Source organism: Pseudomonas sp. FA-1 (assembly GCF_056856075.1).
The window spans coordinates 1-55656 of sequence record NZ_JBWXTH010000007.1 but is presented as its reverse complement, the minus strand read 5'-3'; the positions used below and the strand labels follow the sequence as shown (position 1 = coordinate 55656).

Annotated in this window: 54 protein-coding genes; 30 read left to right on the top strand and 24 right to left on the bottom strand. The window is 63.3% G+C overall.

What is annotated here, in order from left to right; translation table 11 throughout:
• Positions 1-106: 106 nt before the first annotated feature.
• From ahpF to AC1MHZ_RS14220, 8 genes are all read right to left on the bottom strand, one after another.
• A complete protein-coding gene (gene ahpF / locus AC1MHZ_RS14255) occupies positions 107-1669 on the bottom strand; it encodes an alkyl hydroperoxide reductase subunit F (protein WP_084859141.1) in 1563 nt (520 codons plus the stop codon).
• 125 nt (positions 1670-1794) lie between these two features.
• Entirely contained in the window at positions 1795-2358 is a 564-nt protein-coding gene (gene ahpC, locus AC1MHZ_RS14250) for an alkyl hydroperoxide reductase subunit C (protein ID WP_043211767.1), read from the bottom strand.
• A gap of 366 nt (positions 2359-2724) precedes the next feature.
• Positions 2725-4080 (bottom strand): glutathione-disulfide reductase, encoded by a 1356-nt coding sequence (gene gorA / locus AC1MHZ_RS14245; protein ID WP_084859142.1) that lies wholly within the window; start codon positions 4078-4080, stop codon positions 2725-2727.
• A gap of 99 nt (positions 4081-4179) precedes the next feature.
• Positions 4180-5019, bottom strand: coding sequence for a UTP--glucose-1-phosphate uridylyltransferase GalU (gene galU, locus AC1MHZ_RS14240; protein WP_084859143.1), 840 nt, complete (start codon positions 5017-5019; stop codon positions 4180-4182).
• Positions 5020-5067: 48 nt separating this feature from the next.
• On the bottom strand, positions 5068-6429 hold the full coding sequence (locus tag AC1MHZ_RS14235) for a UDP-glucose dehydrogenase family protein (protein ID WP_482966523.1): 1362 nt from the start codon (positions 6427-6429) through the stop codon (positions 5068-5070).
• A gap of 87 nt (positions 6430-6516) precedes the next feature.
• Positions 6517-7431, bottom strand: a complete 915-nt coding sequence (locus tag AC1MHZ_RS14230) for a c-type cytochrome (protein ID WP_482966522.1) — start codon at positions 7429-7431, stop codon at positions 6517-6519.
• Entirely contained in the window at positions 7428-8078 is a 651-nt protein-coding gene (locus tag AC1MHZ_RS14225) for a c-type cytochrome (RefSeq protein WP_084859146.1), read from the bottom strand. Before AC1MHZ_RS14225 ends, AC1MHZ_RS14230 begins: the two co-directional genes overlap by 4 nt.
• Positions 8079-8222: 144 nt before the next feature.
• Entirely contained in the window at positions 8223-8588 is a 366-nt protein-coding gene (locus tag AC1MHZ_RS14220; protein ID WP_084859147.1) for a hypothetical protein, read from the bottom strand.
• A 162-nt stretch (positions 8589-8750) separates the two neighbouring features.
• Here AC1MHZ_RS14220 and AC1MHZ_RS14215 point away from each other — a divergent pair, with 162 nt between their 5' ends.
• Genes AC1MHZ_RS14215 through AC1MHZ_RS14205 form a run of 3 tightly spaced genes read left to right on the top strand, consistent with a single transcriptional unit; the run spans position 8751 to position 10351 of the window.
• Positions 8751-9053, top strand: a complete 303-nt coding sequence (locus AC1MHZ_RS14215; RefSeq protein WP_084859148.1) for a DUF1883 domain-containing protein — start codon at positions 8751-8753, stop codon at positions 9051-9053.
• Between the two features lie 9 nt (positions 9054-9062).
• Entirely contained in the window at positions 9063-9233 is a 171-nt protein-coding gene (locus AC1MHZ_RS14210; RefSeq protein ID WP_172403075.1) for a hypothetical protein, read from the top strand.
• A 32-nt stretch (positions 9234-9265) separates the two neighbouring features.
• Positions 9266-10351: an NAD(P)H-dependent flavin oxidoreductase gene (locus AC1MHZ_RS14205; protein WP_084859149.1), complete on the top strand. Its 1086-nt coding sequence runs from the start codon at positions 9266-9268 to the stop codon at positions 10349-10351.
• On the opposite strand, the gene AC1MHZ_RS14200 is transcribed toward AC1MHZ_RS14205, so the two are convergent.
• Positions 10352-11737, bottom strand: coding sequence for an amino acid permease (locus AC1MHZ_RS14200; protein WP_084859150.1), 1386 nt, complete (start codon positions 11735-11737; stop codon positions 10352-10354).
• A gap of 443 nt (positions 11738-12180) precedes the next feature.
• Here AC1MHZ_RS14200 and AC1MHZ_RS14195 point away from each other — a divergent pair, with 443 nt between their 5' ends.
• A complete protein-coding gene (locus AC1MHZ_RS14195) occupies positions 12181-13437 on the top strand; it encodes a 2-aminoadipate transaminase (protein WP_084859151.1) in 1257 nt (418 codons plus the stop codon).
• Here the strand turns inward: AC1MHZ_RS14195 and AC1MHZ_RS14190 are convergent.
• Positions 13434-13733, bottom strand: coding sequence for a hypothetical protein (locus AC1MHZ_RS14190; RefSeq protein ID WP_084859152.1), 300 nt, complete (start codon positions 13731-13733; stop codon positions 13434-13436). The two genes, AC1MHZ_RS14195 and AC1MHZ_RS14190, sit on opposite strands and share 4 nt — an antisense overlap.
• A gap of 245 nt (positions 13734-13978) precedes the next feature.
• On the opposite strand from AC1MHZ_RS14190, the gene AC1MHZ_RS14185 reads away from it, so the two are divergent.
• Positions 13979-14407, top strand: a complete 429-nt coding sequence (locus AC1MHZ_RS14185) for a hypothetical protein (protein WP_084859154.1) — start codon at positions 13979-13981, stop codon at positions 14405-14407.
• 23 nt (positions 14408-14430) lie between these two features.
• Here the strand turns inward: AC1MHZ_RS14185 and dsdA are convergent, their stop codons facing one another.
• Positions 14431-15792: a D-serine ammonia-lyase gene (gene dsdA, locus AC1MHZ_RS14180; protein WP_482966521.1), complete on the bottom strand. Its 1362-nt coding sequence runs from the start codon at positions 15790-15792 to the stop codon at positions 14431-14433.
• Positions 15793-15940: 148 nt separating this feature from the next.
• On the opposite strand from dsdA, the gene fusA reads away from it, so the two are divergent.
• Positions 15941-18055 (top strand): elongation factor G, encoded by a 2115-nt coding sequence (gene fusA / locus AC1MHZ_RS14175; RefSeq protein WP_084859157.1) that lies wholly within the window; start codon positions 15941-15943, stop codon positions 18053-18055.
• 147 nt (positions 18056-18202) lie between these two features.
• Here fusA and AC1MHZ_RS14170 read toward each other — a convergent pair whose 3' ends face one another.
• Together AC1MHZ_RS14170 and AC1MHZ_RS14165 are read right to left on the bottom strand one after the other, a co-directional pair.
• On the bottom strand, positions 18203-19645 hold the full coding sequence (locus AC1MHZ_RS14170) for a SulP family inorganic anion transporter (RefSeq protein WP_482966520.1): 1443 nt from the start codon (positions 19643-19645) through the stop codon (positions 18203-18205).
• A 98-nt stretch (positions 19646-19743) separates the two neighbouring features.
• Complete coding sequence (locus tag AC1MHZ_RS14165; protein WP_482966519.1) at positions 19744-21465, bottom strand: S8/S53 family peptidase; 1722 nt, start codon at positions 21463-21465, stop codon at positions 19744-19746.
• 230 nt (positions 21466-21695) lie between these two features.
• Between AC1MHZ_RS14165 and AC1MHZ_RS14160 the strand changes: the two genes are divergently transcribed.
• From AC1MHZ_RS14160 to nuoN, 15 genes are all read left to right on the top strand, one after another.
• The gene (locus AC1MHZ_RS14160) at positions 21696-22430 is read left to right on the top strand and encodes a secretin N-terminal domain-containing protein (RefSeq protein ID WP_084859213.1); all 735 of its coding nucleotides are present in this window, start codon (positions 21696-21698) and stop codon (positions 22428-22430) included.
• Positions 22431-22919: 489 nt separating this feature from the next.
• Complete coding sequence (gene aceA / locus AC1MHZ_RS14155; protein ID WP_084859163.1) at positions 22920-24245, top strand: isocitrate lyase; 1326 nt, start codon at positions 22920-22922, stop codon at positions 24243-24245.
• A gap of 641 nt (positions 24246-24886) precedes the next feature.
• Positions 24887-25300 carry an NADH-quinone oxidoreductase subunit A gene (locus AC1MHZ_RS14150; RefSeq protein ID WP_043209159.1) on the top strand — a complete coding sequence of 138 codons (414 nt, stop codon included), beginning with the start codon at positions 24887-24889 and terminating at the stop codon, positions 25298-25300.
• Between the two features lie 9 nt (positions 25301-25309).
• Entirely contained in the window at positions 25310-25987 is a 678-nt protein-coding gene (locus AC1MHZ_RS14145) for a NuoB/complex I 20 kDa subunit family protein (protein WP_043209157.1), read from the top strand.
• 79 nt (positions 25988-26066) lie between these two features.
• Positions 26067-27848: an NADH-quinone oxidoreductase subunit C/D gene (gene nuoC, locus AC1MHZ_RS14140; protein ID WP_084859165.1), complete on the top strand. Its 1782-nt coding sequence runs from the start codon at positions 26067-26069 to the stop codon at positions 27846-27848.
• A 2-nt stretch (positions 27849-27850) separates the two neighbouring features.
• Positions 27851-28348 carry an NADH-quinone oxidoreductase subunit NuoE gene (gene nuoE / locus AC1MHZ_RS14135; protein ID WP_084859167.1) on the top strand — a complete coding sequence of 166 codons (498 nt, stop codon included), beginning with the start codon at positions 27851-27853 and terminating at the stop codon, positions 28346-28348.
• Positions 28345-29724, top strand: a complete 1380-nt coding sequence (gene nuoF / locus AC1MHZ_RS14130; RefSeq protein WP_084859169.1) for an NADH-quinone oxidoreductase subunit NuoF — start codon at positions 28345-28347, stop codon at positions 29722-29724. Before nuoE ends, nuoF begins: the two co-directional genes overlap by 4 nt.
• Before the next feature lie 124 nt (positions 29725-29848).
• A complete protein-coding gene (gene nuoG, locus AC1MHZ_RS14125) occupies positions 29849-32563 on the top strand; it encodes an NADH-quinone oxidoreductase subunit NuoG (protein ID WP_084859170.1) in 2715 nt (904 codons plus the stop codon).
• Positions 32560-33567: an NADH-quinone oxidoreductase subunit NuoH gene (gene nuoH / locus AC1MHZ_RS14120; protein WP_084859172.1), complete on the top strand. Its 1008-nt coding sequence runs from the start codon at positions 32560-32562 to the stop codon at positions 33565-33567. The genes nuoG and nuoH overlap by 4 nt, the downstream gene beginning before the upstream one ends.
• An 11-nt stretch (positions 33568-33578) precedes the next feature.
• Positions 33579-34127, top strand: coding sequence for an NADH-quinone oxidoreductase subunit NuoI (gene nuoI, locus AC1MHZ_RS14115; protein WP_016488223.1), 549 nt, complete (start codon positions 33579-33581; stop codon positions 34125-34127).
• A 10-nt stretch (positions 34128-34137) separates the two neighbouring features.
• Complete coding sequence (gene nuoJ, locus AC1MHZ_RS14110) at positions 34138-34638, top strand: NADH-quinone oxidoreductase subunit J (RefSeq protein ID WP_224456246.1); 501 nt, start codon at positions 34138-34140, stop codon at positions 34636-34638.
• Positions 34639-34641: 3 nt separating this feature from the next.
• Entirely contained in the window at positions 34642-34950 is a 309-nt protein-coding gene (gene nuoK, locus AC1MHZ_RS14105; protein WP_008096201.1) for an NADH-quinone oxidoreductase subunit NuoK, read from the top strand.
• Positions 34947-36800 (top strand): NADH-quinone oxidoreductase subunit L, encoded by a 1854-nt coding sequence (nuoL, locus tag AC1MHZ_RS14100; RefSeq protein ID WP_416767428.1) that lies wholly within the window; start codon positions 34947-34949, stop codon positions 36798-36800. Before nuoK ends, nuoL begins: the two co-directional genes overlap by 4 nt.
• A gap of 49 nt (positions 36801-36849) precedes the next feature.
• Entirely contained in the window at positions 36850-38382 is a 1533-nt protein-coding gene (nuoM, locus tag AC1MHZ_RS14095; protein ID WP_084859177.1) for an NADH-quinone oxidoreductase subunit M, read from the top strand.
• A gap of 7 nt (positions 38383-38389) precedes the next feature.
• Positions 38390-39859, top strand: coding sequence for an NADH-quinone oxidoreductase subunit NuoN (nuoN, locus tag AC1MHZ_RS14090; RefSeq protein ID WP_084859178.1), 1470 nt, complete (start codon positions 38390-38392; stop codon positions 39857-39859).
• Positions 39860-39934: 75 nt separating this feature from the next.
• Here the strand turns inward: nuoN and AC1MHZ_RS14085 are convergent, their stop codons facing one another.
• Complete coding sequence (locus AC1MHZ_RS14085; protein WP_084859180.1) at positions 39935-40225, bottom strand: Ogr/Delta-like zinc finger protein; 291 nt, start codon at positions 40223-40225, stop codon at positions 39935-39937.
• Positions 40226-40717: 492 nt separating this feature from the next.
• Between AC1MHZ_RS14085 and AC1MHZ_RS14080 the strand changes: the two genes are divergently transcribed.
• A complete protein-coding gene (locus AC1MHZ_RS14080; RefSeq protein WP_084859181.1) occupies positions 40718-41119 on the top strand; it encodes a helix-turn-helix domain-containing protein in 402 nt (133 codons plus the stop codon).
• Position 41120: 1 nt separating this feature from the next.
• On the opposite strand, the gene AC1MHZ_RS14075 is transcribed toward AC1MHZ_RS14080, so the two are convergent.
• The 3 genes from AC1MHZ_RS14075 to AC1MHZ_RS14065 are packed head-to-tail and all read right to left on the bottom strand — an operon-like array spanning position 41121 to position 42152.
• On the bottom strand, positions 41121-41507 hold the full coding sequence (locus AC1MHZ_RS14075; RefSeq protein ID WP_172403076.1) for a hypothetical protein: 387 nt from the start codon (positions 41505-41507) through the stop codon (positions 41121-41123).
• Entirely contained in the window at positions 41500-41889 is a 390-nt protein-coding gene (locus AC1MHZ_RS14070; protein ID WP_324813097.1) for a head completion/stabilization protein, read from the bottom strand. The genes AC1MHZ_RS14075 and AC1MHZ_RS14070 overlap by 8 nt, the downstream gene beginning before the upstream one ends.
• Before the next feature lie 14 nt (positions 41890-41903).
• Positions 41904-42152 carry a helix-turn-helix domain-containing protein gene (locus AC1MHZ_RS14065; RefSeq protein ID WP_084859185.1) on the bottom strand — a complete coding sequence of 83 codons (249 nt, stop codon included), beginning with the start codon at positions 42150-42152 and terminating at the stop codon, positions 41904-41906.
• A 229-nt stretch (positions 42153-42381) separates the two neighbouring features.
• On the opposite strand from AC1MHZ_RS14065, the gene AC1MHZ_RS14060 reads away from it, so the two are divergent.
• Positions 42382-44439 carry a TonB-dependent receptor family protein gene (locus tag AC1MHZ_RS14060; RefSeq protein ID WP_416767429.1) on the top strand — a complete coding sequence of 686 codons (2058 nt, stop codon included), beginning with the start codon at positions 42382-42384 and terminating at the stop codon, positions 44437-44439.
• Between the two features lie 3 nt (positions 44440-44442).
• Here the strand turns inward: AC1MHZ_RS14060 and AC1MHZ_RS14055 are convergent, their stop codons facing one another.
• On the bottom strand, positions 44443-45507 hold the full coding sequence (locus tag AC1MHZ_RS14055; protein ID WP_084859189.1) for an AI-2E family transporter: 1065 nt from the start codon (positions 45505-45507) through the stop codon (positions 44443-44445).
• A gap of 123 nt (positions 45508-45630) precedes the next feature.
• On the opposite strand from AC1MHZ_RS14055, the gene trhP reads away from it, so the two are divergent.
• From trhP to AC1MHZ_RS14035, 4 genes are all read left to right on the top strand, one after another.
• Entirely contained in the window at positions 45631-46965 is a 1335-nt protein-coding gene (gene trhP, locus AC1MHZ_RS14050; RefSeq protein ID WP_482966518.1) for a prephenate-dependent tRNA uridine(34) hydroxylase TrhP, read from the top strand.
• Positions 46966-47130: 165 nt separating this feature from the next.
• The gene (locus AC1MHZ_RS14045; protein ID WP_084859193.1) at positions 47131-47559 is read left to right on the top strand and encodes a DUF411 domain-containing protein; all 429 of its coding nucleotides are present in this window, start codon (positions 47131-47133) and stop codon (positions 47557-47559) included.
• A complete protein-coding gene (locus AC1MHZ_RS14040; protein WP_084859194.1) occupies positions 47559-47996 on the top strand; it encodes a YqaA family protein in 438 nt (145 codons plus the stop codon). The genes AC1MHZ_RS14045 and AC1MHZ_RS14040 overlap by 1 nt, the downstream gene beginning before the upstream one ends.
• Before the next feature lie 75 nt (positions 47997-48071).
• Positions 48072-49070: an alpha/beta fold hydrolase gene (locus AC1MHZ_RS14035; RefSeq protein WP_465001238.1), complete on the top strand. Its 999-nt coding sequence runs from the start codon at positions 48072-48074 to the stop codon at positions 49068-49070.
• Between the two features lie 78 nt (positions 49071-49148).
• On the opposite strand, the gene AC1MHZ_RS14030 is transcribed toward AC1MHZ_RS14035, so the two are convergent.
• From AC1MHZ_RS14030 to AC1MHZ_RS14015, 4 genes are all read right to left on the bottom strand, one after another.
• The gene (locus AC1MHZ_RS14030) at positions 49149-49733 is read right to left on the bottom strand and encodes a DinB family protein (protein ID WP_084859198.1); all 585 of its coding nucleotides are present in this window, start codon (positions 49731-49733) and stop codon (positions 49149-49151) included.
• An 11-nt stretch (positions 49734-49744) separates the two neighbouring features.
• The gene (zapE, locus tag AC1MHZ_RS14025) at positions 49745-50851 is read right to left on the bottom strand and encodes a cell division protein ZapE (RefSeq protein ID WP_084859200.1); all 1107 of its coding nucleotides are present in this window, start codon (positions 50849-50851) and stop codon (positions 49745-49747) included.
• A gap of 88 nt (positions 50852-50939) precedes the next feature.
• Complete coding sequence (locus AC1MHZ_RS14020) at positions 50940-52088, bottom strand: PQQ-dependent sugar dehydrogenase (protein ID WP_465001240.1); 1149 nt, start codon at positions 52086-52088, stop codon at positions 50940-50942.
• Positions 52089-52112: 24 nt separating this feature from the next.
• Positions 52113-52433: a hypothetical protein gene (locus tag AC1MHZ_RS14015; RefSeq protein ID WP_084859203.1), complete on the bottom strand. Its 321-nt coding sequence runs from the start codon at positions 52431-52433 to the stop codon at positions 52113-52115.
• 215 nt (positions 52434-52648) lie between these two features.
• Between AC1MHZ_RS14015 and AC1MHZ_RS14010 the strand changes: the two genes are divergently transcribed.
• Positions 52649-53125: an LEA/WHy family protein gene (locus AC1MHZ_RS14010; RefSeq protein WP_084859205.1), complete on the top strand. Its 477-nt coding sequence runs from the start codon at positions 52649-52651 to the stop codon at positions 53123-53125.
• Between the two features lie 4 nt (positions 53126-53129).
• Here the strand turns inward: AC1MHZ_RS14010 and AC1MHZ_RS14005 are convergent, their stop codons facing one another.
• Positions 53130-53393, bottom strand: a complete 264-nt coding sequence (locus tag AC1MHZ_RS14005; RefSeq protein WP_324813124.1) for a hypothetical protein — start codon at positions 53391-53393, stop codon at positions 53130-53132.
• A 127-nt stretch (positions 53394-53520) separates the two neighbouring features.
• Here AC1MHZ_RS14005 and AC1MHZ_RS14000 point away from each other — a divergent pair, with 127 nt between their 5' ends.
• Entirely contained in the window at positions 53521-53841 is a 321-nt protein-coding gene (locus tag AC1MHZ_RS14000; protein ID WP_482966517.1) for an ElaB/YgaM/YqjD family protein, read from the top strand.
• 22 nt (positions 53842-53863) lie between these two features.
• On the opposite strand, the gene AC1MHZ_RS13995 is transcribed toward AC1MHZ_RS14000, so the two are convergent.
• A complete protein-coding gene (locus AC1MHZ_RS13995) occupies positions 53864-54481 on the bottom strand; it encodes a MiaE family protein (protein WP_084859210.1) in 618 nt (205 codons plus the stop codon).
• A 155-nt stretch (positions 54482-54636) separates the two neighbouring features.
• On the opposite strand from AC1MHZ_RS13995, the gene AC1MHZ_RS13990 reads away from it, so the two are divergent.
• Positions 54637-55500: a universal stress protein gene (locus tag AC1MHZ_RS13990; protein ID WP_084859211.1), complete on the top strand. Its 864-nt coding sequence runs from the start codon at positions 54637-54639 to the stop codon at positions 55498-55500.
• Positions 55501-55656: the final 156 nt, after the last annotated feature.

Genomic DNA, 55656 nt, shown 5'->3' with positions numbered 1-55656 from the left:
ATAGACAGATACGCCTCGAGGCCCTTTCGCGGGACAAGCCCGCTCCTACACCTCCTGTAGGAGCGGGCTTGTCCCGCGAAAGGGCCGCAAGGCGGCCCCAGGCTCCTCAAGCCGGCGCCGAGGTACGGATCAGGTGGTCGAAGGCAGCCAGGGAGGCCTTGGCGCCCTCGCCCACGGCGATGACGATCTGCTTGTACGGCACCGTGGTCACATCACCGGCGGCGAACACACCGGGGATATTGGTCTGGCCTTTGGCATCGACGATGATCTCGCCACGCGGCGACAGCTCGACGGTGCCCTTGAGCCAATCGGTGTTCGGCAGCAAGCCGATCTGCACGAAGATCCCCTCGAGCGCCACGTCATGCACCTGGTCGTTGCTGCGGTCCTTGTAGCGCAGGCCGGTGACCTTCTCGCCATCGCCCAGCACTTCGGTGGTCAAGGCGCTGGTGATGACCTTGACGTTCGCCAGGCTGTGCAGCTTGCGTTGCAGTACGGCGTCGGCACGCAGTTGGCTGTCGAATTCGATCAAGGTCACCTGGGCGACGATGCCTGCCAGGTCGATGGCCGCTTCCACGCCGGAGTTGCCACCACCGATCACCGCCACGCGCTTGCCCTTGAACAGCGGGCCGTCACAGTGCGGGCAGTAGGCCACGCCACGGGCGCGGTATTGCTGCTCGCCAGGCACGTTCATCTCGCGCCAGCGGGCGCCGGTGGCCAGGATCACGGTCTTGGCCTTGAGCGACGCACCACTGGCCAGGCGCACTTCGTGCAGGCCGCCGTCGGTGGCTGGAACCAGCGCTTCACCGCGCTGCAGGTTCATGATGTCCACGTCGTACTGCTTGACGTGCTCTTCCAGCGCCGTGGCCAGTTTCGGGCCTTCGGTTTCCTGCACCGAGATGAAGTTCTCGATCGCCAGGGTGTCGAGCACCTGGCCGCCGAAACGCTCGGCCGCGACACCGGTACGGATGCCTTTGCGCGCCGCGTAGATGGCCGCTGAGGCGCCTGCCGGGCCACCACCGACCACCAGCACGTCGAAGGCGTCCTTGGCGTTGATCTTCTCGGCCTGGCGGCTGCCGGCGTTGGTGTCGATCTTGCCGAGGATCTCCTCCAGGCCCATGCGGCCCTGGCCGAAGACTTCACCGTTCAGGTAGATGCTCGGTACCGCCATGACCTTGCGCGCCTCGACCTCATCCTGGAACAGCGCACCGTCGATGGCCACGTGGCGTACGTTGGGGTTGAGCACCGCCATCAGGTTCAGCGCCTGGACCACGTCCGGGCAGTTCTGGCACGACAGCGAAAAATAGGTTTCGAAGGTGAACTCGCCTTCCAAGGCCTGGATCTGCTCGATCACGTCGGTACTGGCCTTGGACGGATGGCCGCCGACCTGCAGCAGCGCCAGCACCAGGGAGGTGAATTCATGGCCCATGGGGATGCCGGCGAAGCGCAGGCTGATGTCGGCACCCGGGCGGTTGAGCGAGAACGAAGGGCGACGGGCGTCGCTGCCGTCCTCGCGCAGGGTGATGAGGTTCGACAGGCCGGCGATCTCCACCAACAGGTCGTGCAATTCGCGGGACTTCGCGCCGTCGTCGAGGGAAGCAACGATCTCGATCGGCTGGGTGACCCGCTCCAGGTAGGTTTTCAGTTGCGATTTAAGCGTGGCGTCCAACATACGGGCGATTCCTTTTTCAAAACTCGGATACAAAAACGCCCAGGCGAGATCGCCCGGGCGTTTGACGGGGCGGCAGCTACTTCAGCTTTGGCGGCTGGCTACCGCCCGCGATTGACGCATGGACCTCAGATCTTGCCGACCAGGTCCAGGGACGGCGCCAGGGTGGCCTCGCCTTCTTTCCACTTGGCCGGGCAGACTTCACCCGGGTGGGCGGCAACGTACTGGGCAGCCTTGACCTTGCGCAGCAGCTCGCTGGCATCGCGGCCTACGCCACCGTCGTTGATTTCGACGATCTTGATCTGGCCTTCAGGGTTGATCACGAAGGTACCGCGATCGGCCAGGCCGGCTTCTTCGATCAGCACGTCGAAGTTGCGGGCGATGACGTGGGTCGGGTCACCGATCAGCGGGTACTGGATCTTGCCGATGGTTTCCGAGGTGTCGTGCCAGGCCTTGTGGGTGAAGTGGGTGTCGGTGGACACACCGTAGATTTCCACGCCCAGCTTCTGGAACTCGGCGTAGTTGTCGGCCAGGTCACCCAGTTCGGTCGGGCAGACGAAGGTGAAGTCGGCTGGGTAGAAGAACACGACGGACCACTTGCCCTTCAGGTCGGCTTCGCTGACCTGGACGAACTCGCCCTTGTGGTAGGCGGTAGCGTTGAACGGTTTGACCTGGCTGTTGATGATTGGCATGAGAGACACTCCTTCATGGGGTTGAAATCAGTTGACGGAGAGAATCCTAACCAACGAGATCGATAAACGCTCATTGGCAAACCTCATGCTCGTGATTGGTTTTGGCTATAACCGAGGATAATTAATAGAAGGGATTGGGCTGAGCAAAGGATTGCGGGTATTCACGACGGGATGCGTCCTTGTGGGAGCGGGCTTGCCCCGCGATTGGCCCGGCCCTGCCATCGCGGCGGCATGGCAAGGGCTTCGCCCTTGATCGCGGGACAAGCCCGCTCCCACAGGGCTGCGCTAATCAATGGTTCTCCGCGTGACTGCGCAGCCCGAAGGGCTGGGTAATCTCCCTCAGGATCTGCTGGGAGCGGCCTTGCGTCAGCGCGTGGCCGTGCGCATGGTGACGAACTCTTCGGCCGCCGTCGGGTGCACGCCGATGGTCTCGTCGAACTGCTGCTTGGTGGCGCCGGCCTTGAGAGCGATACCCAGGCCCTGGATGATCTCCCCGGCATCCGGCCCGACCATGTGGCACCCCAGGACCTTGTCGGTGTCGGCATCGACCACCAGCTTCATCAGGGTCTTCTCCTGGATATCGGTCAGGGTGAGCTTCATCGCACGGAAGCGGCTCTCGAAGATCTGCACTTTGTGCCCGGCCTCCAGCGCCTGCTCTTCGGTCAGGCCCACGGTGCCGATCGGCGGCTGGCTGAACACCGCGGTGGGGATATTCTGGTAGTCGACCGGCCGGTAGTCCTCGGGCTTGAACAGACGGCGCGCCACGGCCATGCCTTCGGCCAGGGCCACCGGGGTGAGCTGGACGCGGCCGATCACGTCGCCGATGGCGATGATCGAAGGCTCGGTGGTCTGGTACTGCTCATCGACACGGATGAAACCGCGAGCATCGAGTTCGACGCCGGTATTCTCCAGCCCCAGGTTGTCCAGCATCGGACGGCGCCCGGTGGCGTAGAACACGCAGTCGGCGACCAGCTCGCGGCCATCCTTGAGGGTGGCCTTGAGGCTGCCGTCGTCCTGCTGGTCGATGCGCTGGATGTCGCTGTTGAACTGCAGGTTCAGGCCGCGCTTTTCCAGCTCTTCCTTGAGGTGGGTACGCACCGAGCCGTCGAAGCCGCGCAGGAACAGGTCGCCGCGATACAGCAGCGTGGTATCGGCGCCCAGGCCCTGGAAGATCCCGGCGAACTCCACGGCAATGTAGCCGCCGCCGACCACCAGCACGCGTCGCGGCAATGCCTTGAGGTAGAACGCTTCGTTGGAGGTGATGGCCAGCTCCTTGCCCGGGATGTCCGGTATTTGCGGCCAGCCGCCGGTGGCGATGAGGATATGCCGGGCGCTGTAGCGCTGGCCTTCGACCTCCACCTCATGGGCGCCGGTGATGCGCGCATGGCCCTGGAGCAGGGTCACACTGCTGTTGACCAGCAGGTTGCGGTAGATACCGTTGAGGCGCTCGATTTCACGGTTCTTGTTGGCGATCAGCGTGGCCCAGTCGAAGTGCCCCTCCTCGAGGGTCCAGCCGAAGCCTGCCGCCTGCTCGAGTTCATCGGCCACATGGGCACCGTACACCAGCAGCTTCTTGGGCACGCAACCGACGTTGACGCAGGTGCCCCCCAGGTAGCGGCTCTCGGCCACCGCCACCTTGGCGCCGAACCCCGCGGCGAAGCGCGCCGCACGCACACCGCCGGAACCGGCGCCAATCACGAACAGATCAAAATCGTAGGCCATGCATTCAGTCTCCTTGGCTGGCGCCCAGCATACCGCCGTTGCGCGCTGGGGACAAAAAAGCCACCCCGAGGGGTGGCTTTCGTACCAGCGCAGGACGGATCAGTACGCCTTGCCAGTCTTGTAGTAGTTCTCGAAGCAGAAGTTGGTCGCCTCGATGTAGCCTTCGGCGCCGCCGCAGTCGAAACGCTTGCCCTTGAACTTGTACGCCAGCACGCAGCCGTCCTGGGCCTGCTTCATCAGCGCGTCGGTGATCTGGATCTCGCCGCCCTTGCCTGGCTCGGTATTCTGGATGATGTCGAAGATATCCGGGGTCAGGATATAGCGGCCGATGATCGCCAGGTTCGAAGGGGCATCTTCGGGCTTGGGCTTCTCGACCATGTTGGTGACCCGGTAGATGTCATCGCGGATCATGTCGCCGGCGATCACACCGTACTTGTTGGTTTCCTGCGGGTCGACTTCCTGGATGGCGACGATCGAGCAACGGAACTGGTTGTACAGCTTGACCATCTGGGTGAGGATGCCGTCGCCTTCGGGGTTGACGCACAGGTCGTCCGCCAGCACCACGGCGAACGGCTCGTCGCCGATCAGCGGACGGCCGGTGAGGATGGCGTGGCCCAGGCCTTTCATCTCGGTCTGGCGGGTGTAGGAGAAGGAACACTCGTCCAGCAGACGGCGGATACCGACCAGGTATTTTTCCTTGTCGGTGCCCTTGATCTGGGTTTCCAGCTCGTAGCTGATGTCGAAGTGGTCTTCCAGGGCGCGCTTGCCGCGGCCAGTCACGATGGAGATCTCGCTCAGGCCGGCATCCAGGGCCTCCTCGACGCCATACTGGATCAGTGGCTTGTTGACCACCGGCAGCATTTCCTTGGGCATGGCTTTGGTAGCAGGCAGGAAGCGGGTGCCGTAGCCGGCTGCCGGGAACAAGCATTTCTTGATCATATACATCCTTAAACAAAGGCTGGGCCTGTGGAGTTCGGCGCAGTCTAATCAGGCGGCACTCACCTTACAATGCCCTACCCCTGGCCGACCGATGCCATGATAGAGATAACCCAGTGCCGATAGTTCCGATGGGTCATAAATATTGCGACCATCGAACAGCGCCGGCATGCGCATAAGGCCCCGTACGCGCAAGAAATCCGGTTGCCGAAACTGCTTCCATTCGGTCACCAACACCAGCGCATCGGCGCCTTCGACACAGGCATAGGGGTCCTGGGTCAGGCGCAACTGGGCGCTGGCCACCGCCTGCGGATAACGCGCGGCGACGCCGCCCAGGGCGGCCGGGTCGCAGGCCTGCACCCGCGCCCCGGCTGCCAGCAGGGCATCGAGCAAGACCAGGCTGGGCGCCTCGCGCAGGTCGTCGGTACCGGGCTTGAAAGCCAGCCCCCAGATCGCCACGTTGCGCCCGCGCAGGAAACCGCCGAAGTGCTGGCGCAGGGCTTCGAACAGCAAGGTCTTCTGCGTTTCGTTGCGCGCCTGTACGGCCTGGAGAATGGCCGGCTGGTAACCCTGCTGCTCGGCGCAATGGATCAACGCACGGACGTCCTTAGGGAAGCAGGAGCCACCGTAGCCACAACCGGCATAGATGAAATGGCTGCCGATACGCCGGTCGCTGCCGATACCCCGGCGCACCTGCTCGATATCCACGCCCAGGCGCGCGCAAAGCCCGGCCAGTTCATTGACGAAGGAGATGCGCGTGGCGAGGAAGGCGTTGGCCGCGTACTTGGTGAACTCGGCGGCGCGCGTGGACATCAGCAGCACCCGCTCGCGGTTGCGCACGAACGGCGCGTAGAGGCGCTGCAGGCACTGGCTGGCCGGCTCACTGTCGCTGCCGATGATGACCCGGTCGGGTCGCATGAAGTCGTCCACGGCGCTGCCTTCCTTGAGAAACTCAGGGTTGCTCGCCACGTCCACGGCATAGCGCACTCCCCGTTCGCGCAGGCCATTGGCGATATGCCGGGCAACGCGCTCGGCCGTGCCTACCGGCACGGTGGACTTGTTCACCACCAGGCACGCCCTGCCCAGGTGACGGCCAAGGCTGTCGGCCACGGCCAGCACGTGCTGCAGGTCAGCCGAGCCATCCTCCTGGCTCGGCGTGCCAACGGCGATGAACACCACCTCGGCACGTGCCAGGGCCTGGCCCCACTGGTCGCTGAAACTCAGCTGGCCGGTACCCAGGCCCGCCTGCAGCAACGCTTGCAACCCGGGCTCGTAGATCGGGCACTGCCCTTGGCACAACTGTGCAAGGCGCGCCTGGTCGCGCTCCAGGCACACCACACGGTTGCCCATTTCGGCGAAGCAGGCCGCCGTGACCAACCCCACATACCCCGCCCCGATCACACAGAGTTCCATGGCCGCACTCCCTTTCGAAGATTGCGGCCATTGCACCCCAGACGCCGTTGCAGGGCCGTGACAGCCCGGGGTCAAGGGTGTGACACGTCAGCTGCCGGTGCCCTGCCCAATCAACACGCCATCGACCTTCTGCCCGTACAGGTTGACGCCGTCGTTGGCGTGGTACTTCACCCGGGTCTTCTCGATCGAGCCGTCCACCAGGCGCGGGTCCTGGGGCCGTTCATGGCGGTTGATCCAGGCAGCCACGTCCCAAGCCTGCTGGTCGCTCAGGCTGCCGGCGCGCCCCAGGGGCATGTTGTGCTTGATGAACGAGGCCGCGGTGTTGATCCGGTGCATGCCGGCGCCCCAGTTGTAGGAATCCTTGCCCCACAACGGCGGCATCACGTACTCGCCGGCCACCTTCTGGCCTTCGCCCTGGTCACCGTGGCAGAGCGCGCACTGTTCGCGGTAGATCTGCTCGCCGCGCTTGAAGTCATAACCGGCGGCCGGCTGCGCCACCTCCGGGTAGCCGCGCCCTGGCGTCTCGACCCCCGTGGGCGCCTGGGTCGACAGCCAGTAGGCATAGACACTGAGCGCCGTCATCTGCGGGCTGTCGGCCGCCGGCGGTTTGCCGTTCATGCTGAACTGGAAGCACCCCTGGATACGCTCGGCGAAGGTGTTGACCTTGTCGTTCTTCTTGCGATACGCCGGGTACATCGGGTAGGCGCCCCACAACGGCGCGGAATGGGCCAGCCGCCCCTGGTCCAGGTGGCAGTTGCTGCAGTTCATGCCATTGCCCACCGCCTCGGGCATCAACCGGCGGGTGTCGACGAACAGGGCATGCCCCTGGCGCACCATCTGGCCGAAGGCATTGTCGGGCAGGTCGCTTTCGGCCGGTGGGCTGAACACCGGTGCAGCCTGGCTGCCGGGTACCTTGAGCTGGGATTGGTCTTCCATGGCGATCGGCGCCGCCTGGGCAGTGCCCAGGGCCAGGAGCAACAGGGCTGGGTAAACCGGCTTCATGGCTGGGCCTCCTGGCTGGTGGGCTGGGCGAAGAATGCGGCGATGGCCTTGACCTCGTCATCGGTCATGGCCTTGGCCACACCGACCATCAGCTGGTTGGGGTCGTTGCTGCGGCTGCCGTCGCGCCAGGCATTGAGTTGCGCCACCAGGTAGCTGGCCGGCTGCCCGGCCAGCGGCGGGAAGTGCTCACCGATGCCACCACCGCCCGGGCCGTGGCACTGCACGCAGCCCGGTATCTGGCGGCTCCAGTCGCCATACAGGGCCAGGCGCGACACCGAGTCCTTGGCGATCTGCTGGCGGCGCAGGGTTGGCGCGGGGTCGGCAGGCAGGCTGGCGAGGTAGGCGCTGACGGCTTTGATTTCGTCCTCGTCCAGGGCCTTGGCGAGCGGCTCCATGACGGCCTGCTTGCGGCTGCCATCGCGAAAATCGACCAGTTGCTTGCTCAAGTAGCCGGCCGGCAGGCCAGCCAGGCGGGGGAAGCCGGCGGCAGCGATGCCTTTGCCGTCCGGGCCGTGGCAGCCCAGGCAAGCCATGGCGGCGGGGTTCTGCCCACCCTGGGTGAAGATCTTCTGGCCATCGACGGCATGCGCCGTGGGCCAGGCCAGGATCAGCAGGCTGCCGATCACGACGCGACTCAACGGTTTCATCAGGGACGCTCCATTTTCCTTGTTATAAGCTTAGGCTTATTCGGTATAAGCCCAGAAAGAGTAGGCCTATCCCTGGTGGGGAACAACGCCCACCGGACAAGAAAATGGCAATTTGCCTGCTAATCGCTCATTGGCTGAGCTGGATCAAGATCCTGAGATGCACTGGGTCGCCGCGGTGCGCACGTCACCCAGGCGCAGAGGGAAGTTGTTCAGCCGCTCGTGCAGCTTGATGCTGCTGCCGCTGCCACGCTTGTCGATATCCACCAGGGCCGCAGGGCCGGCACCTGCGGAAAGCTTTTGCGGCACGATCAGGCGCAGGCCGTCGTCGCCGCGGGGCTCCTCCACCAGAGGGTCGCGCGTTTCGGCCAACTTGCTCTTGACGCAGTCGGCATACTGGCGAGGCGTCTTGCCGGACATCACGTCCAGGGTTTCCCGGGATTGTTCGAGTTCCGAAACACTGACACAGCCGCCCAGCACCACCAACGACATCGCCGCCACCAACCACTTCATTCGCACCACCCTCGGAATCGACAAGAAACGCTTGGACAACAGCCGGGCGGATTTGCTCCCTGCTTTGGCAGATTTATCTTCGGCCCGACCATCCGGGCGCGAGTCCATCCTGACATCGTGGTATCGTTTGCCTTTGCTGAACCAACCCTTGCGGAGCACCCCATGAAATTCGTACACCAGCGCGAGCACCTGAACGAGGACGACGTGGTCGTCATCGAATGCTCCCAGCGCTGTAATATCCGCCTGATGAACGACGCCAACTTCCGCAGCTTCAAGAATGGCGGTCGGCACACCTACCACGGTGGGCACTTCATCAAGTTCCCGGCCAAGATCACCGTGCCCAGCACCGGCTTCTGGAACATCACCATCGATACCGTGAGCCCGCGCCCGATCTCGGTGACGCGCAAGCCGACCTTCACCCACAAGATCAAGATCATTCGCCGTTCGTCCTCCAGACTCGGATAAGGCCCCGCCATGACCCAGACCATCAAATACGTGATCAAGTACAAACTCGACGGCGAGCGCCGCTGGGACTTCGCCTTGATGCCGGACGCCTCCCAGGAACAAGCCCTGGAAGCGCTGCGCAAGATCCATGGCGAGGACGCCGAGAAAATCAGCGACATCCAGGTCAGCAAGGCCCTGTAATCCCCGCCCGCCCCCGCCACAAGGAGTAGCGCATGAGCAACTGGCCCGACCGACGCATTCTCGATCTGCTGGGCATCCAGTTGCCCATCCTCCAGGCACCCATGGCGGGAGCCACCGGTTCAGCCATGGCCATCGCCGTAGGCAATGCCGGCGGGCTCGGCGCCCTGCCCTGCGCCATGCTCAGTGCCGAGCAGGTGCGCGCCGAGATCGAGGCGTTTCGTGCCGGCTGCCAAGGCCCGCTCAATCTGAACTTCTTCTGCCACCAGCCACCGGCACCCGATGCCGAGCGCGACCGGCGCTGGAAGCAGGCGCTCAAGCCGTATTACGAGGAAGTGGGCGCGGACTTCGACGCCCCGACGCCGGTCTCCAACCGTGCCCCGTTCGACGAGCAGAGCTGCCAGCTGGTGGAGCAGCTGCGCCCCGAGGTGGTGAGCTTTCACTTCGGCCTGCCCCAGGCCGACCTGCTGCGACGAGTCAAGGCCAGTGGCGCCAAGGTGCTGTCCAGCGCCACCACGGTGGAAGAAGCCGTGTGGCTGGAGGCCAATGGCTGTGACGCGGTCATCGCCATGGGCTACGAGGCGGGTGGGCACCGCGGCATGTTCCTGAGCGAAGACATCACCAGCCAGGTCGGTACCTTTGCACTGGTACCCCAGGTGGTGGATGCGGTGCGGGTACCAGTGATCGCCGCCGGTGGTATCGGCGACCACCGCGGCCTGGTCGCCGCCCTGGCCCTGGGCGCCTCGGCGGTACAGGTGGGCACCGCCTACCTGTTCTGCCCGCAGGCCAAGGTATCGCCGGCCCACCGCCGCGCGCTGGACAGTGCCCCGGCCAGCGACACAGCACTGACCAACCTGTTCACCGGCCGCCCGGCGCGCGGCATCAACAATCGCATCATGCGCGAGCTCGGGCCGATGAGCCCGCTGGCGCCGCGCTTCCCCCTTGCCGGGGGCGCGCTGATGCCACTGCGGGCGATCCGCGACCCCCAAGGCAACAGCGACTTCAGCAACCTATGGGCAGGCCAGGCGTTGCGCCTGGGGCAGCACCTGGATGCGGGCGAGCTGACCCGGCAGATCGCGGGCAAGGCCCTACAGCAGCTGGGCCTTGCTTCACGAACCTAGTCAGGCAGGCTGCGCGGCCCTTGCAGCCGTACGACGACGGGTCAAGGCGATCAACAGGATGAAGCAGGTCACTGCGGCGGTCATCAATGTCTCGTAGCGATACGCATCGCTGAACAGCATGTAGCCCAGCACCATGACGATCAGGCCGATCACCAGCCAGGTCAGCCAGGGGAACAGCCACATCTTCAGTGCCAGCTCCGTGCCTTCGCGCTCGGCGCGGGCACGCATGCGCAGCTGCGACACGGCGATCACCAGATACACCAGCAAGGCGATGGCGCCGGTAGTCGACAGCAGGAAGCCGAACACCTTGCCTGGGAACACGTAGTTGACGAAGCAGCCGACGAAACCCGCCAGGGTCGACAGCACCACCGCCACAGTGGGTACTCCATTGCCTGAGATGCGCTTGATCATCCGCGGCGCCTCGCCCCGCGCGCCCAGGGAGTAGAGCATGCGCGATGCGGTGTAGAGGCCCGAGTTCATGCAACTGGTCACCGCCACCAGCACCACCAGGTCGACCATCAGCTTGGCACCCGGCACGTTCAGTACCTCGAGCACGCGCTGGAACGAGCCGACGGCCTTCAGGCCCGGGTCGTTCCAGGCCACCAGCGACACCACCAGGAAGATGGACGCCAGGTAGAAGATGGCGATGCGGTACACCACCAGGTTGGTCGCGCGGCGGATCTTCTCCTTGGGGTTGGCGGTCTCGTCAGCCGCGATGGTGACGATTTCCGCGCCGAAGAACGAGAAGATGGTGATCAGCACACCCCCAAGTACGGTACCAAAACCATTGGGCATGAAACCGCCGTTGGCCCACAGCTGGCTGACGCCGGAGGTCTCGGCCAGGGGCCAGACGCCGAACACAGCCAAGCTGCAGATACCGATGAAGGCCAGAATGGCGATCACCTTGACCAGGGCGAACCAGTATTCGAACTCACCGAAGTTCTTCACGCTGATGAGGTTGGTGCCCGACAGCACGATCATGATCAGGAAGGCGAACAGCCAGGACGGCACCACCGGGAAGTAGGCGTGGAGAATGTCCGCGCCGGCAATGGCCTCGACCGGGATGATCAACACCCAGAACCACCAGTACAGCCAGCCGATGGTGAAGCCTGCCCAAGGACCGATGGCCTCGGCGGCATAGGTGGAGAACGAACCGCTGTTGGGGTTGGCGATGGCCATTTCACCGAGCATGCGCATCACCAGCAGCACCAGCAGGCCGGTCATTGCGTAGGAGATGAGGATGGCCGGGCCGGCGGTGGCGATGGCGTTGGAGGAGCCGATGAACAGGCCCGCGCCGATGATGCCGGCGATGGAAATCATGGATACCTGACGTGAGGTCAGGCCGTGCTGCAGCGAACGCTGTTTCTTTTGTTGTTGCGATGCCATGGGGAACCCTCGAATGGGTCGGCCGCCGCAAGGGGCGGCTGAAAAATGGAGCAGGATGCGAGTAAGTCGTAGTTGCTGAGTTGTTGTTGTTTTATTCGGAAACAGGCGCGGGCAGATCGACAACCGTCATGTTTTTCTCCTACATCGACAGCGGGTTGTAATCGTTGACGCGGGTCAGTATTAATCTATAAGGCAAGGTCAACAAACGACCTTTTCGAAGCACATAATTCCGTTACGGAATGAATTCCTTCCTTTTTTGCTCAAGGGGATCGGTAAACGTAACCCACGCATGCACCCAGATATCCTCAACGCACTGGAGCCGTTCGACCTGGCCTGCTTTATTCAAGAATTAAAGGAATGACCGCAATCGAATAATTCGTTTGCACGAATCCGAGCCCGCACGCTTCGATAATAAGAAACCCAAACAAAAGGTTTGCGTGCCCATGCAACAGGACAGTATCAGCCACTCCATTGCCATCGTTCACCCGATTACACTTTCCCATGGCCGCAACGCCGAAGTCTGGGATACCGATGGCAAGCGTTATATCGATTTCGTCGGGGGTATCGGCGTACTCAACCTGGGCCATTGCAACCCTGCCGTGGTAGAGGCGATCCAGGCCCAAGCCACCCGCCTGACCCATTACGCGTTCAATGCAGCGCCCCATGGCCCGTACCTGGAGCTAATGGAACGCCTGCGACACTTCGTGCCGGTCAGCTACCCGTTGGCGGGCATGCTCACCAACAGCGGTGCGGAAGCGGCTGAAAATGCCCTGAAAGTGGCGCGTGGCGCGACCGGCAAACGTGCCATCGTCGCCTTCGATGGAGGGTTCCATGGCCGTACCCTGGCCACCCTCAACCTCAACGGCAAGGTGGTGCCCTACAAACAGCGTGTGGGTGAGCTGCCAGGGCCGGTCTACCATTTGCCCTACCCCAGCGCCGACACCGGCGTGACCTGCGAACAGGCGCTCAAGGCGATGGACCGGCTGTTCAGCGTCGAGCTGGCCGTGGAGGATGTGGCGGCATTCATCTTCGAGCCGGTGCAGGGCGAAGGCGGCTTCCTGGCGCTGGACCCGGCATTCGCCCAGGCGCTACGCCGTTTCTGCGACGCGCATGGGATCCTGATCATCATCGATGAGATCCAGTCCGGGTTCGGCCGCACCGGCCAGCGCTTCGCCTTCCCGCGCCTGGGGATCGAGCCAGACCTGTTGCTGCTGGCCAAGAGCATTGCCGGCGGCATGCCGTTGGGGGCCGTGGTCGGGCGCAAGGCGATCATGGACTCGCTGCCCAAGGGCGGCCTGGGCGGCACCTATTCCGGCAACCCGATCGCCTGCGCGGCGGCACTGGCCAGCCTGGCGCAGATGAGCGATGAGAACCTGGCCACCTGGGGCGAGCGCCAGGAACAGGCCATCGTCGCACGCTACGAACGCTGGAAGGCGTCCGGGCTGACTTCGGCGCTGGGCCGCCTGACAGGCACCGGGGCCATGCGCGGCCTGGAGTTCGTCAATGCCGACGGCAGCCCGGCACCTGCGCAATTGGCCAAGGTGATGGAGGCTGCGCGAGCCAAGGGCCTGTTGCTGATGCCCAGCGGCAAGGCGCGACACATCATTCGCCTGTTGGCCCCGTTGACGATCGAACCTGATGTGCTCGAGGAAGGCCTGGATATCCTCGAACAGTGCCTGGCCGAACTGGGCTGCGCTTAGAGCCCCAGCTCCTCGGGCGTGAGCATGTCGGACTCGAAGGCGATCCAGCCGCCTTCGAGCTCGGCGTGGCCGTTGACGATTGGGCCGTAGTAAGTCAGGCCGTTTTCCAAGGTCACGCAGATATGTGTGGCAGGCTTTTCCGGCGCTGCCAGGGTGCCGACGAAATGCACTTTCTTCAGGGTCTCGGTAACCGCTTCCAGGCCGACACGCATGTTGGGGTTTTCCATCGCTTCGGCGTCACCCCCACGGTCTTCGGCGCTGACGGTTACGGTGGCGATGTACGGGTATTTGCTCAATCAGGGTGCCTCGTGGGAACTGGGACGGCGCAGCAGGCGCCAGGGGTGCCTAGGGTACGGCAGGTGACGACCAGGCGCGAGTGGTGCGGGGAATATTTGCACCGGCAGCATTGGCCCAATCGCCGGCTAGCCGGCGATTGAGTCGGCATTGCAGGACAACATCCTTCTGCCTACCGACATGGCCTCCCCCGCCCCAATCTGTTAGGGTGCCCGCCGATGCACGCCACACCACACGAGGATTCCGAGTGAGCGCCGAAGAACCCCTGATCGCCGACCTGTTCGAGGTCGACAAACGCCTGACCCTCAAGCCCGTCGTGGATTTCAACAGCTACCTGCGCAACGCCTTCGGTGAAGGCACCTGCCGCTGCCACCGCTGCGTAGACCTGAGCGGCGACGAGACCGGCTACGCCCACCGCCACACCTTCGCCCTGGAAGGCCGCACGCTGCATCGCCGCTTCGCCAACACTGCCGCCAGCGATGTGCTGCAGGTGCTGAAGAAAGCCTGGCTGTCCTACACCAAGGCCGACCTGCAACCAGTGGGCGAGCTGGACCTGGGTACCGTCAAGGCGTTCACCGAGGCTGCGCTGCACGAGCGCCTGCTGGCCCTGCTGCCCGCCAGCGGCCTGGCCCGGGAAAGCGACGGCCAGTGGCATTTGCAGGCCCTGGCCGACTGACACACGCCGATGGCCGCTCGGGCTCAATGCCCCTGGCGGCCATGCAGGATGGCGCGCCCCTTCTCCAGGTACGCCTCCATCTCCTGGTCCGGCACCATGCTGCCGCCCGTCGCCCATACCAGATGGGTGGCATTGGCCATGCGCCGCTCGTCCAGCCCCATGCGCTGGCGAAACCCCTGTTTTTCCAGCAATACCTGGCCCATGCCCGGCACGCCCGCCAATGCCGAGGGCTCCAACCGCTCGCCTTCGAGCCGGTCCATCAAAGCCAGCAGGCGGAACAGCTCTGCGTCACTGACGGTGTAATAGCCATCTACCAGGCGCTGCATGCTGCGCCCGACGAACCCTGAGGGCCGCCCGACCGCCAGCCCGTCGGCGGCGGTATGGTTATCCAGGCCGAAATCGTAGACCGACACCTGCTCATGCAACCCGGTATAGACCCCCAGCAGCATGCAGGGCGAATGGGTGGGCTCGGCGAACAGGCAATGCACCGCATCGCCGAACGCCTGCTTCAGGCCAAAGGCCACGCCGCCAGGCCCACCGCCCACGCCACACGGCAGATAGACGAACAGAGGGTGATCGGCATCGACCTGGATGCCTGCGCCCTGCAACTGCCCGCGCAGGCGCTCGGCGGCCACGGCGTAGCCGAGGAACAGGTCGGTGGAGTTTTCATCATCGACGAAATGGCAGTTGGGGTCGGCATCCGCTTCGTGCCGCCCCTGGGCCACGGCAACGCCGTAGTCGGCCTCGTACTCGCGCACCTCCACGCCACAAGCGCGTAGGCACTCCTTCTTCCACTGGCGGGCATCGGCGGACATATGCACTGTGGTACGGAACCCAAGCCGGGCCCCCATCACGCCAATGGACAGCCCCAGGTTGCCGGTCGAGCCGACGGCGATGCTGTATTGACCGAAGAAAGCCCGCGCTGCGTCGCTGTCGAGCACCGCGTAGTCATCGCCTGGCTTGAGCAGGCCGTGGGCCAGGGCGAGGTCCTCGGCATGCTTGAGCACCTCGTAGATACCGCCACGGGCCTTGATCGAACCGGAAATGGGCAGCTGGTTGTCGGCCTTGAGCCAAAGCCGGCCGCTGGGTGCGATACCCAGCTCGTCGCACAGCGCTGCCTGCAGCGTGGGCAAGGGCCTCAAGGGCGACTCGATCAGGCCACCGGACGCTGCCGTCTGCGGGAACGCCGAGGCGATGAACGGCGCGAAACGCTCAAGCCGGGCGCTGGCCTGGGCGATATCGGCGGCGCCCAGCGGCACATCGCCAAGCGCCTGGGCACAGGGCACGACGCCCGGATTGAACCAGGCAACCTGCGCATGACGCACCAGGTCAGCAATCAATGGGTGCTGCTGGCACCAGGTTTCCAGCGGGACGGCAAGGGCCATGGGCGACTCCAGGAGGTCAGCGAACGAGCCTTGGATTAGGCGGCACATGCCCTTGCCTTGGCAACCGTCGGATACTCATCCACGGCCCCGTCAGGTTCGTCATCGTCTGCTACCTTGGGAGAACCCGTTCACCCACAGGTGACTGACCATGGCCCGCACGACTCCCATCGAGCTGTACCGCAATATCGGCATCGTCGCCCATGTCGACGCCGGCAAGACCACCACCACCGAACGCATCCTGTTCTACACCGGGGTCAACCACAAGATGGGCGAGGTCCATGACGGCGCCGCCACCATGGACTGGATGGCCCAGGAGCAGGAGCGCGGCATCACTATCACCTCGGCGGCCACCACGGCCTTCTGGCAAGGCTCGACCAAGCAGTTCGCCAACAAGTACCGCTTCAACATCATCGACACCCCAGGCCACGTGGACTTCACCATCGAGGTGGAACGCTCGCTGCGCGTGCTCGACGGCGCGGTGGTGGTGTTCAGCGGCGCCGACGGGGTCGAACCGCAGTCCGAGACGGTCTGGCGCCAGGCCAACAAGTACCACGTCCCGCGCCTGGCCTACATCAACAAGATGGACCGCCAGGGCGCTGACTTCCTGCGCGTGGTCAGGCAGATCGACCAGCGCCTGGGCCACCATCCGGTGCCGATCCAGCTGGCCATCGGCAGCGAGGAAAATTTCCAGGGCCAGATCGACCTGGTAAAGATGAAGGCCATCTACTGGAACGACGCCGACCAGGGCACCAGTTATCGCGAAGAAGCCATCCCCGCCGAACTGCAGGCGCTGGCCGATGAATGGCGGGCGCACATGGTCGAGGCGGCAGCCGAGGCCGATGACGAGCTGCTCGGCAAGTTCCTCGAAGGCGAAGAACTGAGCACCGAAGAGATCAAGGCCGGTCTGCGCAAGCGCACCCTGAACAACGAAATCGTGCCGACCATCCTCGGCTCGTCGTTCAAGAACAAGGGCGTGCCACTGATGCTCGACGCGGTGATCGACTATCTCCCCGCCCCCAGCGAAATTCCGGCGATCAAGGGTACCGACCCGGACGATGAGAGCAAGCACCTGGAGCGCCACGCCGACGACAACGAGCCGTTCTCGGCCCTGGCCTTCAAGATCGCCACCGACCCTTTCGTCGGCACCTTGACGTTCGCCCGGGTGTACTCAGGCGTGCTCAGTTCAGGCAACGCTGTGCTCAACTCGGTCAAGGGCAAGAAGGAGCGCATCGGCCGCATGGTGCAGATGCATGCCAACCAGCGCGCCGAGATCAAGGACGTGTGCGCCGGCGATATCGCCGCACTGATCGGCATGAAGGACGTGACCACCGGCGATACGCTGTGCGATATGGACAAGCCGATCATCCTCGAACGCATGGACTTCCCCGACCCGGTGATCTCCGTGGCCGTCGAGCCCAAGACCAAAGCTGACCAGGAGAAGATGGGCATCGCCCTGGGCAAGCTGGCCCAGGAAGACCCGTCGTTCCGGGTCAAGACCGATGAAGAAACCGGCCAGACGATCATCTCCGGCATGGGCGAGCTGCACTTGGACATCATCGTCGACCGCATGAAACGCGAGTTCAACGTCGAGGCGAATATCGGCAAGCCGCAGGTGGCCTACCGTGAGAAGATCCGCAACACCTGCGAGATCGAGGGCCGGTTCGTGCGCCAGTCCGGCGGGCGCGGCCAGTATGGCCACTGCTGGATCCGCTTCGCCCCAGGCGACGAGGGCAAGGAAGGCCTGGAGTTCGTCAACGAGATCGTCGGTGGCGTGGTGCCGCGCGAGTACATCCCGGCGATCCAGAAAGGCATCGAGGAGCAGATGAAGAACGGGGTGCTGGCCGGTTACCCGCTGATCAGCCTGAAGGCTGCGGTGTACGACGGCTCGTACCACGACGTCGACTCCAACGAGATGGCCTACAAGATCGCCGCATCGATGGCCACCAAGCAGCTGTCGCAAAAAGGTGGGGCGGTGCTGCTGGAGCCGGTGATGAAGGTCGAGGTGGTGACCCCCGAGGAATACCAGGGCGATATCCTCGGCGACCTGAGCCGGCGCCGGGGGATGATCCAGGACGGCGACGAGACCCCGGCGGGCAAGGTGATCCGCGCCGAAGTGCCGCTGGGCGAGATGTTTGGCTACGCCACCTCGATGCGCTCGATGACCCAGGGTCGGGCCAGCTTCTCGATGGAGTTCACCCGCTATGCCGAAGCGCCGGCGAGCATCGCCGATGTCATCGTGAAGAAGAATCGCGGGGAGTCATAAGGCGAGCGCTACGCGCTCGACTCGGGGTAATCCCGCTCCCACAGGGATCGCGAAATCCTGTGGGAGCGGGATTACCCGCGAATGCATCAGATCAGACAGTGCTGCTTGTCAGTGCTGCTTGTCAGTGCTGCTTGTCAGTGCTGCTTGTCAGTGCTGCTCACCCGCCCGCTTGAGCAGCTGCTTGCAGCGTTCCGAAAGATGCACCACCCGCAGGTGCTTGCCCGCCTTGGCATAACGTTCGCGCAAGGTCTTCAATGCCGCGATTGCTGAATAGTCCACGAAGCTCAGGTGCCTGCAGTCCAGGGTCACGCTGGCCGGGTCCTGCGCCGGGTCGAACTGATTGAGGAACGGCGTGGTCGAGGCGAAGAACAGGGTGCCGTGCACCTGGTAGACCTTGCCGCCTTCGTCATCGACATGGCTGTCGGCATACAGCTCGCGGGCGTGCTGCCAGGCGAAATTGATCGCCGCGATGACGATGCCGAACAGCACCGCGGCGGCCAGGTCGGTGAAGATCGTGACCACGGTCACCGCGATGATCGCCAGCACATCGCTCGCTGGTACCTTGTTCAACACCCGCAGCGACGCCCAGGCGAAGGTCTGCTGGGCCACCACGAACATCACGCCCACCAGCGCCGCCAGCGGGATGCGCTCGATCAGCGGCGACAGGAACAGCACGAACAACAGGATCATCACCCCGGCCACCACGCCTGACAGCCGACCTCGGCCATTGGAGCTGAGGTTGATCACGGTCTGGCCGATCATCGCGCAGCCGCCCATGCCGCCGCACAGCCCCGAAACCATGTTGGCCGCGCCCAGGGCTACGCATTCGCGATCTGGATAGCCACGGCTCTCGGTGAGCTCGTCGGTGAGGTTCAGGGTCAGCAGCGTTTCCAGCAGGCCGACCATGGCCATCAACACCGCATAGGGCCAGATGATCGTCAGGGTCTCCAGGTTCCAGGGCACCTGCGGCAACGCCAGCTGCGGCAGGCCGCCGGCGATGTGGGCCATGTCGCCGAGGGTGCGGGTCGGCAGGTTGAGCAGGTAGACCAGCAAGCCCACCCCCAGGATCGCGACCAGGGCCGGTGGCACGACGCGGGTCAGGCGCGGCAGGACGTAGACCACCAGCATGGTCAGGGCCACCAGGCCGATCATCAGGTACAGGGGTGAGCCGCTGAGCCAGTGCTCGCCGTCTTTGAAGTGCTCGAGCTGGGCCAGGGCGATGACGATGGCCAGGCCGTTGACGAAGCCAAGCATCACCGGGTACGGCACCAGGCGCACCAGCTTGCCCAGGCGCAGCACACCGAACAGGATCATCACCACGCCACTGAGCAGGACCGTGGCCAGCAGGTACTGGGCACCGTGTTGTACCACCAGCGCGACGATGACCACTGCCATGGAGCCCGCAGCGCCGGAAATCATGCCCGGGCGGCCGCCGAACAGCGCAGTCAGGGTACAGATGATGAAGGCGCCATACAGGCCCATGAGCGGGTTGAGGTGCGCCACCAAGGCGAAGGCGATGCACTCGGGCACCAGGGCGAATGAGGTGGTGAGGCCGGCGAGCACGTCGGCGCGAAGTCGGGCGGGTTTCATGGGTTTCCTATGGTTTCCGGGGATGTGACGACGGCCCGGGCTGAACATCGAGGGCGCGATGTTACGAAATTTGTCTTCGAGCAGCCACCGCGGCGACCTCAGCGCACCCGCTCACGGCTCTGTATCGCGAGGTCGAGGGCTCGCTGCATGTCCAGGCGTGCCGAGCGGCCCAGATCAGGGTGCTGCAACTGACCGTTGCGCTCCGACGGCAGGATCGGCGCCGTCAGGTCCTCGGCATCCATGGCCTCGAAATCCTGCCGCGGGCCCAGGGTCAGGGCACTGCGGCGTAGCAGCATTCGCACCTGCTCGGGGGTCAGCTGCGGATTGATCGACACCATGGCCGCCACGGTCGCGGTCACCAACGGCGTGGCGTAGGAGGTGCCACAGTGCGGGTCGCCGGCCTGGGACGGGCGAATACAGGCCGCGGCACTGACGTCCACGCGCATGTCGATGTTGGAGCTGCGCCGCTTGACCACATGTTCCGGGGCCTCCACAGGAACGGCGCGATCGCTGCGCTGGTGGCCGCCGACCACCAGCAACTGCTCGGTGACGAACGACGACGGCAAGCGGTACTCGTCGGTGCCGGACCAGGACGCTCCGTTGCCCGCCGAGTTGACCACCACCACATCAGGGTGAGCCTTGCGCAGCCAGAGGAAGAATTCTTCCAGCAGTTCTTCGTAGCCGCTCATGGCCAGGCCCGAGCGCACCAGGGAATCGACCTCGTCGCCTTGCACGTTCTTCGCGCCGACGCGGTGGATGCCCCAGCTCCAGTTCAACACCCGCACGCCATCCTCCACCAGGTTCACCGAGGCGGCGATGTTGGCCGTGATGCCAGCATCCGCGTTGCGCTCGACGATCACTTCGAAGCCCGGGCTGGCCTTACCCAGGCCGCTGAAGAAACCGCCCTGCACACCCTCCCCGCGCCCGGCCAGGATGCCGGCCACATGGCTGCCATGGCTGTCCGCCTGGTCGCCATCGCGGGCATAGAGGCACACCGGCGCTTTGCCACAACCACCGCGGTAGGCTTCGAATGCCGGCGCATCGAAGTCCACCTCCCGCTCGATGACACCGACGCGCAGCGGCTGGACGGGTATGGACGACAGTGGGATGCGCCTCTGGTAGAAATACAGCGCATCCAGGAAGCGATTGGCCGCCCACTCGTCTTGCTGGTCGATGGCCTTGGCCGCGTGATCGGTACTTTCCTCCCCTCGCTCCGGGGCGGACTCCTCGATGATCACGGCATCGACGCTGGTCTCGCTGCCCATACGCAGGATCAGCGCATCGCGCTGCACCAGGTTGCGCACCGGCAGGCGCAACTGATAGACGTTCAACGGCGGGATGGCACCGACCACCTGGGCACCGTACTTCGCGGCAATGCGCTGCGCCTCAGGCAGGCCATCGTGCTTTTCCTCGATCAGCAGGCTGACCAGGTCCAGGTAGGTGGTCAGGCCGTCCATGTTCTTCGCCACCTCGTCGGGGCCGGCAGCCACCACGTGGCTGCGCCGTTGGGTAAGCCACACAGGGTTGCTCTGCTGGCCATGGGCCTGGAGCCACAGCGGGGCACTGCGCTGGCGAGGCCGATCGAGGGTCAGCTTGAGCATGTCGCCATCACGAAGGACCTGGGCTTCGGAAAGCTGCACGCCATCGATCCATACCGCCGGCTTGCCTTGCTCCAGGCCCTGGGCGCGCAGGCACCATTGCTGTGGAGCATCGCTGAGCAGGTCGGCGCAACGCTGCAGCTGCTTGATGCGCAGGGGCTCCTGGGAGGCATTGGCGATGGATGCGAACAGGCAGAGCAGCAAGGCGAGAACCGGTTTCATAGGTGACAATCCGTTGGCTTCCCCTGGCTGCGACTGCCGGATCGGAGCAAAGGTTCATGTGGCCTGCGAGAGCCCTATCGCGGGGCAAGCCCGCTCCCACAGATCTTGTGGGAATGGTTTTACCCGCGAATGGCCCCAGGCAGGCAAAAATGCCCGACACCGTGATCCAGGCCCGGCACATCTGCGACAAATTTGCCATCATGATCATTCCACCCGCGGAGATCATGGACATGCCGCTACGCCCTCTCATCGCCTCCCTGCTGCTGGCCGCGAGCCTCAATGCGCTGGCCGCCACCGAAGTCCTGCCGCTGCAGCACCGCACCAGCGCCGAACTGCTGCCGACGGCCCAGTCGCTCCTGGGCAAGGATGGCACCGTCAGCGCCTTCGAGAACAAACTGATCGTCAATGCCAGCCCCGAGCGCATCGACGACCTGCGCACCCTGCTGCAGCAACTCGACACCGCGCCCAAGCGCCTGCTGATCAGCGTCGACAACGACGACAGCAACTTCCAGGACAACCGCGGCAACGCCCGGGTCATCCAATACGGCACCAGCAACCGCGAAGGCGGCATGCAGCAGATACAGGCCAGCGAAGGCCAGCCGGCGCTGATCCAGGTGGGCCAGAGCATCCCCATCACCCGCACCAGCACCGACGGCTACGGCCGCCTTCATAGCGACACCGAATACCGCAATGTCACCCAGGGTTTCTACGTCACCCCGAGCCTGAGCGGCGATACGGTTCGTCTGCAAATAAGCACCAATAATGACCGACTGAGCAGCGAACGCCAGGATGTAGTAAAAGTCCAGAGCACCGACACGACGGTCACCGGCAAGCTCGGCGAGTGGATCACCCTGGCCGGACACAACCAGCAGAGCCAGGCCGGACAAAGTGCCTCGGCCATTACCTACAGCACCCAGCGGGGTGAAAACATGACATTACGGGTCAAAGTCGACCTTTTGGAGTGATCCCAGGCAATTCAAGGCCTCGACCAAAGGCCTTGAAACTGACCGAAGAGTCTCATTAGACCAAAGATGTAGTAAGCGAAAAAAAGCACTACAAAACATTTGACAGGCACTTTTTCCCAAGGGCATGATGGCCTCGCTCCCGCTAATCAGAGGCCCTGGCAAGGGCCTTCGAGATGCGCTCCTCCCTACCCCTTGGAGGCGTCTCGTGTCCATACGGCCCACAAGGCGGTTCGACGGGATTGCGACTGCGACGAAGAAGTTGTCCCGAGGGACGGAAGCGCATCACCGCAGCAACCGGCAGTCCTGTCGTACCGCAGCAAGGCAACCACGAGCCGACCTGTAGTCACACCCTGCCCGCCTGCACCCTCTTCCCCCTTCGAGCCTCCCGATCGCAAGCGCTTTCCCGCCGAGCAGACAGCCGCCAGGTCCCTGACCGCGTCGAGCACAAGCACCTACTTCACAAGACTGATGCGACGAGGTTTTATTTCCATGGCACTGACACGCGAACAGCAAATTGCAGCCCTTGAGAAAGACTGGGCCGAGAACCCGCGCTGGAAAGGCGTGACCCGTACCTATACCGCCGCCGATGTCGTCCGCCTGCGTGGTTCTCTGCAGCCGGAACACACCTTCGCCCGCCAGGGTGCAGAAAAACTGTGGAAGCTGGTCACCGAAGGTGCCCACCCGTCCTTCCGCCCCGAGAAAGATTTCGTCAACTGCATGGGCGCCCTGACCGGCGGCCAGGCAGTCCAGCAGGTGAAGGCCGGCATCCAGGCCATCTACCTGTCCGGCTGGCAGGTGGCCGCCGACAACAACTCGGCCGAGTCCATGTACCCTGACCAGTCGCTGTACCCGGTCGACTCGGTGCCGACCGTGGTCAAGCGCATCAACAACGCCTTCCGCCGCGCCGACCAGATCCAGTGGAAAGCCGGCAAGAACCCAGGCGACGAAGGCTACATCGATTACTTCGCGCCGATCGTGGCCGACGCCGAGGCTGGTTTCGGCGGCGTACTGAACGCCTACGAACTGATGAAGAACATGATCGAGGCAGGCGCCGCCGGCGTGCACTTCGAAGACCAGCTGGCTTCGGTGAAAAAATGCGGCCATATGGGCGGCAAGGTCCTGGTACCGACCCAGGAAGCAGTGCAGAAGCTGGTTGCCGCACGCCTGGCAGCCGACGTCGCCGGCGTACCGACCATCATCCTGGCCCGTACCGACGCCAACGCCGCCGATCTGCTGACCAGCGACTGCGACCCGTACGACCAGCCGTTCGTGGTGGGCGAGCGCACCCGCGAAGGCTTCTACAAGGTGCGCGCCGGCCTCGACCAGGCCATCGCCCGCGGCCTGGCCTATGCCCCGTACGCCGACCTGATCTGGTGTGAAACCGCCAAGCCGGACCTGGACGAAGCCCGCCGCTTCGCCGAGGCGATCAAGAAGGAATACCCGGACCAGATCCTGTCGTACAACTGCTCGCCGTCCTTCAACTGGAAGAAGAACCTGGACGACGCCACCATCGCCAAGTTCCAGCGCGAGCTGTCGGCCATGGGCTACAAGCACCAGTTCATCACCCTGGCAGGCATCCACAACATGTGGCACGGCATGTTCAACCTGGCGCACGACTACGCCCGCAACGACATGACCGCCTACGTGAAGCTGCAGGAGCAGGAGTTCGCCGACGCGAGCAAAGGCTATACCTTCGTGGCGCACCAGCAGGAAGTCGGTACCGGCTACTTCGATGACATGACCACCGTGATCCAGGGTGGTGCGTCTTCGGTGACCGCGCTGACCGGCTCGACCGAGGAAGAGCAGTTCCACTGATAGGGAAGCGCTAATGAAGGCCCAGGGCTTGCGAAAGCCCTGGGCCTTCTTATTTCGGGTGTTACGGGAGCGGGCTTACCGGCGATAAGGCCAGCGCAGCATCCCTGCGAATCGCGTCTATGCTTATGACTGTTCGCCACAAGAGTCCGCGCTCCGGTCGCGCCCTCCTATATATCGACCAGCGGTCACGATCCGTCCCAGGCGGCTCAATCGATAAAGTGTTGACCTAGAGCGGTACAAAGGTTGTGCGCACCTGCTAGAACGAGACCCTTTCGCATTGGCAAGATGGGGCGCCGCTGAAATGCACTTTGCAAGCACCAGGCCAAGTTAAAAATGGCAGAACACCTCAAATGATAGTAATTATCATTACATAAATAGGGTGTCGTTACGCCACGCAAGAAACATAATTAACAAAAGCGGCGGGAATGCCCGAAACTCAAGGGTTTCAGCCATTTACGAACATTTTTTGTTCTTAATCCTACGAATAAATTTGCCACAGAAATTTTACTTGCACTGGGTTTACCCATAAAATCAGCCCGATTGATTCAGCTGCGACATTTGGTCACTGCAACCGCGACACCGCGTCGCCGCTCTACTTATTTCAGACTGCAGAGCTGGGTCTCTGTATAAGGATTTCTAGCATGTCCGATTCGGTAGGACTCATCGCCCATAACTGGGGCTTTGCCATCTTCCTCCTGGGTGTCGTCGGCCTGTGTGCCTTCATGCTCGGCCTGTCCAGCCTGCTCGGTAGCAAGGCTTGGGGCCGCGCCAAGAACGAACCCTTCGAATCCGGCATGCTGCCCGTCGGCAGCGCCCGCCTGCGCCTGTCCGCCAAATTCTATCTGGTCGCGATGCTGTTCGTGATCTTCGATATCGAAGCCCTATTCCTGTATGCATGGTCTGTGTCCGTCCGCGAAAGCGGCTGGACCGGATTCGTCGAAGCACTCGTTTTCATTGCAATTCTGTTGGCTGGTCTTGTCTACCTATGGCGCGTCGGGGCGCTCGATTGGGCTCCCGAAGGTCGCCGCAAGCGGCAAGCGAAGCTGAAACAATGAGGCTTTGGCATGCAATACAATCTCACCAGAATCGATCCGGATGCGCCCAACGAGCAGTATCCTGTCGGTGAACGGGAAACCGTCACCGATCAGCTGCTAGAGGACCAAGTCCACAAGAACATCTTCATGGGCAAGCTCGAAGATGTGCTGCGTGGCGCGGTCAACTGGGGTCGCAAGAACTCCCTCTGGCCGTACAACTTCGGCCTGTCCTGCTGCTATGTGGAAATGACCACGGCCTTCACGGCACCCCACGACATCGCCCGCTTCGGCGCCGAAGTCATCCGGGCCTCGCCGCGTCAGGCCGATTTCATGGTCGTCGCTGGCACCTGCTTCATCAAGATGGCGCCGATCATCCAGCGCCTCTATGAGCAGATGCTCGAACCCAAGTGGGTGATCTCCATGGGCTCGTGCGCCAACTCCGGCGGCATGTACGACATTTACTCGGTCGTTCAGGGGGTCGACAAGTTCCTCCCCGTGGATGTCTACGTGCCTGGCTGCCCGCCTCGCCCCGAAGCCTTCCTGCAGGGCCTGATGCTGCTGCAGGAGTCGATCGGCCAGGAGCGACGCCCGCTTTCCTGGGTCGTCGGCGATCAAGGCATTTACCGTGCCGAGATGCCCGCCCAGAAAGACCTGCGTCGTGAACAGCGCATCCAGGTCACCAACCTGCGCAGCCCCGACGAAGTCTGATCCAGCGACATGCCGCCCGTTCCGGAAGGAGCCGGCGGCCTGGCTTCATTCTCTACGTTGACTCAAAGCGACCGAGACCATGACAGCGGACACCGCTATTTATATTCCGCCTTACAAGGCTGACGACCAGGATGTGGTCGTCGAACTGCACAACCGTTTTGGCGCCGACGCTTTCGTCGCCCAGGAAACCCGCACCGGCATGCCGGTCCTGTGGGTGAACCGCGCCCAGCTCAAAGATGTCCTCTCCTTCCTGCGCAACGTCGCCAAGCCGTACAGCATGCTGTTCGACCTGCATGGCGTCGACGAGCGCCTGCGTACCCAGCGCCGCGGCCTGCCGGCTGCCGACTTCAGCGTGTTCTACCACCTGTTGTCGGTCGAGCGTAACAGCGACGTGATGATCAAGGTGGCCTTGAGCGAAGGCGACCTGAACCTGCCGTCGGTCACCGGTATCTGGCCCAACGCCAACTGGTACGAGCGCGAAGTCTGGGACATGTTCGGCATCGACTTCGCCGGCCACCCGCACCTGTCGCGCATCCTCATGCCGCCGACCTGGGAAGGCCACCCGCTGCGCAAGGACTTCCCGGCGCGCGCCACCGAGTTCGACCCGTACAGCCTGAACCTGGCCAAGCAGCAGCTTGAAGAGGAATCGGCACGCTTCAACCCCGAAGCCTGGGGCATGAAGCGCCATGGCGCCAACGAGGACTACATGTTCCTCAACCTGGGCCCCAACCACCCTTCCGCCCACGGTGCCTTCCGGATCGTCCTGCAACTGGACGGCGAAGAGATCGTCGACTGCGTCCCGGACATCGGCTACCACCACCGTGGTGCCGAGAAGATGGCCGAGCGCCAGTCCTGGCACAGCTTCATCCCCTACACCGACCGTATCGACTACCTCGGCGGGGTGATGAACAACCTGCCGTACGTGCTGGCCGTCGAGAAGCTGGCCGGTATCAAGGTGCCGCAGAAGGTCGACACCATCCGCGTCATGCTGGCCGAGTTCTTCCGGATCACCAGCCACCTGCTGTTCCTGGGCACCTACATCCAGGACGTCGGCGCCATGACTCCGGTGTTCTTCACCTTCACCGACCGCCAGCGCGCCTACACCGTGATCGAAGCGATCACCGGTTTCCGCCTGCACCCGGCCTGGTACCGCATCGGTGGCGTCGCGCACGACCTGCCGCGCGGCTGGGACAAGCTGGTCAAGGACTTCGTCGAATGGCTGCCCAAGCGCCTGGACGAGTACGAGAAAGCGGCCCTGCAGAACAGCATCCTCAAGGGTCGTACCATCGGCGTCGCCGCGTACAACACCCAGGAAGCGCTGTCGTGGGGTACCACCGGTGCCGGCCTGCGTGCCACCGGTTGCGACTTCGACCTGCGCAAGGCCCGCCCCTACTCCGGCTACGAGAACTTCGAGTTCGAAGTGCCGCTGGCCCACAACGGCGATGCCTACGATCGCTGCATGGTCCGCGTCGAGGAGATGCGCCAGAGTATCCGCATCATCGACCAGTGCCTGCGCAACATGCCGGAAGGCCCGTACAAGGCGGACCACCCGCTGACCACGCCGCCACCGAAAGAGCGCACCCTGCAGCACATCGAGACCCTGATCACCCACTTCCTGCAGGTCTCGTGGGGCCCGGTCATGCCGGCCAACGAGTCGTTCCAGATGATCGAGGCGACCAAGGGCATCAACAGTTACTACCTGACGAGCGATGGCGGCACCATGAGCTACCGCACCCGGATCCGTACCCCGAGCTACCCGCACCTGCAGCAGATCCCTTCGGTGATCAAAGGCAGCATGGTCGCGGATCTCATTGCGTACCTGGGCAGTATCGACTTCGTTATGGCTGACGTGGACCGCTAAGCATGAACAGCACGCTTATCCAAACCGACCGTTTCGTCCTGAGCGAAACCGAGCGCTCGGCCATCGAGCACGAGATGCACCACTACGAGGACCCGCGCGCGGCGTCCATCGAGGCCTTGAAGATCGTCCAGAAGGAGCGTGGCTGGGTGCCGGACGGCGCCATCTATGCCATCGGCGAAGTGCTCGGCATCCCGGCCAGCGATGTCGAAGGCGTGGCCACCTTCTACAGCCAGATCTTCCGCCAGCCGGTCGGCCGCCACATCATCCGTGTCTGTGACAGCATGGTCTGCTATATCGGCGGCCACGAGTCGGTGGTCAGTCAGATCCAGAGCGAGCTGGGCATCGGCCTGGGTCAGACCACGGCCGACGGGCGTTTCACCCTGCTGCCGGTGTGCTGCCTGGGCAACTGCGACAAGGCTCCGGCCCTGATGATCGATGACGACACCTTTGGCGACGTGCAGCCAGCCGGCGTTGCCAAATTGCTGGAGGGCTACGTATGACCATCACTTCCTTCGGCCCGGCCAACCGCATCGCGCGTTCGGCTGAAACCCACCCGCTGACCTGGCGCCTGCGTGACGACGGCGAGCCGATCTGGCTCGAGGAATACCAGGCCAAGAACGGCTATGCCGCCGCCCGCAAGGCGCTGGCGCAGATGTCCGCGGACGACATCGTGCAGAGCGTCAAGGACTCCGGCCTAAAAGGCCGTGGCGGCGCAGGCTTCCCCACTGGCGTGAAGTGGGGCCTGATGCCCAAGGACGAGTCCCTGAACATCCGCTACCTGCTGTGCAACGCGGACGAGATGGAGCCCAACACCTGGAAGGACCGCATGCTGATGGAGCAACAGCCCCATCTGCTGGTCGAGGGCATGCTGATCAGCGCCCGCGCCCTGAAAGCCTACCGCGGCTACATCTTCCTGCGTGGCGAATACACCACCGCGGCGAAGCACCTCAACCGCGCCATCGAGGAAGCCAAGGCCGCAGGCCTTCTGGGCAAGAACATCCTCGGCAGCGGCTTTGACTTCGAGCTGTTCGTGCACACCGGTGCCGGGCGCTACATCTGCGGTGAAGAAACCGCACTGATCAATTCCCTGGAAGGCCGCCGCGCCAACCCGCGCTCCAAGCCGCCCTTCCCTGCCGCCGTCGGCGTGTGGGGCAAGCCGACCTGTGTGAACAACGTCGAAACCCTGTGCAACGTCCCGGCCATCGTCGCCAACGGCAACGACTGGTACAAGTCGCTTGCCCGCGAAGGCAGCGAGGACCACGGCACCAAGCTGATGGGCTTCTCCGGCAAGGTGAAGAACCCGGGCCTGTGGGAACTGCCGTTCGGCGTCACCGCCCGCGAGCTGTTCGAGGACTATGCCGGCGGCATGCGCGACGGCTACAAGCTCAAGTGCTGGCAGCCTGGCGGCGCCGGTACCGGCTTCCTGCTGCCTGAGCACCTGGATGCGCAGATGTACGCCGGTGGCATCGCCAAGGTCGGCACCCGTATGGGTACAGGCCTGGCCATGGCGGTCGACGACAGCATCAACATGGTCTCGCTGCTGCGCAACATGGAAGAGTTCTTCGCCCGTGAGTCCTGCGGCTGGTGCACCCCGTGCCGCGACGGCCTGCCCTGGAGCGTGAAGATGCTGCGCGCCCTGGAGAAAGGCCAGGGCCGCGCCGAAGACATCGAGACCCTGCTGGGTCTGGTCAACTTCCTCGGCCCAGGCCGCACCTTCTGTGCCCACGCACCGGGCGCCGTGGAGCCACTGGGCAGCGCCATCAAGTACTTCCGCTCGGAATTCGAGGCCGGTGTCGCCCCAGCCGCGGCTGGCGACGCCCTGCGCCCGAACCTGGCAAAGCCTATCCCGGCCGGGCCGGTCGTGGTCGGCGCATAACAAGATGAAACGCGGATGGCCCATGCCATCCGCCCGCCAGCAGGCTCGCCCAGGCGCGAGCCGCAGGCACACCGATTTCCATTAGCCACGCCCGCTCACGCGGGCCAACGAAGAACTTTGAACCATGGCCACTATCCACGTAGACGGCAAAGCGCTCGAAGTCAACGGTGCAGACAACCTGTTACAGGCCTGTCTGTCGCTCGGCCTCGACATCCCCTATTTCTGCTGGCATCCGGCGCTCGGTAGCGTCGGCGCCTGCCGGCAATGTGCGGTCAAGCAATACACCGACGAGAACGACACCCGTGGTCGTATCGTCATGTCCTGCATGACCCCTGCCTCCGACGGCACCTGGATCTCCATCGACGATGAAGAGTCCAAGGCGTTCCGCGCCAGCGTCGTCGAATGGCTGATGACCAACCACCCGCACGACTGCCCGGTGTGCGAGGAAGGCGGCCACTGCCACTTGCAGGACATGACGGTAATGACCGGCCACAACGAGCGCCGCTACCGTTTCACCAAGCGTACCCACCAGAACCAGGACCTCGGCCCGTTCATCGCCCACGAGATGAACCGCTGCATCGCCTGCTACCGCTGCGTACGCTACTACAAGGACTACGCCGGCGGCACCGACCTGGGTGTCTATGGTGCCCACGACAACGTGTACTTCGGTCGCGTCGAGGATGGCGTGCTGGAGAGCGAATTCTCCGGCAACCTGACCGAGGTCTGCCCGACCGGTGTGTTCACCGACAAGACTCACTCCGAGCGCTACAACCGCAAGTGGGACATGCAGTTCGCCCCGAGTATCTGCCATGGCTGCTCCAGCGGTTGCAACATCAGCCCCGGTGAGCGCTACGGCGAACTGCGCCGCGTCGAGAACCGCTTCAACGGTTCGGTCAACCAGTATTTCCTGTGCGACCGCGGCCGCTTCGGCTATGGCTACGTCAACCGCACCGACCGCCCGCGCCAGCCACATCTGGCCGATGGCACCAAACTGGGCCTGGACGCTGCCCTGGACAAGGCCGCCGACCTGCTGCGCGGCCGTACCATCGTCGGCATCGGCTCGCCGCGCGCGAGTCTCGAGAGCAACTACGGCCTGCGCGAGCTGGTTGGCGCCGACTACTTCTACTCGGGTATGGAAGCCGGCGAGCTGGCCCGCGTACGCCTGGTACTGGACGTGCTGAACAACAGCCCGCTGCCGGTCCCGACCCTGCGCGACATCGAAGACCACGACGCGGTGTTCGTGCTCGGTGAAGACCTGACCCAGACCGCCGCCCGCGTCGCCCTGGCCGTGCGCCAGGCCACCAAGGGCAAGGCCGAGGCCATGGCCGACGCCATGCGCGTACAGCCCTGGCTCGACGCCGCGGTGAAGAACATCGGCCAGCACGCGCTGTATCCGCTGTTCATCGCCAGCCTGGCTGAAACCAAGCTGGACGACGTCGCCGAGGAGTGCGTGCACGCCGCCCCAGCCGACCTCGCCCGCCTGGGCTTCGCCGTGGCCCACGCCATCGACCCGAGCGCGCCTGCCGTTGCCGGCCTGGACGACGAAGCCAAGGCCCTGGCCCAGCGCATCGCCGACGCCCTGGTCGCCGCCAACCGCCCATTGGTGGTCGCCGGTACTTCCCTGGCCGACCCTGCACTGATCGAAGCAGCCGCCAACATCGCCAAGGCCCTGAAGCTGCGCGAGAAGAACGGCTCGCTGAGCCTGGTCGTGCCTGAGGCAAACAGCCTCGGCATGGCCATGATGGGCGGTGAGTCCGTCGACGCCGCGCTGGACGCCGTCATCAGCGGCAAGGCCGACGCCATCGTGGTGCTGGAGAACGACCTGTACGCCCGCGTACCGGCCGCCAAGGTCGACGCAGCCCTGGCTGCGGCCAAAGTAGTGATCGTCGCCGACCACTCCAAGACCCCGACCGTCGACCGCGCCCACCTGGTGCTGCCGGCCGCCACCTTCGCCGAAGGCGACGGCACCCTGGTCAGCCAGGAAGGCCGTGCCCAGCGCTTCTTCCAGGTGTTCGACCCGCAGTACCTGGACAGCAGCATCCTGGTCCACGAAGGCTGGCGTTGGATGCACGCCCTGCGTGCCACCCTGCTGAACAAGCCGGTCGACTGGACCCAGCTCGACCAGGTCACCAGCGCCTGCGCCGAGGTCGCGCCGCAGCTGGCCGGCATCGTCAATGCCGCGCCAAGCGCTGCGTTCCGCATCAAGGGCCTGAAGCTGGCGCGTGAACCCCTGCGCTACTCCGGCCGCACCGCCATGCGCGCCAACATCAGCGTGCACGAGCCGCGCACCCCGCAGGACAAGGACACCGCCTTCGCCTTCTCCATGGAAGGCTACTCGGGCAGCGCAGAACCGCGCCAGCAGGTACCGTTCGCCTGGTCCCCGGGCTGGAACTCGCCCCAGGCCTGGAACAAGTTCCAGGACGAGGTCGGTGGCCACCTGCGCGCCGGCGACCCGGGTGTACGCCTGATCGAGTCGCAGGGCGATCGCCTGAACTGGTTCACTGCCATCCCGGGCGCCTTCAACCCGGCCCGCGGCACCTGGACTGCCGTGCCGTTCTACCACCTGTTCGGCAGCGAGGAATCCTCCTCCCGTGCAGCCCCGGTACAAGAGCGTATCCCGGCCGCCTACGTGGCCCTGGCCAAGTCCGAGGCCGACCGCCTGGGCGTCAACGACGGTGCCCTGCTGAGCCTGAACGTGGCCGGCGTGTCGCTGCGCCTGCCGCTGCGCATCAATGAACAGCTGGGCGCAGGCCTGGTCGCCCTGCCGAAAGGCCTGGCCGGTATTCCGCCAGCCATCTTCGGCGCATCCGTCGAAGGCCTGCAGGAGGCAGCACAATGAGCTGGTTCACCCCCGAAGTGATCGATGTGATCCTCACCGTCGTCCGGGCCATCGTGGTCCTGCTGGCGGTGGTGGTCTGCGGCGCGCTGCTCAGCTTCGTCGAGCGCCGCCTGCTGGGCTGGTGGCAGGACCGCTACGGTCCGAACCGTGTCGGCCCGTTCGGCATGTTCCAGATCGCTGCCGACATGCTGAAGATGTTCTTCAAGGAAGACTGGAACCCGCCCTTCGTCGACCGCATGATCTTCACCCTGGCACCGGTGGTGGCCATGAGCGCCCTGCTGATCGCCTTCGTGATCATCCCGATCACCCCGCTGTGGGGCGTGGCGGACCTGAACATCGGCCTGTTGTTCTTCTTCGCCATGGCGGGTCTGTCGGTGTACGCCGTGCTGTTCGCCGGCTGGTCGTCGAACAACAAGTACGCCCTGCTCGGCAGCCTGCGTGCCTCGGCCCAGACCGTGTCGTACGAAGTGTTCCTGGGCCTTGCGCTGATGGGCGTGGTGGTTCAGGCCGGCTCGTTCAACATGCGTGACATCGTCGACTACCAGGCGCAGAACCTGTGGTTCATCATTCCGCAGTTCTTCGGCTTCTGCACCTTCTTCATCGCTGGCGTCGCCGTGACCCACCGTCACCCGTTCGACCAGCCGGAAGCGGAACAGGAACTGGCCGACGGCTACCACATCGAATATGCCGGCATGAAATGGGGCATGTTCTTCGTCGGTGAGTACATCGGCATCATCCTGATCTCGGCGCTGCTGGTGACCCTGTTCTTCGGCGGCTGGCACGGCCCGTTCGGCCTGCTGCCACAGGTTCCGTTCCTGTGGTTCGCCCTCAAGACCGCGTTCTTCATCATGCTGTTCATCCTGCTGCGCGCCTCGATCCCGCGCCCACGCTATGACCAGGTGATGGACTTCAGCTGGAAGTTCTGCCTGCCGCTGACCCTGATCAATTTGCTGGTGACCGCTGCGATCGTGCTCTACAACACGCCAGCCGTCGCGGCCCAGTGAGGATTTGACCCATGTTCAAGTATATCGGCGACATCGTTAAGGGCACCGGCACCCAGCTGCGCAGCCTGGCCATGGTGTTCTCCCACGGGTTCCGCAAGCGCGACACCCTGCAATACCCCGAAGAACCCGTGTACCTGCCGCCGCGCTATCGCGGCCGCATCGTCCTGACCCGAGACCCCGACGGCGAGGAGCGCTGCGTGGCATGCAACCTCTGCGCGGTGGCCTGCCCGGTTGGCTGCATCTCGCTGCAGAAGGCCGAGACCGAGGACGGCCGCTGGTACCCGGAGTTCTTCCGCATCAACTTCTCGCGCTGCATCTTCTGCGGCCTGTGCGAGGAAGCGTGCCCGACCACCGCGATCCAGCTGACTCCGGATTTCGAAATGGCCGAGTTCAAGCGTCAGGACCTGGTGTACGAGAAGGAAGACCTCCTGATCTCCGGCCCCGGCAAGAACCCTGACTACAACTTCTACCGTGTTGCGGGTATGGCGATCGCTGGCAAGCCGAAAGGCGCTGCGCAGAACGAGGCCGAGCCGATCAACGTGAAGAGCTTGCTCCCATAAGGACAGAAAGATGGAATTCGCTTTCTACTTCGCATCCGGGATCGCCGTGGTCTCCACCCTCCGGGTGGTGACCGGCACCAACCCCGTGCACGCCCTGCTCTACCTGATCATTTCCCTGATCTCCGTGGCGATGATCTTCTTCTCCCTGGGTGCGCCGTTCGCCGGCGCCCTGGAAGTGATCGCCTATGCCGGCGCCATCATGGTGCTGTTCGTCTTCGTGGTGATGATGCTCAACCTCGGGCCGGCCTCGGTCGCCCAGGAACGTGGCTGGCTCAAGCCAGGCATCTGGGCGGGGCCTGTGGTCCTGGCCGCCCTGCTGCTGCTCGAGCTGCTCTACGTGCTGTTCGCCGAGCCAAGCGGCGCAGCCATCAGCGGTACCACCGTGGATGCCAAGGCCGTGGGCATCAGCCTGTTCGGCCCGTACCTGCTGGTGGTCGAACTGGCCTCGATGCTGCTGCTCGCCGCAGCCGTCACGGCCTTCCACCTGGGCCGCAACGAGGCGAAGGAGTAAATCATGGGTGCTATCCCTCTCGAGCACGGTCTGGCAGTCGCCGGTATTCTGTTCTGCCTCGGTCTGGTCGGCCTGATGGTCCGCCGCAACATCCTCTTCGTACTCATGAGCCTGGAAGTCATGATGAACGCCTCTGCCCTGGCGTTCATCGTCGCCGGTGCCCGTTGGGTCCAACCCGACGGCCAGGTGATGTTCATTCTGGTGATCAGCCTGGCAGCCGCCGAGGCCAGCATTGGCCTGGCGATCCTGCTGCAGCTGTATCGCCGCTTCCACACTCTCGACATCGATGCTGCCAGTGAGATGCGCGGATGAACCTTCTCTTCCTGACTTTCGTCTTCCCCCTGATCGGCTTCCTGCTGCTGTCGTTCTCCCGCGGGCGGTTCTCGGAGAACCTGTCCGCGCTGATCGGCGTCGGCTCTGTCGGCCTCTCGGCCGCCGTGGCCGCCTACGTGATCTGGCAATTCAACGTCGCGCCGCCTGAAGGTGGCGCGTACAGCCAGCTGCTGTGGCAGTGGATGTCGGTGGACGGCTTCGCGCCGAACTTCACCCTCTACCTGGACGGCCTGTCGGTCACCATGCTCGGCGTGGTCACCGGTGTGGGCTTCCTGATCCACCTGTTCGCTTCCTGGTACATGCGCGGCGAAGCCGGTTACTCGCGCTTCTTCTCGTACACCAACCTGTTCATCGCCAGCATGCTGTTCCTGGTGCTGGGCGACAACCTGCTGTTCATCTACTTCGGCTGGGAAGGCGTGGGCCTGTGCTCGTACCTGTTGATCGGTTTCTACTACAGCAACCGCAACAACGGTAACGCGGCACTGAAGGCCTTCATCGTCACCCGTATCGGCGACGTGTTCATGGCCATCGGCCTGTTCATCCTGTTCGCCCAGCTCGGTACGCTGAACGTGCAGGAACTGCTGGTGCTGGCACCGCAGAAATTCCAGGCTGGCGACACCTGGATGGTCCTGGCCACCCTGATGCTGCTCGGTGGTGCGGTCGGTAAATCGGCCCAGCTGCCGCTGCAGACCTGGCTGGCCGACGCAATGGCCGGCCCGACTCCGGTCTCCGCGCTGATCCACGCCGCCACCATGGTGACCGCGGGCGTCTACCTGATCGCCCGTACCCATGGCCTGTTCCTGCTGGCGCCGGACATCCTGCACCTGGTGGGCATCGTCGGTGGTGTGACCCTGGTCCTGGCCGGTTTCGCCGCGCTGGTGCAGACCGACATCAAGCGTATCCTCGCCTACTCGACCATGAGCCAGATCGGCTACATGTTCCTGGCCCTGGGCGTCGGTGCCTGGGAAGGCGCGATCTTCCACCTGATGACCCACGCCTTCTTCAAGGCCCTGCTGTTCCTTGCCTCCGGTGCGGTGATCGTCGCCTGCCACCACGAGCAGAACATCTTCAAGATGGGCGGGCTGTGGAAGAAGCTGCCGCTGGCCTACGCCAGCTTCGTGGTCGGTGGCGCCGCCCTGGCCGCCCTGCCGATCCTGACCGCCGGCTTCTATTCCAAGGACGAGATCCTCTGGGAAGCCTTCGCCAGCGGCCACACCGGCCTGCTGTACGCTGGCCTGGTCGGTGCGTTCATGACCTCGCTGTACACCTTCCGCCTGATCTTCATCGCCTTCCACGGCGAAGCGAAGACCGAGGCCCATGCCGGCCACGGGATTTCCCACTGGCTGCCGCTGGGCGTGCTGATCGTGCTGTCGACCTTCGTGGGCGCCTGGATCCACCCACCGCTGGCAGGTGTGCTGCCGCAGAGCGTCGGTCATGCCGGTGGCGAAGCCCAGCACTCGCTGGAAATCGTCTCCGGTGCCATCGCCATCGCCGGTATCCTGTTGGCTGCGGTGCTGTTCCTGGGCAAGCGTACCCTGGTCACGGCCATCGCAAACAGCGGCATCGGCCGCGTCCTGTCGGCCTGGTGGTTCGCTGCCTGGGGCTTCGACTGGATCTACGACAAGCTGTTCGTCAAACCTTACCTGCTGATCAGCCACATCCTGCGCAAGGACCCGGTTGACCGCAGCATCGGCCTGATTCCTCGGATGGCTCGCGGCGGTCACGTCGCCATGAGCAAGACCGAGACCGGCCAGCTGCGCTGGTACACAGCCTCCATCGCCGTGGGTGCCGTGCTGGTACTGGGCGCCGTGGTAGTGGCGGCGGTATGACTATGAACCTTGCGAACCTTGCGACTCTGCGAAAGGAAACGAACCCGTCATGATTCTGCCTTGGCTGATCCTGATTCCCTTCATCGGCGGCCTCCTGTGCTGGCTGGGTGAGCGCTTCGGCACCACCCTGCCCCGCTGGATCGCGCTGCTGACCATGTCCCTGCTGCTCGGCATCGGCCTGTGGCTGTGGGGTAACGGTGACTACACCCTGGCCCCGGCCCCTGGCGCCGAACCTGCCTGGACCCTCGAATACAAGGTCGAGTGGATCAAGCGCTTCGGCATCAGCATCCACCTGGCCCTCGACGGCCTGTCGCTGCTGATGATCCTGCTCACCGGCCTGCTGGGTGTGCTGTCGGTCCTGTGTTCCTGGAAAGAGATCCAGCGCCACGTCGGCTTCTTCCACCTCAACCTGATGTGGATTCTCGGTGGCGTGGTCGGTGTGTTCCTGGCCCTGGACCTGTTCCTGTTCTTCTTCTTCTGGGAAATGATGCTGGTGCCGATGTACTTCCTCATCGCGCTATGGGGTCACAGCTCCGCAGATGGCAAGAAGACCCGGATCTACGCCGCGACCAAGTTCTTCATCTTCACCCAGGCCAGCGGCCTGATCATGTTGGTGGCGATCCTTGGCCTGGTGCTGGTGAACTACAACGCCACCGGCGTCATCACCTTCAACTACAGCGACCTGCTCAAGGCCGAGCTGCCCGCCGGTGTCGAGTACCTGCTGATGCTGGGCTTCTTCATCGCCTTCGCGGTGAAACTGCCGGTGGTGCCGTTCCACTCCTGGCTGCCTGACGCTCACGCCCAGGCACCGACCGCAGGCTCCGTGGACCTGGCGGGTATCTTGCTGAAGACTGCGGCCTATGGCCTGCTGCGCTTCGCCTTGCCGCTGTTCCCGAACGCCTCGGCCGAGTTCGCACCGATCGCCATGACCCTGGGCCTGATCGGCATCTTCTATGGTGCCTTCCTGGCCTTTGCGCAAACCGACATCAAGCGCCTGGTCGCATTCTCCAGCGTTTCGCATATGGGCTTCGTACTGATCGGCATCTACTCCGGCAGCCAGCAGGCCCTGCAGGGCGCCGTGATCCAGATGCTGGCCCACGGCCTGTCGGCCGCCGCGCTGTTCATCCTGGCCGGCCAGCTGTACGAGCGCCTGCACACCCGTGACATGCGCCAGATGGGCGGCCTGTGGCACCGCATCGCTTACCTGCCGGCGATCAGCCTGTTCTTCGCTGCTGCATCGCTGGGCCTGCCGGGTACCGGCAACTTCGTGGGCGAGTTCCTGATTCTGATCGGCAGCTTCGCCAGCGTGCCGTGGATCACCGTGATCGCCACCACTGGCCTGGTCTTCGGTTCGGTCTACTCGCTGATCATGATCCACCGCGCCTACTTCGGCCCGGCCAAGGCCGATACCGTCCTGGCCGGCATGGACGGTCGCGAGCTGATCATGGTCCTGGGCCTGGCGGGCCTGCTGATCCTGCTGGGCGTGTACCCGCAGCCGTTCCTGGACACCTCTGCTGCCACCATGAGTGGTGTACAGCAGTGGCTCGGTTCCGCTTTCACTCAACTCGCTTCGGCCCGGTAAGAGCGCTATGGAATTCACCACTCAACACTTCATCGCATTGGCGCCGATGCTCATCACCACCGTGACCACGGTGGTGGTGATGCTGGCGATCGCCTGGAAGCGCAATCACTCGCAGACCTTCCTGCTGTCCACCGTGGGCCTGAACCTGGCCCTGCTGTCGATCCTCCCGGCGCTGAAGGTCGCGCCGCTGGCGGTCACCTCGCTGGTGACCATCGACAAGTTCGCCTGCCTGTACATGGCCCTGATCCTGGTGGCCACGCTCGCCTGCGTCACCCTTGCCCACGCCTACCTGGGCGAAGGTGCCAAGGGCTACCCGGGTAACCGTGAAGAGCTGTACCTGCTGCTGCTGATGTCTGCCCTGGGCGGCCTGGTGCTGGTCAGCGCCAACCACCTGGCTGGCCTGTTCATCGGCCTGGAGCTGCTGTCGGTGCCGGTCTACGGCCTGGTGGCGTACGCCTTCTTCAACAAGCGTTCGCTGGAAGCCGGCATCAAGTACATGGTGCTCTCGGCCGCAGGCTCGGCCTTCCTGCTGTTCGGCATGGCGCTGCTGTACGCCGACGCCGGCAGCCTGACCTTCGACCAGATCGGCAAGGCCCTGGCCAGCACCAGCATGCCAAGCCTGCTGGCCCAGCTGGGCCTGGGCATGATGCTGGTCGGCCTGGCGTTCAAGCTGTCGCTGGTACCCTTCCACCTGTGGACCCCGGACGTGTACGAAGGTGCTCCGGCGCCGGTCGCCGCCTTCCTGGCCACCGCCAGCAAGGTCGCGGTATTCGCCGTGGTCGTGCGCCTGTTCATGCTCTCCCCTGCCGCCAGCAGCGGTGTGCTGAGCACCGTGCTGGCCGTGATCGCCGTGGCCTCGATCATCATCGGCAACCTGCTGGCGCTGACCCAGAGCAACCTCAAGCGTCTGCTCGGTTACTCGTCCATCGCCCACTTCGGCTACCTGGTCATCGCCCTGGTGGCAAGCAAGGGCCTGGCGACCGAGGCCATCGGTGTCTACCTGGTCACCTACGTGATCACCAGCCTGGGCGCCTTCGGCGTGATCACGCTTATGTCTTCGCCATATGCCGGCCGAGACGCCGACGCCCTGTACGAGTACCGCGGCCTGTTCTGGCGCCGTCCGTATCTGACCGCGGTGCTGACCGTGATGATGTTGTCGCTGGCCGGTATCCCGCTGACCGCAGGCTTCATCGGCAAGTTCTACATCATCGCCACCGGCGTCGAGTCGCACCTGTGGTGGTTGGTCGGCGCCCTGGTGATCGGTAGCGCCATCGGCGTCTATTACTACCTGCGCGTCATGGTCACCCTGTACCTGGTCGAACCGAACCTGCGTCGCCACGACGCCCCGCTGAAGTGGGAACAGCGCACCGGCGGCGTCATGCTGCTGGCCATCGCGATTCTTGCCTTCGTCCTGGGTGTGTACCCGCAGCCTCTGCTGGAAATGGTGCAACAAGCCGGCCTGCAACTGATCGGCTGATCACCCACCCAAAACAAAACACCCCGCTCATGCGGGGTGTTTTGTTTTGGAGTTCTTATTACGGTGCGCTGGCGATCACGCCACACCAGAAGCAGTCGTAACGCTGCGGTTGGTCTTTCGGGGCCGCTCCGGGTTATTGGCTGCCCGGCGCAACTCACCGCCCGCACTTGGAAGGTGGACATCCGGGTTCGGCATGCCGCTGGGAGACAACTCATGGGTCATCTCGAACTGGGCGCGGACCGACCAACCACAGGCTTCGTTGACGCACTGCAGGTAAGCGATCCGGAGAAAAACGTGACGTCCTTCACTGGTTCGGATCCGCATCTTGCCGTTGCAATGTGGGCATACCAGTTTGTAGCTACTCATAGGAGCCTCCCATCGTCCTTCAGGGATATCTTCGAACCGCTGAGCACCTTGAGGCGGTCCTGCACACTCATACTTGGTGCGTCACGCAGCCCATGTAAGGAAATTCTACAGTTGCACCAAGCATATGCCAATGCACCTATAAGTGTTTTCAACAAATTCATATTACTTACCATTTTATGCTGAGTGGAATCCTGCCAATTACTGGGATGAAAGTTGACCGCAGTGAAACAACAGCCATCACACGATACTCATACTGAGTAATACTTCCGCATCGCAACAATAGAGCCGGGCAGCCCTGCCCTCTTAGCTTATCGTGCCAGATCACTCCATAATCTTACGCGGGAATCATCGTAGGTGCATACCCAAGGATATGTAGTCCTTTTCATCGCCGCCATATTGCGTACCATCCACACTGAGTGAGATATCACCAATATATTCATATTGCATACCTTTGCCTACAGATCTTATCACTACTCTTCCATGGTATTCACAATGAGTAAAACCTGCATTGCTGCGATATTGAATCGACTGAAGTTGATTGCTGGTTGCACAACCGACATCGAGCTTGCCAGAACGTTGGGGATCAGCCCGCAAACCCTGAGCAGTTGGAAAGTGCGTGGGAGCATCCCGTATTCACTGTGCGTCGCATTGGCCGAACAACATGATTTGTCACTGGACTGGTTATTGTTGGGCGATGGCAACCAGGCTCGAACACCCGCAGCCCCACAGGCGGAGACCTCGATGTCAGGCTGGGAGGCGGACCTGCTCGTGCAATTGAAAGAGCTGTCCGACCTGGACCTGCAAACCATTCGCGCGACCGTGCAGGACAAGCTGCGGATCTATCAGTTGGAACGTCGCCTTGAAGAGCTTGCAAGCCGTCCCGACAGTCATTGAACTAGCCTCCCTTGCGCCAGCGCCAGATGATGTCCTGCAGGTCCGCGTGGTCCACCCAGTGCATTACCTTGATGCTGATGGGAATGACAACCAGGGCTGCGACAAATGCGGCGACACCGCTGGACAGGGAGGGCACCAATGATAGGACGAATGGCGTGAAGAGGTAGCCAACGCCACCTGCCAATGCCAGGGCGACCATGCGTTGCCAGACCTTCAACCGATCATCGTTGCTCAGAATGCCCCAATGCCTTAGTCGACGTCGTGAGCTGCTGACCAGCCAGGCCCCCAGCATTGCGCCGAACATGGCATTGAGGTCCAAGCTGGCCAGCCCGCCAACCTCCTGGAGGTGCTCCAGGATCGGCAGGGCTGTCTCTGACATGTCATTCATGGGACACCTCGTTGCGTAATGGCGCGCTCAGAGCAACCTCGGTGACATGGCGAGCCAAGGCGCTGCGGGTACCCGCTTCCACCAGCCGCAGGTAACAGGTCGAAAGCGCCCTGCCCTGGTCGTGCCGGGCGACATCGATGAGCCGCCTGTAGCCACGCTCACGCAGACACCGCCGCCATTGGGCGAATTCCTGCGCTGCCAGTTCAACGGATGCCCTTGCAGCGACTTCCAGTTGTGTATCGCTGATTTCTGGTGGAAGGTGCAGGCGGTTACGCAATACATCCAGTTCGATACGTGGCCAGAACAGATCGTGGCAAGCCAGGTAGCGCGAACCCTGGCGTTGGGAATCGTCTTCGGTAGTTGCTGAAGCGTTGCTGTTCATCGGCGGCCTCCTTCTCACTGGTCTTCCAGCAGGCCATACCACAAGGCTTTGGTCACCGCCGCGACCCGGTTAGTTACAGCAAACTTGCGTAGGATATTGCCGAAATGAAAGTTAACGGTCGACTCTTTACAACCCACAATCTGGCCAATTTCCCAAGAGGACTTGCCACAAGCGCACCAAAGCAGAACTTCCTTTTCCCTTGGCGTGAGGTAGATGGACTGCTCGTCGACAGAGCCGGACTTCAGTTGCCTTTGCAGATTCATTGGACGCTCTCCGTACATTCATAACTCGCCCGAAAGGGGCTTCCCAGTTGCATTGCATGCACCTTACGAATGAGAGAGCAGCTCACTCCAGCACTTGGCGTTGTAAAAACGCGCCTGACAAAAGCGCTGGTCATTGACCTCGTGCACTTCTGGATTATTCGACGTGCTCTGGTGGATTTTTCGCGCGTCTGAGGAAGGTTTCCGCCTGAAAATTGCCTGGAGTTCCACTATGCGTCCCGTTTCACCTGTCACTTGCGCTGTCGGCGTGCTGGCTATCTGCGCCTGCAGCCCTGATCTGGCGGCGGCTCCCGTGGAGCTGGACGAGGTATTGATCCAGGAACAGCAAGGCGAACTGGAACAGGCCGCGCAGCGTCTGCGGGAAACGCCCGGCGCAACCAACCTGGTCGACATGCAACAGGTGGATCAAGGGCGCGTTGCCACCAACCAGGACGTGCTCGCCTATCAACCAGGGGTCTTCGCCCAATCGGCTGGCAACGATGGCATCAAGCTGTCGATCCGTGGCTCGGGGATCAACCGCGCCCCTGGAGCCCACGGCTCCGGGGTCTATACGATGTTCGACGGCCTGCCGCTGACCGGCCCCGGGGGCACGCCCTATGAGCTGTTCGAGCCACTGTGGCTGAGCCGTGCCGAAGTGCTGCGCGGCGCCAACGGGTTCGACCAGGGCGCCTTGGCCCTGGGCGGCGCGATCAACTATGTGACCCATACCGGCTATGACGCCGCGCCCTTGCAGCTGCGTTATGAAGTCGGCAGCCGCGGCTACGCCCATCGGCACATCAGCTCTGGCCAGGTGCTGGGTGACCTGGACTATTACCTCGCCCTGACCGATACCGAATACGACGGTTACCAGGCGCACAGCAGCGGCAGTGCCAAGGGCATTGCCGCCAATATCGGCTATCGCTTCAACGCCAATCTGGAAACGCGCTTCTACCTGCGCTACCGGGAGACCGAGAACGAGTTGGCCGGGCGCTTGACCAAACAGCAGATCAAGCATGACCCACGGGCAGCCAACCCGGAGTACTTGACGCGTGACGACAGCCGTCCACAGCCAGGCAGCACGTGGTTGGCCAACAAGACCACGTTCTATCTGGACGATGATTCACACCTTGAGGCAGGGTTGGTCTACCACGACTATCCGATGGATCTGCGCGAAGGCCCGATGCGTCTGAAAGTCGCCTATACCGATGTCAGCGGGACACTTAACTATGTGCGCCGCGATACCCTGCTTGGCCATCAGAGCAAGACCACCGTCGGTTGGCGCACGACCAAGCACCTGCCCAATAGCGGGGCCTCTCAGTTCGTACGCGATGGCGACACCTTCGGCCCCCGTAGCCGTGATTTCAGCTACCAGGGGTCGGACACCGTATTTCACCTTGGCAATGATCTGGAGCTGATGCCAGACCTCTGGCTGACCACCGGCCTGGCAATGATCTACACCCGCCGCGAAAGTGACGTCACCTACCCCGCCAACGGCGGCAAGGTCAGCCAACACGACTGGGACTATGCACCGCGCCTGGGCCTGCGTTACGACATCGACCCGCAATTGCAGGTCTATGGCAACCTGAGCCGATCGGTCGAACCGCCACACCCGTGGTCGCTCATCTGGAGCTCGACCGTAGCCACCCAGCCGATCGAAATGCAAAACCAGACCGCCACCACACTGGAGCTGGGCGCGCGCGGCGATTCGGCCTTGGGCGATTGGGACCTGGCCTGGTACTACGCACGCGTACGTCACGAACTATTGGCCGTGGAAATCGTGCAAGGTGCTCCAGCCAAGGAATTCAACGCCAGCCCCACCGTCCACCAAGGCATCGAGGCCGGCCTGGACAGCACCCTGTGGGAGCAGGCCGGTATCGGCAGGCTCTCTCTGCGCCAGGCCTACACGTTCAGCGACTTCCACTACCGTGACGACGATAGGTTCGGCGACAACCGCCTGCCGGGCATTCCCATGCACTACTACCAGGCCGAGGTGCGCTACGACTGGCCCAGCGGGTTCTATGCCGGGCTCAACACCCAAATGGCGTCCAAGGTTCAGGTCGACTATGCCAACAGCAACCATGCCGACGCCTACGCCCTGCTCGGTGCACGGCTGGGCTGGAATTCGCCCACGCAGGATTGGCAGACCTGGCTGGACCTGCGCAACCTGACCAACAAACGCTATGCCGCCACGGTCACCCCTGGGTATGACGATCAAGGCCAGGACAAGCCGCGTTCCACACCCGGCGAAGGGTTCGCCGTGTATGCGGGTGTGTCCTACAGCTTGCGCTGACCGTTACGACGGCAGTTGCACCTGCATCCGACTGCCGGTGAAGATCGCCCAGCTGGACATGAACAGCGCGGCGATCAGCGGCCCGATGACGAAACCGTTCAGACCAAATACCGCCAGGCCGCCAATGGTTGAAATCAGGATCAGGTAATCGGGCATGCGAGTATCCTTGCCCACCAGGATAGGGCGCAGCACGTTGTCCACCAGGCCGATCACCAGCACGCCGAAGGCGATCAGCACCACACCCGGCACGATTGCGCCGGTGGCAAGGAAGTAAGCGGCCACCGGCCCCCAGACCATGGCGGAGCCCACCGCCGGCAGCAATGAAAGAAAAGCCATCAGCACGCCCCAGACCAGCGCGCTGGGAATGCCCAGCACCCAAAAGATCAGCCCGCCCAAGGCGCCCTGGGTCACCGCCACGAGCAGGTTGCCCTTGACCGTAGCCCGCACCACTCGGCTGAACTTGAGCTGCAAGCGGCGCTTTTGCTGTTCGGGCAATGGCACGGCCATACGCACCTTGCGCGCCAGCTCCGCCCCCTCGCGCAGGAAGAAGAACAACAGATAGAGCATCACGCCAAAGCTCACCAGGAAGTCGAAGGTTCCCTGGCCAAAGCTGAACGCCTGGCTGGCCAGGAACTGGCTGCCTTGCATCGCCCATTTGGTGATCTTCTCGCGCAGCCCCTCCAAATCGCCCATGCCCATGCGTTCCAGGCCGCTTTGGGCGAAGGAGGGCAATAGCGTCTTGACCCCTTCGATGTGGCCGGCGATGTCCAGCTCGCCTTTCTCGATGCGCTGGTAGATCGTCGCGCCCTCTTGCACCAGCAGGGCGCTGATGATGATCACCGGCAGCACGGCGATCAGTAGGCACACCAACAGGGTGACCGCCGCCGCCAGGTTGCGTCGGCGCCCCAGGCGCAGCACCAGGTCACGTTGCAGCGGGGCAAACAGGATAGCGAGGATCACCGCCCAGAACACCGCGCCGTAGAACGGCAGCAGGATCCACACGAAGGCGATGGTCACCAGCGCCAGGAGCACGGCCAAGGCCTTGTTCTGCAATGCGGTCTCGTTCATGGGTATTCCTCGTGGGCTCAATCATTTAGTGCCCACACCGCGCCCAAAAGTGCCGTTGATCTACGTCAATATCGCCGCGTCGAACAGGCCGTAGCATCCGCGCCTTTTGCCCCTGGTGCGCCCATGACCCCTCTTGCCAAGCCCGAATTGCTGGCCCCTGCCGGCACCCTCAAGACCATGCGCTACGCCTTCGCCTATGGTGCCGATGCGGTCTATGCCGGCCAGCCGCGCTACAGCCTGCGGGTGCGCAACAACGAATTCGACCATGCCAATCTAGCGCTAGGCATCCAGGAGGCCCATGCCCTGGGCAAGCGTTTCTACGTGGTCGTCAACATCGCCCCGCACAATGCCAAGCTCAAAACCTTTCTCAAAGACCTGGCACCGGTGATCGAAATGGCGCCGGATGCGCTGATCATGTCCGACCCTGGCCTGATCATGCTGGTGCGCCGGCATTTCCCAAACATGCCCATTCACCTTTCGGTGCAGGCCAACACCGTGAACTGGGCCAGCGTCCAGTTCTGGCAGCACCAAGGCGTGGCCCGGGTGATTCTGTCGCGCGAGCTGTCGCTGGAGGAGATCGAGGAGATCCGCCGGCAGGTGCCCGGCATGGAGCTGGAAGTGTTCGTTCACGGCGCCTTGTGCATGGCCTATTCCGGGCGTTGCCTGTTGTCGGGCTACCTCAATCGTCGCGATGCCAACCAGGGCACCTGTACCAATGCCTGCCGCTGGAAATACCAGGCAACAGCGGCCACCGAGAACGCCACAGGCGAGATCGTCCACGAAGTCGAACCGACCCTGGGCCTGGGGGCACCCACCGCCCAGGTATTCCTGCTCCAGGAAGGCAACCGCCCAGGCGAAGAAATGCCCGCCTTCGAGGACGAACATGGCACCTACATCATGAATGCCAAGGACCTGCGCGCGATCCAGCATGTGGAACGGCTGGCCCGCATGGGCGTGCACTCGTTGAAGATCGAGGGCCGGACCAAGTCGCACTTCTACTGCGCACGCGCCGTGCAATCGTACCGCCAAGCCATCGACGATGCCGTGGCCGGGCGCCCGTTCGACCTGGCACTGATGGACAACTTGGAGTCCCTGGCCCAACGCGGCTACACCGAAGGCTTCCTGCGACGCCATGTGCACGACGAGTATCAGAACTACCAGCGTGGCAATTCCGTATCCGAGCGCCAGCAATTCGTCGGCGAACTGACCGGCGCTCGGGTGGCCGGGTTGGCCGAGGTCAAGGTCAAGAACCGTTTTGCCGTGGGCGATCACCTGGAGCTGATGACACCTCGCGGCAACTACCACTTCGATCTGGATCGCCTGAGCGATCGCCAGCAACAGGCGATCCAGGTGGCTCCCGGTGATGGCCATGTGGTCTATTTGCCGATCCCGGAGCAGGTACCGCTCGAGCATGGCTTGCTGATGCGTGACTTGGACCCGGGGCAAAGTGCCACCTGACAACGCTGTAATCCTGCCTTCAGCTCAATGACAGCCGGTACAGGCGAGCATGGCACCAAGCGCAATCGACCACCGCTCGCGCTGCACCTGGTGCCGGCTTGCGCTATGCTGCGGGCCACACCTGCCAGGCTGCCTGCACGCCTGCGTTTGAAGAGGAGTTTCACCATGCTGCGCAAACACCTGCTCCCCCTCGGCCTGCTGGCGATTTCCAGCCTGGCCCAGGCCGCCGAGACCATCGATGTCTACCGCGACCCCAATTGCGGCTGCTGCAAGGCGTGGATCAGCCACCTGCGCGACAACGGCTTCACCGTCAATGACCATGTCGAGCCGAACATGAGCGAAGTCAAGCAGCGCCTGGGCGTGGCGCCGCGCCTGGCCTCGTGCCACACCGGCGTGATCGATGGCAAGTTCGTCGAAGGTCATGTGCCGGCCGAGCAGGTTCACCTGCTGGCCAAGCGCAATGACCTCAAGGGCATCGCGGTCCCGGGCATGCCCATGGGCTCGCCCGGTATGGAAATGGGCGACCACAAGGACCACTATCAGGTCATCGGCCTGACCCGCGAGGGCAAGGACGAAGTACTGGCCGACTATTGATGCTCAGCCTCGGGGCGCTGTTTCTCAGCGCCTTCGGCGCCGCCACGCTGCTGCCGTTGCAATCGGAAGCTGTACTGGTGGGCCTGTTGTTGCGGGAGCCGGCCGCCTGGGCGACCTTACTGCTGGTCGCCACCCTGGGCAACGTGTTGGGTTCGATCGTCAATTGGCTCCTGGGCCGTGCGATCGAGCACCTGCGCGAGCGACGCTGGTTCCCGTTCAACGCCTCTCAACTCGAACGTGCGCAGCAACGCTACCGGCGCTGGGGGCAATGGTCGCTGCTGTTGAGCTGGATGCCTGTGATCGGCGATCCCCTCACCCTGATTGCCGGCATCATGCGCGAACCCTTCTGGCGTTTCGTGCTGCTGGTCACCCTGGCCAAGGGTGGACGCTACCTGGTGTTGGCCATGATCACCCTGGGTTGGCTACACGGGCGGTGACATCTTTTGCCGATCCGGCCGTCAACTGACTGCTAAAGTCGCCTATTCCTACCTGGCCCTACAAGGAGTGCCCCCATGCTGCGCGCAACCTCCCTGGCTCTGGCCTGCCTCCTCGGCAGCCCCGCCTTCGCCGCCCCGGCGCCGACCTATGGCAAGCAACTCGAAGGTTTCGACTACCCGCATCCCCTCAAGCACTACGACTTCCAGTCCCAAGGCCAAGCGCTGCAAATGGGCTACATGGACGTGCCCGCAAAAGGCAAGGCCAATGGCCGCAGCGTGGTGTTGATGCACGGCAAGAACTTCTGTGCCGCTACCTGGGAGACCACCCTGGACGCGTTGAGCCAGGCTGGCTACCGCGTCATCGCCCCGGACCAGATCGGCTTTTGCACCTCCAGCAAGCCGGCGCACTATCAATACAGCTTCCAGCAACTGGCGCAAAACACCCATGCCTTGCTCGAGCACCTGGGGATCAAGCAGGCGATCATCCTGGGTCACTCCACCGGCGGCATGCTCGCCACCCGTTATGCCTTGATGTACCCCACGCAGGTCGAGCGCCTGGCCATGGTCAACCCGATCGGCCTGGAGGACTGGAAGGCCCTGGGCGTGCCCTATCGCAGCGTGGACCAGTGGTACCAGCGCGAACTCAAGCTCGATGCCGACGGGGTGCGCAACTATGAGCGCAACACCTATTACGCCGGGCGCTGGAAGCCGGAATACGAACGCTGGGTACAGATGCTGGTCGGCCTGAACCAAGGGCCGGGGCATGAGGCGGTGGCGTGGAACTCGGCACTGATCTACGACATGATCTTCACCCAGCCGGTGTACTACGAATTCAAGGACCTGCAGATGCCAACCCTGCTATTGATCGGCGACCAGGACACCACGGCCATCGGCAGCGATATCGCCTCGCCCGAGGTAAAGGCCCGGCTGGGCAAGTACAAGGCGCTGGGGCCGAAGGTGGCCGGGTTGATACCTCAAGGGGAACTGGTGACATTCGAAGGCCTGGGGCATGCGCCACAGATAGAGGAACCGGCGCGCTTCCACAAGGCGTTGGTCGATTGGCTGGAGCGCTAGGCCCGGTCGCCGGCAGACGCCGCTATACCTGTGTGGGCTTGCCCCGCGATTGGCCGCCAAGGGTACGTACCTGCGCCTTCAGCTCCCACCCCAGATCAACGCCTCGCTCCAACCAAGCTCGGCAAAGTCATCGGCCCGCAAGCTAGCCTCTTCTTCGCAGAAGAACTCATCCAGTTGCGGCGGATGCACGGAGGTATCGCTGAGCATCGCATGCACCTGGCCCCGATGATGGATCTGGTGTTCGAACAGGTGCGCCAGCAGGCGCAGACGGGACTCGCGCTGCAAGCGATCCGGGCGCACGATGCTCACGTAACGCTGCAACTGGTCGTCCTGCAGCGACCGGCAATAGGCGATGAGTCGATGATCGGCCTGGGCCTGCTCGGCGAGCAGGTCGGTGCAGGTGGCAAAGGGTTGCTCGGGCTCGAAAAAGCGCTCACCGTCGGGGCCTGGCGCTTCGCCGCGCTGCTCGCATTCCAGCGCATGCAGGTAGAACCAGTCCACCGTCAACAGATGGTTGAGCGTGGCCTTGATCGAAGGGAAGAAGCTGCAACGGGGAGCGACGAACTCGTCGTGGGTCAGTTGCAGGCACGCCTTGTACAGGCGATGGTTGGCCCAGCCATTGTTGTAGGCCTGGGTCAGCAGATGATGCGACAGCGGCTCCATGGTCGGCTCCTTCAGACGAAGCGTTGCAGTTGCATCTCCCGTAGCCGGCTCAGGGTTCGCTGGAACGGGAACGCCAGATACCCTTGAGTGTAGAGTGCTTCGAGCGGTACTTCGGCTTCCAGGTACAGGGCGACCCGGCGGTCGTAGCATTCGTCGACCAGGGCGATGAAGCGCCGCACACTGTCGTCCTTGGGAGCCAGGGTCGGCAGTTCGCGGTCCCCGGCAACCACTCGCTCGGCGCCATCCTCGGTGCCGCGGGCGATACGCCCAGCCTGCTGCTGCCCCCCGAGCGCCGGGATACCTTCGACCAGGATTGCCGGAAACAGGTCGCACAAGGCCATGAACTCCACGGCTGCCAGGGGTTGCTCGCACAGGTCGCTGAAGCGACACCATATAGCGGCGTCGCTGCGTCGTACCACGTTGACTTGACGGGCACCGATCGACAGCGGCGCCTCGGTGCCGGCATCGCCTTGGCTCAGTTGGTGAAACATCGCAGGTAGAGCACTGGGTCGCCCCGGTTCGGCCACCCAGTAGCGCTGGTGCGACGCACCGGGGTGCAGGCGATGGTCCTGTTCACCGGCCACGGGCAGGACGCGCATATGCCGCTCGATGGCAGCGATGGCCGGCAGGAAGCGCTCGCGGTTGAAGCCGTCGCGGTAGAGCTGCTCGGGAGGCTGGTTGGACGTCGCCACGACCACCACGCCCTGGTCGAACAGTGTCTGGAACAGACGGCCCAAGATGATCGCGTCGCCAATATCGCTGACGAACAGCTCATCGAAGCACAACACGCGGATCTCTTGCGCCAATGCCCGGGCCAACGCCTGCAACGGGTCGGCAGTGCCGTTGAGCTGGAACAGCCGTTGATGCACCCAGGCCATGAAATGGTGGAAATGCTGGCGCCGCGCCGGTATTTGCAGGGCTCGATGGAACTGGTCCATCAGCCAGGTCTTGCCACGCCCGACCGGGCCCCAGAGATAGACCCCCAGTGTGGGCCGGCCCTGGCGCAGTGCCTCGAAGCAGGCTTGAAGCTCGCCAACTGCCAGGGCCTGGGCGGCATCGGGGACGAATCCATCCTCGTCCAGTGCCTGACGGTAGAGGGTTTGCGGGTCGAGTGACATGCAGGATGCCCCTGGGCAAAAGCGCCATGGTACCCGGCGCCGCAGCCTTATGGGCAGCCGATTTACAGCATCCAGGGCCGGTGGCGTGTCAGTGTTCGTTCAAGCCGACTTTGAGTAACGCGCCATCTTCGGCGTCGGTCAATAGATACAGGTAGCCATCCGGCCCTACACGCACGTCACGGATGCGTGCCTCCAACTCCCCGAGCAGGCGCTCCTGGTGAACCACCTTGTCGCCGTCGAGCTGCAAGCGGATCAGTTCGCGGGATACCAGCGCACCGATGAACAGGTTATGGTCCCAGGCTTTGAAGGTCGGGCTGTCATAGAAAGCCATGCCGCTGATGCCCGGTGATTTTTCCCATACATGGTGCGGGGGCTGGGTGCCCTCCGCATGCTTGCCCTTGGCCTCAGGAATCGGCAGCAACGAATAGTTGATTCCGTGGGTGGCGATCGGCCAGCCATAGTTCTTGCCCGGTTGCGGGATGTTGATTTCGTCACCCCCTCGGGGGCCGTGTTCATGGGTCCATAGCTGGCCGGTCCAGGGGTTGAGGGCGGCGCCCTGCTGGTTGCGATGGCCGTAGGACCAGATTTCTGGCCGCACATTGGCCTGGCCAACGAAGGGGTTGTCCTTCGGCACTTCGCCATCCGGCAGAATCCGTACGATCTTGCCCTGCAGTTTGTCCAGGTCCTGGGCGGTGGCGCGCTGGTTGTTCTCCCCCAAGGCGACGAACAGGTAGCCGCCATGATCGAATACCAGCCGCGAACCAAAGTGGATGCCATCGGAAAGCTTGGGCTGCTGACGGAAGATCACAGTGAAATTCTCAAGGCGGGCCAGGTCCTGGGACAGTTGGCCGCGGCCGACCGCAGTACCGCCCTTGCCATCGGCGCCCTGCTCGGCAAACGACAGGTAGACCGTGCGATCCTTGGCGAACTCTGGTGACAGTGCGACATCCAACAGACCACCCTGCCCTTCGGCCCAGACCTTGGGTACGCCGCTCAAGGCCGGACCGACCTTGCCGTCCGGGCTGACCACGCGCAGGTTGCCGGGCCGCTCAGTGACCAGCATGCCCTTGCCTTCGGGTAGGAAGGCCAAGGCCCAGGGATGATGTAGACCATCGGCTACAGTACTGACGGTCAGCTGGCCTTCCTCGCTGGGCAATTGGCGTTCGGAGGCGGCCTGTGCCAACAGCGGTATCAGGGCTGAAATGGCCAAGGCGGTAAACCAGGTGCGTGACTTCATGCTCGGGTCCTTCCAGGTGGCGGCTCAGGGCAGGCGTTGGCTATCCCGTGGTGGCCGGGCGGGTTCCAGGTTGGGCACGCGCTGCTCGCGGCGCAGGTTTTCGCCATTGCCGATGCCGCGGTTATCCAGGGTTGGCGGCCGCGGGTTGGGTTGCGTCGAAGGCCCACGGATCGGCGGCGCCGCAGGCATGCTGCCCTGGCGGCTGTTGGGGTTGGCGCGTTGGATCGGGCTGTTGTAGGGGTTGTTTCTGTCGCTGGCGATGAACAGCGGTTGCGGCAAGGGCGCAGCTGGCAGCGGCAGGCTCAGCATCAGCCCGATGGCCAGGATCGGCAGTGTCGAATGCATGCTTCACCTCCTTTGCGAAAAGGCGCGCCCAAACATTGGATAGCCTAAGACGTGACAGGTTCGCGGCGAAAGAGCGAATGCCGGTAGAGATGATTCCTGATATTTCAGTATGGCTCGTGGGGCCCGCTGCGCAGCGCTGAATCATGCCTCGGTGCTTTCAACGTTCGCGTGGTTTTGCCACACTGCAGTTTCGACCTGGATACAAGGCACATGCCATGAGCTTGCGACCAAGCCGTTTCTGGCTGACTATCCTGCTTGCCTGTACGCTCAACGCCTGCGCGCTGTTTCAGCCCAGGGACCCGTTGAACATCAGCGTGGTCGGCATAGAGCCACTCCCGTCCCAAGAGCTGGAAATGCGCATGGCGGTAAAGATCCGCGTGCAGAACCCAAACGAGAAGCCGGTCGACTTCAATGGCATCGCATTGAATCTTGAGGTCAACGACCAGCCCCTGGCAGCCGGCGTCAGTGACCAGACAGGGCACATTGGGCGTTATGGCGAGGCGGTGGTGGTGGTGCCGGTGAGCATCACTGCCTTTGCCGTGTTGCGCCAAGCCTATGGCCTGAGCCGGCTGGATTCACTGCAGGGCCTGCCCTATGTACTGCGCGGCAAGATGGCTGGCGGCCCGCTGGGCACTGTGCGCTTTACCGACGAAGGCACACTCGACCTGCCCGAGGGCAGCCTGGTTCGCTGATCGATCAGCGGTTACTGCTGGCGGCAGCCATCATCTTGTTGACTTCGCTGCGCACCAGGCTGACGAATTCGGGAGGCGACATGCCATCGAGCTCGGCGCGGACCCACTCGGCCCATTTGCTCTTGCGCCGGGGTTTCTCGCCGATGAGCCGGGCGGCCTCGCCCTTGGCCTTGCCGAGGTTGTTCTGCCAATAATCGAATAGCCGAGCCTTTTCCGCCTCGATCTGTGCCCGTTCCTCGAAGCTTCTATTGGCCAGATTGAAACTCATGGTATTACCTGCCGCTTGAAAATGGTCGATATCTTACACTGTACTGGCGAGCAACCGGTACGCCGACGCAACTTTCCAGGGGCACAGGTATCCATTGCCCTGACAATCAGCGAATGAGGACGTGTTCATGGCCAGGAAAAGCGCACCGCAAACAGACAACGAACAAATCAAGGACCAGGTGTTCAGTGAGTTGCAGGCCTTGATCGAAGAGTCGGAGCGGTTGCTGAATGACAGCGCAGCCCTGGTAGGCGATGAAGCCGACACGCTGCGTGCCCAGGTCAACCTGAAGCTGCGCCAGGCGAACCGGGCCGTGAACAGGCTGCGGAGCAAGGCGCAACCTGTAGTAGCAGCCGCTGAAGATTATATAGGCGGCCATCCCTGGCAGACGGTGGCGATTTCCGCAGGCCTAGGGCTGGTCATTGGGCTATTGTTGGGGCAGCGTCGCTGATCGCCATGCGACGCTATTGCGTTCAGGCCGCTCGCGCCATAGGCACGCCACTGTGGAAACGCAGTTCTTGGTCGGCAGAGAGGATCAACTGCGCTTCTGCCTCGCGCACCTGCTCCACCACACGTGCGATGTCCGCTTCGTCACCATATTGGTGAGCCAACTTCAGGTAGCCTTGGTAATGACGCGCCTCGCTTTTGAGCAGGCCGTGATAGAACGTCCCCAGTTCTTCGTCCAGATGCGGCACCAGGGCCGCGAAACGTTCGCAGCTACGGGCCTCGATGAAGGCGCCAACCACCAGGGTATCGACCAGCTTGACCGGCTCGTGTGCCCGTACCAGGCGCCGCAACCCAGAGGCGTAGCGCCCTGCCGAAACCGGCCGCAGCGGCACACCACGGCGCTTCATCAAGCGCAGCACCTGCTCGTGATGGACCAGCTCTTCGCGGGCCAGACGCGACATCATGTTGATCAGGTCAATGTGCGTGTTGTACTTGGCAATCAGACTCAAAGCCGTGCTGGCAGCCTTGAATTCACAGTTCTTGTGATCGATCAACAGGGTTTCCTGGTCGGCGAGCGCCGCTTCGATCCAGGCGTCAGGAGTCGGGCAGCCGAGGAAGGCGTCGATTTCGGGAATCAGGGACATAAGCTCATAAACTACAGGCCAACGGCAGGATCGGCGATTATACCGGGGGTGACGGTAATCGCCAGCGACTATGCTTGATACACATCAAGCGGCACTGCGCGCAACGCCGACTATAGTCAGGCACTGGCCGTCACTTACCAAGGGAGCTCACGCCCATGCAAGCCGTCCGCAGTATTCTCGTCGTCCTTGATCCCGAGCATGCCCATAGTCGCGCCCTCGCCCGGGCCAAACTCATTTCCGGCGTCACCGGTGCACGCCTGCACCTGCTGATGTGCGACAAGCGACAGAACCACAGCGCCTTGCTCAGCCTGCTCAGCAGCCAACTGCACGATGATGGGTACGATAACGTCACCCATGAGCAGGCCTGGCATGACAGCTTGCATGAGTCCATCATCGACGTGCAGCAAGCCGAGGGCTGCGAGCTGGTCATCAAAGAACATCGCCCGGACAACCCCTTGCGCAAGGCACTGCTCACGCCCAGCGACTGGAAGCTGCTGCGTCAATGCCCGTGTGCGGTACTGATGGTCAAGAGCGAGCGCCCATGGACAGGCGGCGCGATCTTGGCGGCAGTAGATGTAGGCAACAATGATGAAGACCATCGCCGCCTGCACGCCAGCATCATTGACCACGGCTACGCCATAGCAGGGTTGGCCAAGGGGCAATTGCACGTCATCAGCGCCCACCCTTCTCCCATGCTCGCCGCATCCGACCCGATCTACCAGCTTTCGGAAACCATCGAGCAACGCTACCGGGAAGCGTGCAAGGCTTTTCAGGCGGAATTCGATGTTCCCGACGACCATCTGCATATCGCCGAAGGGCCAGCGGATGTATTGATTCCTTATACGGAGAAGCAGCTCGATGCCGTGGTCACGGTAATAGGTACCGTAGCCCGCACTGGCATTTCAGGCGCCTTGATCGGCAATACTTCCGAGGTGGTGCTCGATTCGCTCGAAGGGGATGTACTGGTACTCAAGAGTGAAGAGGCTGTAGCGCACCTGGCGGAATTGGCGCGCAGTTGAAATCATTCGCTGTGCCCGGTCTGTCGTCCTGACGCTCCCACAGTTCGGGAAGCGGAAAGACAAAACCCCTACCTGCTCACGCAGATAGGGGTTTTGCGAAATGAATCTTGACGATGACCTACTCTCACATGGGGAAGCCCCACACTACCATCGGCG

Bases quoted from the DNA above. Each gene is read 5' to 3' on its own strand.
- ahpC (WP_043211767.1), bottom strand. From the start codon at position 2,358: ATGCCAATCATCAACAGCCAGGTCAAACCGTTCAACGCTACCGCCTAC.
- AC1MHZ_RS14010 (WP_084859205.1), top strand. From the start codon at position 52,649: ATGAGCTTGCGACCAAGCCGTTTCTGGCTGACTATCCTGCTTGCCTGT.
- nuoJ (WP_224456246.1), top strand. From the start codon at position 34,138: ATGGAATTCGCTTTCTACTTCGCATCCGGGATCGCCGTGGTCTCCACC.
- AC1MHZ_RS14000 (WP_482966517.1), top strand. From the start codon at position 53,521: ATGGCCAGGAAAAGCGCACCGCAAACAGACAACGAACAAATCAAGGAC.
- nuoL (WP_416767428.1), top strand. From the start codon at position 34,947: ATGAACCTTCTCTTCCTGACTTTCGTCTTCCCCCTGATCGGCTTCCTG.
- fusA (WP_084859157.1), top strand. From the start codon at position 15,941: ATGGCCCGCACGACTCCCATCGAGCTGTACCGCAATATCGGCATCGTC.
- aceA (WP_084859163.1), top strand. From the start codon at position 22,920: ATGGCACTGACACGCGAACAGCAAATTGCAGCCCTTGAGAAAGACTGG.
- AC1MHZ_RS14195 (WP_084859151.1), top strand. From the start codon at position 12,181: ATGCAACAGGACAGTATCAGCCACTCCATTGCCATCGTTCACCCGATT.
- AC1MHZ_RS14060 (WP_416767429.1), top strand. From the start codon at position 42,382: ATGCGTCCCGTTTCACCTGTCACTTGCGCTGTCGGCGTGCTGGCTATC.
- nuoC (WP_084859165.1), top strand. From the start codon at position 26,067: ATGACAGCGGACACCGCTATTTATATTCCGCCTTACAAGGCTGACGAC.
- AC1MHZ_RS14045 (WP_084859193.1), top strand. From the start codon at position 47,131: ATGCTGCGCAAACACCTGCTCCCCCTCGGCCTGCTGGCGATTTCCAGC.
- AC1MHZ_RS14215 (WP_084859148.1), top strand. From the start codon at position 8,751: ATGAAATTCGTACACCAGCGCGAGCACCTGAACGAGGACGACGTGGTC.
- AC1MHZ_RS14075 (WP_172403076.1), bottom strand. From the start codon at position 41,507: ATGAATGACATGTCAGAGACAGCCCTGCCGATCCTGGAGCACCTCCAG.
- AC1MHZ_RS14035 (WP_465001238.1), top strand. From the start codon at position 48,072: ATGCTGCGCGCAACCTCCCTGGCTCTGGCCTGCCTCCTCGGCAGCCCC.
- gorA (WP_084859142.1), bottom strand. From the start codon at position 4,080: ATGGCCTACGATTTTGATCTGTTCGTGATTGGCGCCGGTTCCGGCGGT.
- AC1MHZ_RS14200 (WP_084859150.1), bottom strand. From the start codon at position 11,737: ATGGCATCGCAACAACAAAAGAAACAGCGTTCGCTGCAGCACGGCCTG.
- AC1MHZ_RS13995 (WP_084859210.1), bottom strand. From the start codon at position 54,481: ATGTCCCTGATTCCCGAAATCGACGCCTTCCTCGGCTGCCCGACTCCT.
- AC1MHZ_RS14150 (WP_043209159.1), top strand. From the start codon at position 24,887: ATGTCCGATTCGGTAGGACTCATCGCCCATAACTGGGGCTTTGCCATC.
- AC1MHZ_RS14085 (WP_084859180.1), bottom strand. From the start codon at position 40,225: ATGAGTAGCTACAAACTGGTATGCCCACATTGCAACGGCAAGATGCGG.
- nuoN (WP_084859178.1), top strand. From the start codon at position 38,390: ATGGAATTCACCACTCAACACTTCATCGCATTGGCGCCGATGCTCATC.
- AC1MHZ_RS14165 (WP_482966519.1), bottom strand. From the start codon at position 21,465: ATGAAACCGGTTCTCGCCTTGCTGCTCTGCCTGTTCGCATCCATCGCC.
- nuoK (WP_008096201.1), top strand. From the start codon at position 34,642: ATGGGTGCTATCCCTCTCGAGCACGGTCTGGCAGTCGCCGGTATTCTG.
- AC1MHZ_RS13990 (WP_084859211.1), top strand. From the start codon at position 54,637: ATGCAAGCCGTCCGCAGTATTCTCGTCGTCCTTGATCCCGAGCATGCC.
- AC1MHZ_RS14210 (WP_172403075.1), top strand. From the start codon at position 9,063: ATGACCCAGACCATCAAATACGTGATCAAGTACAAACTCGACGGCGAG.
- AC1MHZ_RS14170 (WP_482966520.1), bottom strand. From the start codon at position 19,645: ATGAAACCCGCCCGACTTCGCGCCGACGTGCTCGCCGGCCTCACCACC.
- AC1MHZ_RS14055 (WP_084859189.1), bottom strand. From the start codon at position 45,507: ATGAACGAGACCGCATTGCAGAACAAGGCCTTGGCCGTGCTCCTGGCG.
- AC1MHZ_RS14080 (WP_084859181.1), top strand. From the start codon at position 40,718: ATGAGTAAAACCTGCATTGCTGCGATATTGAATCGACTGAAGTTGATT.
- AC1MHZ_RS14205 (WP_084859149.1), top strand. From the start codon at position 9,266: ATGAGCAACTGGCCCGACCGACGCATTCTCGATCTGCTGGGCATCCAG.
- AC1MHZ_RS14145 (WP_043209157.1), top strand. From the start codon at position 25,310: ATGCAATACAATCTCACCAGAATCGATCCGGATGCGCCCAACGAGCAG.
- AC1MHZ_RS14160 (WP_084859213.1), top strand. From the start codon at position 21,696: ATGCCGCTACGCCCTCTCATCGCCTCCCTGCTGCTGGCCGCGAGCCTC.
- ahpF (WP_084859141.1), bottom strand. From the start codon at position 1,669: ATGTTGGACGCCACGCTTAAATCGCAACTGAAAACCTACCTGGAGCGG.
- trhP (WP_482966518.1), top strand. From the start codon at position 45,631: ATGACCCCTCTTGCCAAGCCCGAATTGCTGGCCCCTGCCGGCACCCTC.
- AC1MHZ_RS14235 (WP_482966523.1), bottom strand. From the start codon at position 6,429: ATGGAACTCTGTGTGATCGGGGCGGGGTATGTGGGGTTGGTCACGGCG.
- zapE (WP_084859200.1), bottom strand. From the start codon at position 50,851: ATGTCACTCGACCCGCAAACCCTCTACCGTCAGGCACTGGACGAGGAT.
- AC1MHZ_RS14030 (WP_084859198.1), bottom strand. From the start codon at position 49,733: ATGGAGCCGCTGTCGCATCATCTGCTGACCCAGGCCTACAACAATGGC.
- nuoF (WP_084859169.1), top strand. From the start codon at position 28,345: ATGACCATCACTTCCTTCGGCCCGGCCAACCGCATCGCGCGTTCGGCT.
- AC1MHZ_RS14220 (WP_084859147.1), bottom strand. From the start codon at position 8,588: ATGAAGTGGTTGGTGGCGGCGATGTCGTTGGTGGTGCTGGGCGGCTGT.
- AC1MHZ_RS14070 (WP_324813097.1), bottom strand. From the start codon at position 41,889: ATGAACAGCAACGCTTCAGCAACTACCGAAGACGATTCCCAACGCCAG.
- AC1MHZ_RS14020 (WP_465001240.1), bottom strand. From the start codon at position 52,088: ATGAAGTCACGCACCTGGTTTACCGCCTTGGCCATTTCAGCCCTGATA.
- nuoG (WP_084859170.1), top strand. From the start codon at position 29,849: ATGGCCACTATCCACGTAGACGGCAAAGCGCTCGAAGTCAACGGTGCA.
- nuoI (WP_016488223.1), top strand. From the start codon at position 33,579: ATGTTCAAGTATATCGGCGACATCGTTAAGGGCACCGGCACCCAGCTG.
- AC1MHZ_RS14040 (WP_084859194.1), top strand. From the start codon at position 47,559: ATGCTCAGCCTCGGGGCGCTGTTTCTCAGCGCCTTCGGCGCCGCCACG.
- AC1MHZ_RS14005 (WP_324813124.1), bottom strand. From the start codon at position 53,393: ATGAGTTTCAATCTGGCCAATAGAAGCTTCGAGGAACGGGCACAGATC.
- galU (WP_084859143.1), bottom strand. From the start codon at position 5,019: ATGATCAAGAAATGCTTGTTCCCGGCAGCCGGCTACGGCACCCGCTTC.
- dsdA (WP_482966521.1), bottom strand. From the start codon at position 15,792: ATGGCCCTTGCCGTCCCGCTGGAAACCTGGTGCCAGCAGCACCCATTG.
- nuoM (WP_084859177.1), top strand. From the start codon at position 36,850: ATGATTCTGCCTTGGCTGATCCTGATTCCCTTCATCGGCGGCCTCCTG.
- AC1MHZ_RS14065 (WP_084859185.1), bottom strand. From the start codon at position 42,152: ATGAATCTGCAAAGGCAACTGAAGTCCGGCTCTGTCGACGAGCAGTCC.
- AC1MHZ_RS14230 (WP_482966522.1), bottom strand. From the start codon at position 7,431: ATGAAGCCGGTTTACCCAGCCCTGTTGCTCCTGGCCCTGGGCACTGCC.
- nuoH (WP_084859172.1), top strand. From the start codon at position 32,560: ATGAGCTGGTTCACCCCCGAAGTGATCGATGTGATCCTCACCGTCGTC.
- AC1MHZ_RS14015 (WP_084859203.1), bottom strand. From the start codon at position 52,433: ATGCATTCGACACTGCCGATCCTGGCCATCGGGCTGATGCTGAGCCTG.
- AC1MHZ_RS14225 (WP_084859146.1), bottom strand. From the start codon at position 8,078: ATGAAACCGTTGAGTCGCGTCGTGATCGGCAGCCTGCTGATCCTGGCC.
- nuoE (WP_084859167.1), top strand. From the start codon at position 27,851: ATGAACAGCACGCTTATCCAAACCGACCGTTTCGTCCTGAGCGAAACC.